Source organism: Candidatus Enterococcus avicola (genome assembly GCF_047470845.1).
In the GTDB taxonomy this organism is placed as follows: Bacteria; Bacillota; Bacilli; order Lactobacillales; family Enterococcaceae; genus Enterococcus_D; species Enterococcus_D casseliflavus.
In genome coordinates this window covers 56533-114203 of the sequence record NZ_JBLGTY010000004.1, presented here as the reverse complement: position 1 = coordinate 114203, position 57671 = coordinate 56533, and the positions used below count along the sequence as shown (strand labels likewise).

58 protein-coding genes (1 of these 58 running past the window's edge) are annotated in these 57671 nt (G+C 42.4%); 41 read left to right on the top strand and 17 right to left on the bottom strand.

Annotation, left to right across the window (positions count from 1 at the left end; genetic code table 11):
• Window positions 1-140 precede the first annotated feature (140 nt).
• Together ACI3E5_RS05630 and ACI3E5_RS05625 are read left to right on the top strand one after the other, a co-directional pair.
• Window positions 141-404: a hypothetical protein gene (locus ACI3E5_RS05630; RefSeq protein ID WP_336682201.1), complete on the top strand. Its 264-nt coding sequence runs from the start codon at window positions 141-143 to the stop codon at window positions 402-404.
• Window positions 405-417: 13 nt separating this feature from the next.
• Window positions 418-1335, top strand: coding sequence for a LacI family DNA-binding transcriptional regulator (locus tag ACI3E5_RS05625; RefSeq protein ID WP_010749901.1), 918 nt, complete (start codon window positions 418-420; stop codon window positions 1333-1335).
• Between the two features lie 61 nt (window positions 1336-1396).
• On the opposite strand, the gene ACI3E5_RS05620 is transcribed toward ACI3E5_RS05625, so the two are convergent.
• Window positions 1397-2170: a MerR family transcriptional regulator gene (locus tag ACI3E5_RS05620; RefSeq protein WP_074535470.1), complete on the bottom strand. Its 774-nt coding sequence runs from the start codon at window positions 2168-2170 to the stop codon at window positions 1397-1399.
• A 114-nt stretch (window positions 2171-2284) separates the two neighbouring features.
• Between ACI3E5_RS05620 and ACI3E5_RS05615 the strand changes: the two genes are divergently transcribed.
• The 5 genes from ACI3E5_RS05615 (at window position 2285) to ACI3E5_RS05595 (ending at window position 8121) form a co-directional block, all read left to right on the top strand.
• Window positions 2285-3166: an HAD-IIB family hydrolase gene (locus ACI3E5_RS05615; protein WP_375838580.1), complete on the top strand. Its 882-nt coding sequence runs from the start codon at window positions 2285-2287 to the stop codon at window positions 3164-3166.
• Entirely contained in the window at window positions 3153-3506 is a 354-nt protein-coding gene (locus ACI3E5_RS05610) for a DUF1827 family protein (RefSeq protein ID WP_010749898.1), read from the top strand. The genes ACI3E5_RS05615 and ACI3E5_RS05610 overlap by 14 nt, the downstream gene beginning before the upstream one ends.
• 248 nt (window positions 3507-3754) lie before the next feature.
• Entirely contained in the window at window positions 3755-5221 is a 1467-nt protein-coding gene (locus tag ACI3E5_RS05605) for a nicotinate phosphoribosyltransferase (protein ID WP_005228507.1), read from the top strand.
• Between the two features lie 62 nt (window positions 5222-5283).
• A complete protein-coding gene (nadE, locus tag ACI3E5_RS05600; protein ID WP_201688459.1) occupies window positions 5284-6108 on the top strand; it encodes an NAD(+) synthase in 825 nt (274 codons plus the stop codon).
• Window positions 6109-6300: 192 nt separating this feature from the next.
• Window positions 6301-8121 carry an LTA synthase family protein gene (locus ACI3E5_RS05595; protein WP_395997470.1) on the top strand — a complete coding sequence of 607 codons (1821 nt, stop codon included), beginning with the start codon at window positions 6301-6303 and terminating at the stop codon, window positions 8119-8121.
• Window positions 8122-8188: 67 nt separating this feature from the next.
• Here ACI3E5_RS05595 and ACI3E5_RS05590 read toward each other — a convergent pair whose 3' ends face one another.
• Both ACI3E5_RS05590 and nrdI read right to left on the bottom strand, forming a co-directional pair.
• Window positions 8189-9838, bottom strand: coding sequence for a MutS-related protein (locus ACI3E5_RS05590; RefSeq protein WP_034869126.1), 1650 nt, complete (start codon window positions 9836-9838; stop codon window positions 8189-8191).
• A gap of 41 nt (window positions 9839-9879) precedes the next feature.
• Entirely contained in the window at window positions 9880-10329 is a 450-nt protein-coding gene (nrdI, locus tag ACI3E5_RS05585) for a class Ib ribonucleoside-diphosphate reductase assembly flavoprotein NrdI (protein ID WP_005228511.1), read from the bottom strand.
• 136 nt (window positions 10330-10465) lie between these two features.
• On the opposite strand from nrdI, the gene gloA2 reads away from it, so the two are divergent.
• Entirely contained in the window at window positions 10466-10843 is a 378-nt protein-coding gene (gene gloA2, locus ACI3E5_RS05580; RefSeq protein WP_005228512.1) for an SMU1112c/YaeR family gloxylase I-like metalloprotein, read from the top strand.
• A 93-nt stretch (window positions 10844-10936) separates the two neighbouring features.
• The gene (locus ACI3E5_RS05575) at window positions 10937-11503 is read left to right on the top strand and encodes a GNAT family N-acetyltransferase (RefSeq protein WP_005228513.1); all 567 of its coding nucleotides are present in this window, start codon (window positions 10937-10939) and stop codon (window positions 11501-11503) included.
• 4 nt (window positions 11504-11507) lie between these two features.
• Here the strand turns inward: ACI3E5_RS05575 and ACI3E5_RS05570 are convergent, their stop codons facing one another.
• Together ACI3E5_RS05570 and ACI3E5_RS05565 are read right to left on the bottom strand one after the other, a co-directional pair.
• A complete protein-coding gene (locus ACI3E5_RS05570) occupies window positions 11508-12029 on the bottom strand; it encodes an LURP-one-related/scramblase family protein (RefSeq protein WP_005228514.1) in 522 nt (173 codons plus the stop codon).
• A 39-nt stretch (window positions 12030-12068) separates the two neighbouring features.
• Complete coding sequence (locus ACI3E5_RS05565) at window positions 12069-12938, bottom strand: Cof-type HAD-IIB family hydrolase (protein ID WP_010749892.1); 870 nt, start codon at window positions 12936-12938, stop codon at window positions 12069-12071.
• Window positions 12939-13070: 132 nt separating this feature from the next.
• On the opposite strand from ACI3E5_RS05565, the gene ACI3E5_RS05560 reads away from it, so the two are divergent.
• The 5 genes from ACI3E5_RS05560 to ACI3E5_RS05540 all read left to right on the top strand — a co-directional run bounded on the left by ACI3E5_RS05560 (window position 13071) and on the right by ACI3E5_RS05540 (window position 16621).
• Window positions 13071-13760, top strand: a complete 690-nt coding sequence (locus tag ACI3E5_RS05560; RefSeq protein WP_005228516.1) for a uracil-DNA glycosylase — start codon at window positions 13071-13073, stop codon at window positions 13758-13760.
• A gap of 141 nt (window positions 13761-13901) precedes the next feature.
• On the top strand, window positions 13902-14885 hold the full coding sequence (gene pta / locus ACI3E5_RS05555; RefSeq protein ID WP_005228517.1) for a phosphate acetyltransferase: 984 nt from the start codon (window positions 13902-13904) through the stop codon (window positions 14883-14885).
• Window positions 14886-15099: 214 nt separating this feature from the next.
• Window positions 15100-15573 carry a tRNA (adenosine(37)-N6)-threonylcarbamoyltransferase complex ATPase subunit type 1 TsaE gene (gene tsaE, locus ACI3E5_RS05550; protein WP_005228518.1) on the top strand — a complete coding sequence of 158 codons (474 nt, stop codon included), beginning with the start codon at window positions 15100-15102 and terminating at the stop codon, window positions 15571-15573.
• Complete coding sequence (locus ACI3E5_RS05545; RefSeq protein ID WP_005228519.1) at window positions 15566-16090, top strand: GNAT family N-acetyltransferase; 525 nt, start codon at window positions 15566-15568, stop codon at window positions 16088-16090. Before tsaE ends, ACI3E5_RS05545 begins: the two co-directional genes overlap by 8 nt.
• A gap of 15 nt (window positions 16091-16105) precedes the next feature.
• A complete protein-coding gene (locus tag ACI3E5_RS05540) occupies window positions 16106-16621 on the top strand; it encodes a GNAT family N-acetyltransferase (RefSeq protein ID WP_005228520.1) in 516 nt (171 codons plus the stop codon).
• Between the two features lie 75 nt (window positions 16622-16696).
• Here the strand turns inward: ACI3E5_RS05540 and ACI3E5_RS05535 are convergent, their stop codons facing one another.
• Window positions 16697-17230, bottom strand: coding sequence for a 3'-5' exonuclease (locus ACI3E5_RS05535; RefSeq protein WP_010749886.1), 534 nt, complete (start codon window positions 17228-17230; stop codon window positions 16697-16699).
• A 78-nt stretch (window positions 17231-17308) separates the two neighbouring features.
• Window positions 17309-18067 carry an exodeoxyribonuclease III gene (locus tag ACI3E5_RS05530; RefSeq protein WP_395997468.1) on the bottom strand — a complete coding sequence of 253 codons (759 nt, stop codon included), beginning with the start codon at window positions 18065-18067 and terminating at the stop codon, window positions 17309-17311.
• Between the two features lie 213 nt (window positions 18068-18280).
• On the opposite strand from ACI3E5_RS05530, the gene ACI3E5_RS05525 reads away from it, so the two are divergent.
• The 4 genes from ACI3E5_RS05525 to ACI3E5_RS05510 all read left to right on the top strand — a co-directional run bounded on the left by ACI3E5_RS05525 (window position 18281) and on the right by ACI3E5_RS05510 (window position 21258).
• Complete coding sequence (locus ACI3E5_RS05525; protein WP_005228523.1) at window positions 18281-18556, top strand: AbrB/MazE/SpoVT family DNA-binding domain-containing protein; 276 nt, start codon at window positions 18281-18283, stop codon at window positions 18554-18556.
• 72 nt (window positions 18557-18628) lie between these two features.
• Window positions 18629-18760 (top strand): putative type II toxin-antitoxin system PemK/MazF family toxin, encoded by a 132-nt coding sequence (locus ACI3E5_RS05520; protein ID WP_005228524.1) that lies wholly within the window; start codon window positions 18629-18631, stop codon window positions 18758-18760.
• A 276-nt stretch (window positions 18761-19036) separates the two neighbouring features.
• Window positions 19037-19921 (top strand): UDP-N-acetylmuramate dehydrogenase, encoded by an 885-nt coding sequence (gene murB / locus ACI3E5_RS05515; protein ID WP_395997569.1) that lies wholly within the window; start codon window positions 19037-19039, stop codon window positions 19919-19921.
• Between the two features lie 116 nt (window positions 19922-20037).
• Entirely contained in the window at window positions 20038-21258 is a 1221-nt protein-coding gene (locus tag ACI3E5_RS05510; RefSeq protein WP_034869132.1) for a hypothetical protein, read from the top strand.
• 66 nt (window positions 21259-21324) lie between these two features.
• Here the strand turns inward: ACI3E5_RS05510 and ACI3E5_RS05505 are convergent, their stop codons facing one another.
• Genes ACI3E5_RS05505 through ACI3E5_RS05490 form a run of 4 tightly spaced genes read right to left on the bottom strand, consistent with a single transcriptional unit; the run spans window position 21325 to window position 24297 of the window.
• Entirely contained in the window at window positions 21325-21969 is a 645-nt protein-coding gene (locus tag ACI3E5_RS05505) for an ECF transporter S component (RefSeq protein ID WP_005228527.1), read from the bottom strand.
• A gap of 2 nt (window positions 21970-21971) precedes the next feature.
• Window positions 21972-22529, bottom strand: coding sequence for a phosphopantothenoylcysteine decarboxylase (coaC, locus tag ACI3E5_RS05500; RefSeq protein ID WP_005228528.1), 558 nt, complete (start codon window positions 22527-22529; stop codon window positions 21972-21974).
• Between the two features lie 32 nt (window positions 22530-22561).
• Window positions 22562-23311, bottom strand: a complete 750-nt coding sequence (gene coaB, locus ACI3E5_RS05495) for a phosphopantothenate--cysteine ligase (RefSeq protein ID WP_005228529.1) — start codon at window positions 23309-23311, stop codon at window positions 22562-22564.
• The gene (locus tag ACI3E5_RS05490; protein ID WP_005228530.1) at window positions 23308-24297 is read right to left on the bottom strand and encodes an acrylyl-CoA reductase family protein; all 990 of its coding nucleotides are present in this window, start codon (window positions 24295-24297) and stop codon (window positions 23308-23310) included. Before ACI3E5_RS05490 ends, coaB begins: the two co-directional genes overlap by 4 nt.
• A 386-nt stretch (window positions 24298-24683) precedes the next feature.
• Between ACI3E5_RS05490 and ACI3E5_RS05485 the strand changes: the two genes are divergently transcribed.
• From ACI3E5_RS05485 to ACI3E5_RS05400, 18 genes are all read left to right on the top strand, one after another.
• Window positions 24684-25226: a helix-turn-helix domain-containing protein gene (locus ACI3E5_RS05485; RefSeq protein WP_005228532.1), complete on the top strand. Its 543-nt coding sequence runs from the start codon at window positions 24684-24686 to the stop codon at window positions 25224-25226.
• Between the two features lie 16 nt (window positions 25227-25242).
• On the top strand, window positions 25243-26331 hold the full coding sequence (locus ACI3E5_RS05480) for an ABC transporter ATP-binding protein (RefSeq protein WP_005228533.1): 1089 nt from the start codon (window positions 25243-25245) through the stop codon (window positions 26329-26331).
• A 12-nt stretch (window positions 26332-26343) separates the two neighbouring features.
• On the top strand, window positions 26344-27153 hold the full coding sequence (locus tag ACI3E5_RS05475) for an ABC transporter permease (RefSeq protein ID WP_010749878.1): 810 nt from the start codon (window positions 26344-26346) through the stop codon (window positions 27151-27153).
• Window positions 27150-27986 carry an ABC transporter permease gene (locus ACI3E5_RS05470; RefSeq protein WP_498820997.1) on the top strand — a complete coding sequence of 279 codons (837 nt, stop codon included), beginning with the start codon at window positions 27150-27152 and terminating at the stop codon, window positions 27984-27986. Before ACI3E5_RS05475 ends, ACI3E5_RS05470 begins: the two co-directional genes overlap by 4 nt.
• A complete protein-coding gene (locus ACI3E5_RS05465; protein ID WP_074933293.1) occupies window positions 27983-29056 on the top strand; it encodes an ABC transporter substrate-binding protein in 1074 nt (357 codons plus the stop codon). Before ACI3E5_RS05470 ends, ACI3E5_RS05465 begins: the two co-directional genes overlap by 4 nt.
• A 487-nt stretch (window positions 29057-29543) precedes the next feature.
• Window positions 29544-31460, top strand: a complete 1917-nt coding sequence (locus ACI3E5_RS05460) for a BglG family transcription antiterminator (RefSeq protein WP_498855854.1) — start codon at window positions 29544-29546, stop codon at window positions 31458-31460.
• Window positions 31426-31935, top strand: a complete 510-nt coding sequence (locus tag ACI3E5_RS05455; RefSeq protein ID WP_077451911.1) for a PTS sugar transporter subunit IIA — start codon at window positions 31426-31428, stop codon at window positions 31933-31935. The genes ACI3E5_RS05460 and ACI3E5_RS05455 overlap by 35 nt, the downstream gene beginning before the upstream one ends.
• A gap of 13 nt (window positions 31936-31948) precedes the next feature.
• Window positions 31949-32263 carry a PTS fructose transporter subunit IIB gene (locus tag ACI3E5_RS05450; protein ID WP_142968583.1) on the top strand — a complete coding sequence of 105 codons (315 nt, stop codon included), beginning with the start codon at window positions 31949-31951 and terminating at the stop codon, window positions 32261-32263.
• An 18-nt stretch (window positions 32264-32281) separates the two neighbouring features.
• On the top strand, window positions 32282-33373 hold the full coding sequence (locus ACI3E5_RS05445; protein WP_142968582.1) for a PTS fructose transporter subunit IIC: 1092 nt from the start codon (window positions 32282-32284) through the stop codon (window positions 33371-33373).
• Window positions 33374-33967: 594 nt separating this feature from the next.
• On the top strand, window positions 33968-35245 hold the full coding sequence (locus ACI3E5_RS05440) for a class II D-tagatose-bisphosphate aldolase non-catalytic subunit (protein ID WP_142968581.1): 1278 nt from the start codon (window positions 33968-33970) through the stop codon (window positions 35243-35245).
• Between the two features lie 21 nt (window positions 35246-35266).
• Window positions 35267-35911, top strand: coding sequence for a fructose-6-phosphate aldolase (gene fsa, locus ACI3E5_RS05435; protein ID WP_395997466.1), 645 nt, complete (start codon window positions 35267-35269; stop codon window positions 35909-35911).
• Window positions 35912-35970: 59 nt separating this feature from the next.
• Window positions 35971-37971 carry a transketolase gene (gene tkt / locus ACI3E5_RS05430; RefSeq protein WP_325815986.1) on the top strand — a complete coding sequence of 667 codons (2001 nt, stop codon included), beginning with the start codon at window positions 35971-35973 and terminating at the stop codon, window positions 37969-37971.
• A gap of 72 nt (window positions 37972-38043) precedes the next feature.
• Complete coding sequence (locus tag ACI3E5_RS05425) at window positions 38044-38763, top strand: HAD family hydrolase (protein ID WP_002334615.1); 720 nt, start codon at window positions 38044-38046, stop codon at window positions 38761-38763.
• A gap of 236 nt (window positions 38764-38999) precedes the next feature.
• Window positions 39000-39674: a zeta toxin family protein gene (locus ACI3E5_RS05420; protein ID WP_325815985.1), complete on the top strand. Its 675-nt coding sequence runs from the start codon at window positions 39000-39002 to the stop codon at window positions 39672-39674.
• Window positions 39667-39834: a hypothetical protein gene (locus tag ACI3E5_RS05415; protein ID WP_325815984.1), complete on the top strand. Its 168-nt coding sequence runs from the start codon at window positions 39667-39669 to the stop codon at window positions 39832-39834. The genes ACI3E5_RS05420 and ACI3E5_RS05415 overlap by 8 nt, the downstream gene beginning before the upstream one ends.
• A 408-nt stretch (window positions 39835-40242) precedes the next feature.
• A complete protein-coding gene (locus ACI3E5_RS05410) occupies window positions 40243-42000 on the top strand; it encodes a 1-deoxy-D-xylulose-5-phosphate synthase (RefSeq protein WP_325815983.1) in 1758 nt (585 codons plus the stop codon).
• 290 nt (window positions 42001-42290) lie between these two features.
• Entirely contained in the window at window positions 42291-43469 is a 1179-nt protein-coding gene (locus ACI3E5_RS05405; RefSeq protein WP_498820992.1) for an MFS transporter, read from the top strand.
• Window positions 43470-43597: 128 nt separating this feature from the next.
• Window positions 43598-44485: a MurR/RpiR family transcriptional regulator gene (locus ACI3E5_RS05400; protein ID WP_034858971.1), complete on the top strand. Its 888-nt coding sequence runs from the start codon at window positions 43598-43600 to the stop codon at window positions 44483-44485.
• Between the two features lie 35 nt (window positions 44486-44520).
• On the opposite strand, the gene ACI3E5_RS05395 is transcribed toward ACI3E5_RS05400, so the two are convergent.
• The gene (locus tag ACI3E5_RS05395; protein ID WP_325815982.1) at window positions 44521-45342 is read right to left on the bottom strand and encodes an MBL fold metallo-hydrolase; all 822 of its coding nucleotides are present in this window, start codon (window positions 45340-45342) and stop codon (window positions 44521-44523) included.
• Between the two features lie 470 nt (window positions 45343-45812).
• Here ACI3E5_RS05395 and ACI3E5_RS05390 point away from each other — a divergent pair, with 470 nt between their 5' ends.
• Window positions 45813-47669 carry a beta-glucoside-specific PTS transporter subunit IIABC gene (locus tag ACI3E5_RS05390; RefSeq protein WP_498820989.1) on the top strand — a complete coding sequence of 619 codons (1857 nt, stop codon included), beginning with the start codon at window positions 45813-45815 and terminating at the stop codon, window positions 47667-47669.
• 11 nt (window positions 47670-47680) lie between these two features.
• Window positions 47681-49105, top strand: coding sequence for a 6-phospho-beta-glucosidase (locus ACI3E5_RS05385; RefSeq protein ID WP_498820987.1), 1425 nt, complete (start codon window positions 47681-47683; stop codon window positions 49103-49105).
• 630 nt (window positions 49106-49735) lie between these two features.
• On the opposite strand, the gene add is transcribed toward ACI3E5_RS05385, so the two are convergent.
• The 4 genes from add to ACI3E5_RS05365 form a co-directional block, all read right to left on the bottom strand.
• Entirely contained in the window at window positions 49736-50752 is a 1017-nt protein-coding gene (gene add, locus ACI3E5_RS05380) for an adenosine deaminase (protein WP_325815979.1), read from the bottom strand.
• 151 nt (window positions 50753-50903) lie between these two features.
• On the bottom strand, window positions 50904-52010 hold the full coding sequence (gene ald / locus ACI3E5_RS05375; protein ID WP_498820985.1) for an alanine dehydrogenase: 1107 nt from the start codon (window positions 52008-52010) through the stop codon (window positions 50904-50906).
• 148 nt (window positions 52011-52158) lie between these two features.
• Window positions 52159-52881: a C39 family peptidase gene (locus ACI3E5_RS05370; RefSeq protein ID WP_016608824.1), complete on the bottom strand. Its 723-nt coding sequence runs from the start codon at window positions 52879-52881 to the stop codon at window positions 52159-52161.
• Between the two features lie 100 nt (window positions 52882-52981).
• On the bottom strand, window positions 52982-54913 hold the full coding sequence (locus tag ACI3E5_RS05365; RefSeq protein ID WP_395997460.1) for an ABC-F family ATP-binding cassette domain-containing protein: 1932 nt from the start codon (window positions 54911-54913) through the stop codon (window positions 52982-52984).
• Between the two features lie 217 nt (window positions 54914-55130).
• Here ACI3E5_RS05365 and ACI3E5_RS05360 point away from each other — a divergent pair, with 217 nt between their 5' ends.
• Window positions 55131-55805 carry a redox-sensing transcriptional repressor Rex gene (locus ACI3E5_RS05360; RefSeq protein ID WP_005228549.1) on the top strand — a complete coding sequence of 225 codons (675 nt, stop codon included), beginning with the start codon at window positions 55131-55133 and terminating at the stop codon, window positions 55803-55805.
• A gap of 93 nt (window positions 55806-55898) precedes the next feature.
• On the opposite strand, the gene ACI3E5_RS05355 is transcribed toward ACI3E5_RS05360, so the two are convergent.
• Window positions 55899-56261, bottom strand: coding sequence for a thioredoxin family protein (locus ACI3E5_RS05355; protein WP_395997459.1), 363 nt, complete (start codon window positions 56259-56261; stop codon window positions 55899-55901).
• Window positions 56262-56481: 220 nt separating this feature from the next.
• Here ACI3E5_RS05355 and ACI3E5_RS05350 point away from each other — a divergent pair, with 220 nt between their 5' ends.
• Complete coding sequence (locus tag ACI3E5_RS05350) at window positions 56482-57429, top strand: permease (RefSeq protein ID WP_016608821.1); 948 nt, start codon at window positions 56482-56484, stop codon at window positions 57427-57429.
• 3 nt (window positions 57430-57432) lie between these two features.
• Window positions 57433-57671: the 5' end (the start) of a TIGR03943 family putative permease subunit gene (locus ACI3E5_RS05345; protein ID WP_087627877.1), read on the top strand. The gene runs 592 nt beyond the window's last position; the window shows 239 of its 831 coding nt (coding positions 1-239); its start codon is at window positions 57433-57435; the stop codon falls past the right edge of the window.

Sequence of the window (57671 nt, the reverse complement as noted above, 5' to 3'; positions counted from 1 at the left end):
TGTACCAACAAAAGCAAAATATGCGAAGTGATTCACATGAAGGGCGATCGGTTTTTGTCAAAAAGTGAAACAAATGACTTGCTCTGAGACGCGTTTCATACAGTATGCTTGATTTATAAAAAGGAAGGCGGGATGGAAACATGAATACATACATGAAGAAAAATTGTGCGGAATGTTGTTATGTGACGTTGGCATTTGATGGACAACAACTGGTATTGACGAAGCCAAAAGGGTTCTTTCAAGAACGGTTAGTAGAAATTCCTGTGGATGAGATCAGTCACTTGACGTGTGATGAACACTTCGGGTCTCAGCGCATCGGATTTATCCATCACAACGATTACTATGAATTTTATACATGTGGGCTAAGTGTGATAGACTATATGAAAGAACAATTATTCGTTTAAGGAGCAGTGAGTCATGGCAAACATTCGGGATATTGCACGCTTGACCGGCTATTCGGTCTCAACGGTTTCACGAGTCATTAATAACAATCCTTATGTCAGTGAAGAAAAGCGTCGTAAGATCCTGGCTGTCATGGAAGAGGTCAACTATATTCCGAATTACACGGCGCGGGCATTAAGTGTCGGCAAAACCAAAAACATCGGCGTGATCCTACCGTTTGTCAATCATCCCTATTTTGATCGATTATTGAGCGGCATCACGACAGCAGCGTTTGCTCGTGGCTATAAGGTGACGCTTTTAGCCACGAACTATGATCCGCAAGTAGAGGAAGCATATTTGCAAGAATTTGCGGCGAAAAGCTTTGATGCTTTGATCATTACCTCGCGGGCGAATCCGATCGAAACCTTATTGCCTTATCGTTCATACGGACGCATCGTCTTTTGTGAAAATATCTCGTATTTGACTGACGGCTGCACTTATATCGATCGAGAGGAATCGATCAAGGAGGTCTTCACGTATTTTAAGGAACAAGGCATCCAGAAAATCGGCGTGACATTGGGACGTAGCCGCAAGCTCAGCAGCAATTCAAAAATCACGGTCCGTTTGGCTCATGACTATTTTTCGACCTTTTCCGAAGACTTGATTTTTTGGGATTGTTTGACGGAAGAAGATGGCAAAGAAGCGGCTGCTTATTTTGCAGATAAAGGAGTCGAAGCGATTTTCACCAATGGGGATCATGTTGCTGCTGGGATCCAGTCGCAGGCGCCGGGAGAATGGCTCGTGATTGGACGGGACAATCTATACATCAGCGAGCTGCTGCAGCTTTCAACGATCGATCATCACTTGCAAGCTTGCGGGGAGACCGCCGTCCAATTGGCGGTAATGGAAAAAAGCGGCAACTATCGCATGCCCTATGAGTTCATCAAACGATAGCTACAGACGAAACGATGCGCAAACAGTGCCCCTGAGCGGGCAGTGCTTGCGCATCGTTTTTTTAATGGGATTTGGTGTAATGGTCAATGATCTGTTTCAACAGCTGCGCGCTGCCGACGCCTGCTTTTTGATCGTAATAGGCGGTAAAACGCTCGTCTTGAACGTACATTTCTCCTAAAGATCGGTGATATTCTGCTGAGTAAAAGGGCGCTGCTTGTTTAAGCCATGCTTGATGCGCAGCAAAAGCCTTTTCGGCTTTGTCAGAAGGGATTCGTTTCCCTTCCTTTTCATTCAATAGCTCTTTTATCAGCTGCAACAAGCGGTTTTCGTTGTCGGTCAGTGCTTGATAATCGACTTGGGTCATCTGCTGCCACTTTTGGTTGCTTTGTTCGATGATTTCCTCACCGTAGGCTTCTCGTAATTCGGCACCGTAGTTCGCTTCGTTTTCACGAATTTTTTGTTCCTTAAAATAACGGAATTTCTCTTGATCGGTCATCGTCTTTTCTCCTTCATAATAATCAATTGTTTGCGCTAAGGTGGTCAAAAGACTGTCCAGGGCTGCTCGCTCTTGTAAAAGCTGTTGGTAATGCTGCAACAAGACCGTTTGGATCGATTCTTGTGGCTCATCCAAGATTCCGCGGATCGTTTCTAATGACAGCCCAAAAGACTTAAAATATAAAATCTGCTGTAGGCGATCGACTTCCTGTCTCCCGTAGATACGGTAACCAGCTGAGTTGGTGCGTTGCGGTTGTAACAACTTGATCTGATCATAATACCGCAGGGTACGGCTGCTGACTCCTGACAGTTTAGCTAAGGCACTGATCGTATATTCCATCGGCTTTTCCCTCCTTACACCTGTATCCTAAAGGTTGACGTAACGACAAAGTCAAGAAAATTTTTTTGCGTTTTTTAAAATGTGCTATAATTATAACAAAGAAAGGAAGATAAGATGCAAATAGTTTTTTCTGATATTGATGGGACGTTCCAAGAAATGGGGCACCCGATTCATGAGATCAATAAAGAAGCCATCCGTTGTTTGCAAGCCCAAGGGGATCACTTTGTGTTTGTCACAGGGCGAGGATTTGAGCTTGTTCAAGATATGATGGCGGAAGAAGGCCTTTCCTGCGATGTGATTTTTGGAAACGGCGCTGGTCTGATGGTAAAAGGAGAAGCGCCTGTTTTGACGCATACCTTGTCCTATAAGACATTGGCGCAAGTGATTGGTATCTTAGAAACAGAAGAGGTTTTTTATTTCTTACATACTGACCATGGCATCATTTCCCCGCAAGCGCATTTGTATGAAGCGCAGTTTCAAGAAAGCCGCAAGCAGTTACTCGCGGAGTTAGGGGAGCGAGGACAAATCATCGCTGACTACAAATATGAGTTCTTTTACAACGAATGTCTTCATAAAGACGACGTGCTGCAGTTTATGAAGGAACATCCAGAGATAAAGGTCATCAAAATCGAACTGATGGAAGCGTCAGACGAAAAAAGAGAACGGCTGCGGGCGATGATCCAATCAGAAACGGCTGCGATTTTTCAATCCTTTGTCCAAACACTGGAGATCGTTGATCCATTGGCGACCAAAGGTGCCGCGATCCGTTCCTTTTTAGAAGCTTTTCCCGCTGCCAAAAGCTACGGGATCGGTGATGGTGAAAATGACCTTGCGATGTTTGAAGCGGTGGATGTTTCTTTGGCTGTAGCAAATGCCAGCCCAGCGATCAAAGCAGTTTGTGATCGAACCATTGAGCGCGCGGAAGACGGTGGTGTTGGCCGCTTTATTTTAACAGAATTAGTTTCGAGAGAGGATGTTGTGCATGAAGTTGATTGAAACCCCAGTAAACCAAAATCTAAATATGGAAACTTTTTACCCGAACATCTCCAAGTATCTATTCGACAAAATAGCGATCAAATACTATAAATTGTACTCGCTTGATCGGACGCAGATTCTCTATGTGGATAGTTTTGATACGATTTCTTTAGTATTGATCAACAATAAAAAGAAAATCAGTCGGGAAGAAGTCGACACAGCGATTCATCGTTTGCTGAAGGTCGATCGCAAAGACGTGACCGTCAATGTTAATATTCGTAAAGAAATGGAAGCAAGAGGCATCACCTTTTCTAAACCGAGGAAAGATGTCATTCTTGTTCAATTGCCTGTGAAAGAATAGTAGTTGAAAGAAGTTGGGACATGCACGTTGCAAGAGCAATCAAACGTTGAACAAAGGGGCGACCTTACACGCGCGCAGGTATGATGCGCCAATAAGTAGGAGGCTGACCCATGCTTTTGAGCAATTTGTTCTCAGATGGATTGCCTTGTACTAGCAAAAACCCAATTTTTTTTTGAAAAAACAAGATTTTCTGTCTTTTGTGTTTTTTTTGCTATAATGAGAAGAAGTAAGCTAGAGGGAGTAAGAACATGCAGAAATTATTTAAAGATGACAGCTTGACGCTGCACACCGATCTCTACCAAATCAACATGATGCAAACCTATTGGGAGTTAGGCAGAGCCGATCGTAATGCGGTGTTTGAATGCTATTTCCGTGACATGCCTTTTGAAAATGGCTATGCGATCTTTGCCGGTCTGGAACGATTGATCGACTATTTGAACGATTTATCCTTTTCAGAAACGGATATTGCCTACTTGCGAGAAATCGGCGGCTATCCAGAAGCCTTTTTAGAGTATCTAAAGGAGTTCAAGTTTGCTTGTACCGTTCGTTCTGCGTTAGAAGGTGATTTAGTCTTCAACAATGAACCGATCATTCAAGTAGAAGGGCCGTTGGCACAAGCACAGTTGATCGAAACGGCGTTACTGAATATGGTCAATTTCCAAACACTGATCGCCACGAAAGCGGCCCGCATCAAATCCGTGATCGGCACGGATCCCTTGTTGGAATTTGGTTCACGGCGGGCACAAGAATTGGATGCAGCCATTTGGGGGACCCGAGCGGCTTATATTGGCGGAGCAGATGCGACGAGTAATGTGCGGGCAGGGAAGATTTTTGGCATCCCAGCCAGCGGAACCCACGCCCATTCCCTCGTGCAATCCTACGGCAATGACTATGATGCATTTATGGCGTATGCCCAAACCCACAAAGATTGCGTATTCTTAGTCGATACCTATGATACATTGCGCTTAGGTGTGCCAAATGCGATTCGTGTGGCCAAAGAGATGGGGGATAAGATCAATTTCTTAGGTGTGCGGATCGACAGCGGCGATATGGCGTATATCTCGAAAAAAGTCCGTGAACAGCTGGATGAAGCGGGATTCACGGAAGCCAAAGTCTATGCTTCCAATGATCTAGACGAAAATACGATTCTAAGCTTGAAAATGCAAAAGGCGAAAATCGATGTGTGGGGTGTCGGCACCAAGCTGATCACCGCTTACGATCAACCGGCATTAGGCGCGGTTTATAAACTGGTGGCCATCGAAAATGAGCAGGGAGAAATGATCGACACCATCAAATTATCCAGCAATGCTGAAAAGGTTTCGACTCCTGGGAAAAAACAAGTTTGGCGGATCACCCGTAAATCTGACGGCAAGTCAGAAGGCGATTATGTCACGCTATGGGAAGAAAATCCACAAGCAGAAGACGAACTGTTCATGTTCCATCCTGTTCATACCTTTATCAACAAAACAGTGACGAACTTTGATGCGCGACCATTATTGCAAGACATCTTTGTGGATGGCCAGCAAGTGTATCAAGTGCCTGACTTAGAACACATCAAAGCCTATGCGACGAATTGCTTGGATTCCCTTTGGGACGAGTACAAACGTGATTTGAATCCACAGAAATACCCAGTCGATCTTTCGCAAGAATGCTGGGATCATAAAATGCGCACGATTGAAAAAGTACGCAAACAAACCAATGGCGCGATTTTGTAATCCGCAACTGCGCTGGTCCTAGGATCAGTCAGCTGCTTCAAAAAATAAGAGGAGGCGTTTCTATGACCATGCAACAAGAAATTATCAAAGAATTAGGAGTCTTACCGACCATCGACCCGAAAGAAGAAGTTCGTAAGAGTATTGATTTTTTAAAGGCGTATCTGCAAAAGAATCCGTTCTTGCATACGTTTGTCTTGGGGATCAGTGGTGGACAAGATTCGACGTTAGCTGGACGGCTTGCGCAATTGACGATGGAGGAAATGCGCAGCGAAACTGGGAATCCTAACTATCAGTTCATAGGGGTACGCTTACCTTATGGGGAACAAGCAGACGAAGAAGATGCCAAAAAAGCCATTGAATTTATCAAACCAGATATTGAGCTGCGGGTAAACATCAAAGCCGCCGTCGATGCGCAAGTACAAGCGGTGGAAGAAGCAGGCTTAGCGGTTTCTGACTTTAATAAAGGTAATATCAAAGCCCGTCAACGGATGATTACGCAATATGCCATTGCGGGTGAAAAAGCAGGGGCTGTTCTGGGAACAGATCATGCTGCGGAAAACATCACCGGCTTCTTTACGAAGTACGGGGATGGCGGAGCCGATATTTTACCACTATTTCGTTTGAATAAACGCCAAGGCCGTCAACTCTTGCAATACTTAGGCGCGCCAGAAGCGTTGTATACAAAAGTCCCAACTGCGGACTTGGAAGATGGCAAACCTTTAGTGGCAGATGAAGCAGCTTTAGGAGTGACCTACAACGACATCGATGACTATTTAGAAGGCAAGGAAATTGCGGCTGAAGCCCAACAAACCATTGAAAACTGGTGGAACAAAACGCAACACAAACGCCACTTGCCAGTCACGATTTTTGATGATTTTTGGAAATAAACGAAACCAGTGATTGAGTTCCATTCGGATAGAAAGAAGAGTCTAGGGGGCAAGAAACCTTAGACTCTTTTTTTATGAGGCTTGCTTTCTTTAAAAATAACAAAAGCTTCTTACCTCGGCTTTACTTTCTTGCCTCGAAAGCATAAAATACGAGGGTACCTAGAACGTGTAGAAAAGGAGGAATGTTCCTTCGTGAAAATAAATAGCCATCCTTATCTGAAGATCGCATTAAAAGGCATCGCCATCGTCCTGTTGATTATTTTCAGTAATTTATATTTGCAATGGTGTCAAAACAATCTTTCCGTTGAATTAGCTCTGAAATTTGCCTTTTCGTGGCATACAGCAAAGTTTTTCTTGGCTTGTGGGGTGCTACTGCTGGTGTATGGGGTGTTTGCCAGCTTGGCAGGTTCGGTACTGATCGGGGGCATCTTTTATAGTGTTGTCATCGGAATCTTAGGGTATGCCAACCACACGAAGATGGTCTATCGCCAAGAACCAATCTATCCCGATGATTTAAAGATGGTCACTCAATTCGACCTTCTTCGAACCATGATCGGCAATGGCGCCTTTTTCTTAGCCATCCTCTTCGCTCTGGCGGCGATCGGAGCGATCGGCTGGAGTATCTATCGCAGCCGCAAATTAAACCTGCGTTTGCAAGTGATGCGAGGAGCGGTGCTGGTCGTATGCTCGCTGGGCTTAGTCTATGTTTCTCACTTCAATGACAGCAACAACCTTTTACGCAAAGCCTACAATCAGACGGCGCTCTGGATTCCGTATTCACAAAAAATGAACTACTACAATACGGGATTCATCGGTGGGTTTTTGTACAACCTGCGGGTAGATGCCATGACGAAGCCTGAGGGGTATTCAAAAGAAGCGATCCAAGCGATTGCGGACACCTACAATGCACAGGCTGCGGAGAAAAATCAAGACCGTGAAAGTGAAGCACCAAATATCGTCTATGTGATGAGCGAGAGCTTTTCCGACCCGAGCCATTTAAATGGCTTGTCGATCACCGGCGATCCGTTGAAAGACTATTACCACGTCGCCGATCAAACCATCAGTGGAAAAATGCTTTCGCAAAATTATGGAGGCGGTACGGCAAACATCGAGTTTGAAGCGCTGACTGGTTTTGCCATGGGCCTATTGAATCCGCAAATGACGACGCCTTACACGATGCTGGTGCCGAAATTGACGCAACTGCCATCCTTGGTTTCTTTCTTGGAACAATCAGGGTATACGGCAACGGCGATCCATCCATACGATACATCGATGTACAAACGCAAGGATGTCTATGGGGTGATGGGGTTTGAACAGTTTATCGATCAAGAGACGATGACCTATACCGACAAAATCGAAAATAATCCTTATATTTCTGATGAGGCGGCCTACAAAGAAGTGCTGGCATTGTTGGAAAACGATCAGCAACCGCAATTTGTCCATTTAGTGACGATGCAGACCCATATGCCGTATGCTGGTAAATACGATACCTTGAATTACCAAGCAAGTGGTCCGGGCAATATGGCTTCTTTGGAAAACTACCTGCAGGATATCTCCTACAGCAGTACAGCGTTGAAAAACTTTGTAGCTGAATTAGAGCAGCTGGATCGGCGAACGCTGGTCGTCTTTTGGGGGGATCATTTACCAGGCATTTATGCCGATGAGATCAAGGAGCAAAATGAAACGGCTGCCCTGCATGAAACGGAGTTTTTGATGGTCGATTCGCAAGGAAATTTTGCCCCAGAAGATGTACCTGTAACAAGTCCCTTTTACTTTGCGCCGAACCTATTAGAAGCCAGTGACCAACCAACGAGCGGGTTTTACCAGTTGTTATTGGCCTTGCAAGATGAGCTGCCAGCTTTTGAAATGGGTCAATACTATCAAGGCGGGCAATGGCAGACGACCCTTGCATTGGATCAAGAAGCCCAAGAAATCTATGATGCCTACAATTTGATCCAATACGATGTGTTACAAGGAGAGCAATACAGTTTAACGACTGGTTTGTTTGACTAAATGAAATGTAAAATAGCGCCTTATCCCAGTGTTAGTCACAGGATAAGGCGCTTTTGTTTGTATGAAGTTATAAATCCTGCCATTTACGGTTTTGATCAAAATCATTGGCGGCGGTATAGGCGTCTTGAACGATCGTTTCAGGGTAGCCCATGACTTTTAAGAGGGCGATTGCATTGCGGCTCAAGGCAGGACCGGATTTGACCTTGTAATCAAAGGAGATGCCGTCATCTTCCGTGACTTGTTCAGAAAAATGAATGTTGCAGCAGTCATTTTTCAATATTTCAGTCAGCTCAATATCATGAGTGGCGACAAATGCCAATGATGGGTAGGCACGCAGCCAATGGATGATGCTGGCAGAAGCAGCGATCCGTTCCACCGTATTGGTTCCTTTTAAAATCTCATCAACAAAACAATAGCAGCGCTGGTTCGTAGCAACGGTGTCTAGCAGGCGTTTGATGGATTTGATCTCTGCTACAAAATAGCTGTCGCCTTCAAATAAATCATCTTCGACAGCCATCGAGGTAATGACGTGACCGGGAACCATCGTAAAGGTTTCGGCAACTGCTGTCTGGATCGTTTGTGCCAAGATGCAATTGATGGCGATACTTTTGACATACGTCGATTTGCCCGAGGCATTGGAGCCAGTCACGAGGGTATTGTGGGTCCAAGCAACATCATTCATGACTGCTTCACTTAGAAGCGGGTGATACGTACCCGTTGCTTGTACACCTCCGCTTGTTTGGAAGGTCGGTAGGCAAGTGATGGGCATATACGTGCGAAAATTTAAAATGGCGGCTGCGACTTCCAATTTTCCCAGCAAATTCCACAGATCGATGGCTGCTTGTTGGTGCTTTGCCAGGGTAGTGGTGACCGTTTGATAGGAAATAAACGGCAGCATAAAAATGATATTGATGTATTCAAACAACATGTCTCCTTCGCTGCCGTTTTTGGCACGAAACGAAAAGGCGAAACGAGTGATCTTTTTTAATGGTGCCAAGGATTGTTTGATCTCATCTTGGAGGGGCGTGTTGATTTTAGCGATCTGACTGCCACAGGCAATCGTTTGAACCAAATAGCGCATGCTGTTCAGTTCTGTTTCCAGCTTGGCTTTTTTGATGGAGTAATAGATCGTATTGAAAACGACACTAACCAACGTCAACAGGATGCCTTGGACAAACCCCAGCAGGAGCAGCAAGATGCCGACTAACGGCAGCACACCTAAAAAGACAAAGAACGGCAGAGAGCCGATCGATTGCGCAGCTTCATTGGCCAAGTAGGCTTTTGAGAAATTATCATCTTGTTTTCCTAAACGAGCAAACGTATATTGGGATTGTTCGCGTGCGGCACTGTCAGCAGCAAAAAAGTCGATCAATTTGGTCAGCTGTTTGTCCGTCTTGAAGCGAAAATTGCGTAATTGCTGGTACAATGCTTCTGAACCAACACTGGAAAACGTCAGATTAATGGACTCAAACAACGAAAAGCCATCCAAGTCATACCAAGTGATGTCATCGACCTCGCTATCAAAATCGTGAAACTTCTTCTCAGTCAGCCAAGCCTTTTTCAAACTCGCTTCTTTATCAAAACGGGGCTGACGGGGAAGCTTTCCCCAAGCAAGCCGAACGTAACGGCGTACTTTGTATCGATTCCAGATATCTAATGCGGTCAAGATGAGAATGCTGGCGAGTATGATCAAAATGACCATCGTTTGTGGTTCCATATGCAAAAGTCCTCCTAATGGCTAATGAATGCTGGCTAAAGTTAAGTGTTGCTGTGGGCAGGATCGATTTCTTTCAAACAAGCATAGATCCGTTCAATATCTTGGGTCGTGCCTCGCAGCTCGAAATCCGCTAAGAACGGGATCGAAAATTGCTCCGCATATTGCTTTGCGGTCAAGCAATATTGATAATTGAAGTTTTTGTTGCCACTGCCGATCACGCCTAAGCAAAGAGCTGCGTTGTTTTCATAGTCAATGTATTCCCGCATGGTTTCTGTGAGAATCTCCTGATCGCCGTTATCGACGCCATTTCCACCTTCTAAATAGGTAGGGACAAAAACCACATAAGGTTCGTCTTCTTGTTCAAAGACACTATTGTCATGAATTTCTTTGGCTTCCCAAGTACTCGGAGTGTCTTGCTGATCCGCATAGGCCAACAAGCGGTTGACGAATGCACGGGTATTTCCAGAGATTGAAATATAAAGTAGTTTCATTTTTTTCATCACCTTCCGCTTTCTAGTATAACAGAAACCATTTATGAAAAGATGAGAACTTCGGCAGTCTTTTCTAGTAAAATGCAGCCAAAGGCTTTAAACTGAGAGAGGAGTCCAATACAAAGGAGTGGCAATAATGTTTTCAAAAATGCATCATGTGGCGATCATCGCCAGTGATTACCAGCAGACCAAAGAATTTTATGTAGAGAAATTAGGCTTTGAAGTGATTCGTGAACATGCGCGCCCAGAAAAGAAAGATGTAAAAATCGACCTGCGCTTTGGGGAATCAGAAATAGAACTGTTTGTGGTGGAAAACCCACCAGCAAGACCAAGTTTCCCCGAAGCAGCTGGCTTGCGGCATTTGGCATTTGCGGTGGAAAATATTGAAGCAGTCGTGGCAAAGTTAGCCGCCAAAGGAATTGCGTGTGAACCGATTCGTTTCGATACCTTTACGAATAAGAAAATGACCTTTTTCCAAGATCCAGACGGCTTGCCGTTGGAATTGCATGAATAAATAAGGAAAACTTTGTGTGGATCCTTTGTCGATTCAACTTGGTTTTTCTTGAGAGAATTGTTATTCTATGTATAGAAGTAAGGAGGAGAAAACGTGATAAGATTTGCAAAAAAAGAAGATCGCTTTGTCATGGCTGAACTCGTTTTAGTCATTTTAAAGGATATGGAATTGCCCTTTGTCAAAGAGATCGGTGAAGCAAAGACCTTAGAGATCTTGGCAGATGCCATGCTAGAACCCGACTATCGTTACGGCTTTCGCCGTGCGTTGGTCAATGAGATCGACGGGGAGGTTGCTGGGGTCGCCTTTGGATATCCAGACAAAGAAGAGGCGACGATCGATCAGCCTCTAGATAAAGTGCTGGAACAGTACGGTTTGAGTAAAGACATGAAGCTGTTTATCGATGAAGAAACCTTACCAAATGAATGGTACTTAGATACCATCTGTGTGGCTGAGAAATTTCGCGGTAAAGGTGTCGGCTCAGCCTTATTAGAAGCGTTGCCGAAAATTGCTTCTAGAGATGGCTATGAGGTGATCGGCTTGAGTGTTGACCGAGCAAATCCCCATGCGAAGCGGCTCTATGAAAAGCATGGCTTTGAAGTCGTGGCCCAAAGAGAGATCAGTGGCCACCTATACGACCATATGCAAAAAAGAACCAGCTGATTTTTCAGCTGGTTCCATTTGTTAGTCGAAGCTCAAGAGGATGGTCTTTCTTGCGGTGCCGATTGTACAGCCAGTAATCCATGACGGCAGCGATACAGATGCAGACCGGTGCATCCCGATCATCAACGACATCCAGTACATAATAATCCCCCGTCAATAAGGTCGCCTTATCCATTTCCATGATCTTTTTATTGAAATGATGGATCCCATAGCGATGATTGTAGATATCGCCGTGGACCGCCCAGTGAAGCTGCTGGATATAGTAGAAATCACCCGGCCAGTTAAAGATTTTTTGCAGTGTACCGACTTTCTCAAAGTCTTTGTAGATCTCAAAGCGCGTACCAAAAGTAAAACTGATTTGTTTGATACTAGCAACCATTTGCCCATTCAAGCGGTAAAGGGAAAGAGCATCGCCCTTAGTTCCCCAACGGCCCACCATTAAAAACAGTGATTTGCCTGTTTCATCTTTGACAATGGTGCGTGTGACTCTGCTAAGTTGTCTGTCTTGGATGAAAAATTCTGACATACTTACGCCTCCTCATGTATCCCCAAAAAGCTGCGTGATTTAAAGATTTTCATCAATTGCCCGAACGATCGCTTTGCCGACACCAGACTCAATATTGGTGTCCGTCAAATACTTCGCGGCTTCTTTTACCTCTAACTCGCCATTTCCCATTGCAAAACTAACGCCTGCCAGTTGCAGCATACTTACATCATTTAAGTTGTCACCGATCGTCATCACTTCCTCCAGTGAGATCATCCGATCCTTAGCGACATGCGCCACTGCGATTCCTTTTTGCGCGTTTCGGTGGTTGATCTCAATATTGTTTTGTCCAGAAGAAGTCACCACTAGATCGCCGTACCCATCGATGATTTTCGTGATAGGACCCAATACCCGCGCACCATCTTGATGGAAGCAAATCACTTTCAAAAATTCTAATTCTTCGATCGAAAACAACTCACTGAAATCATCGACATAATTGATCGGTAAAAATTCCAAACGGGCTGCTGTCATAGCAATCGCCATCTTATGGGTTAAATGGGGCATTGCTTCTGCCGTGTGGATCGCAAAATTTTCGATCCGACGTGTTTGGCTTTCCGAATAGATCCCGTTGCTCGTGGAGATCTCAAAATAGATGTCGTTTTCTTTGAGTAGGTCGATCAACGAACGAGTTTGTTCATGGCTGATCGGTACAGTAAATAATGAATTACCCGCTTCGTCGTAGACTTGGGCACCATTCAAGGTGATCATTGCACAGTCGATCCCGGCTTCTTGCAGCGGCGGCAAAGCCTCTTTGCGGTTACGGCCAGTTGCGACCATAAATTCGATTCCTTTGGATTGGGCATATTTGATTGCTTGGATATTTTCTTCTGAAATCTGCATACTAGCATTTAAAAGCGTACCATCCATATCAGAAGCAATTAATTTGATCATTGTCAGCGTCCTTTCTTAATCGTTTCTACAAATAGTGTACCATAAATCGCGCATTTTTTTTCTTTCGAAGAGTAATTCTTGTTTCTAAGGGGAGGGATTTGTTATCCTAGAAGAAAACAAAGGAGATTCGCCATGAAACGAATATTGGACAATGATTGGCAAGAACAATTGCAGGAATCATTTGAGCAGCCGTACTACCAACAACTGCGGACTTTCTTGAAACAAGAATATGCCCAGCAAACGATCCATCCAGCGATGGATCATATTTATGAAGCCTTAAAACTGACACCATACCATGACGTAAAAGTTGTCATCTTAGGTCAAGATCCTTATCATGGCCCTCACCAAGCCCACGGACTGTCGTTTTCCGTACAGCCGGGGGTCAAAATACCGCCTTCGTTGCGGAATATTTACAAAGAATTAGCTGATGACTTAGGGATTCCACCTGTGTCCCACGGTTATCTCGTACCTTGGGCGCAACAAGGGGTCTTATTGTTGAATACCGTGTTGACAGTACGTGAAGGGCAAGCCTATTCACATCACGGGCATGGCTGGGAGCAGCTGACTGATACGATCATCGAAAAATTGAATCAACGAGAAGAACCGGTCATTTTTGTGCTTTGGGGCAAACCCGCCCAAAAGAAAGCCGCTTTGCTAGATACTAGCAAACATATTATTATAACAGCGCCTCATCCAAGTCCGTTATCAGCGCATCGAGGATTCTTTGGTTCGAAGCCTTTTTCTAAGATCAATCAAGCATTGCTGGCGTTAGGGGAAGAACCGATTTCCTGGGCGTTGCCGGAAAAAATAACACAGTTGTAAAACTGTGTTATTTAGAATGAGTAAACTTGTGAAAAAGGTAACGATATTTAAAATAATCGACTAATACAGGATTTTTATCTGTTCTTTTTTTCGCAATTATTGTACAATGGAAGGGTATAAAAAAACTGGAGGTCTTTACCCGTGGAATTATTCGAAAGTTTAAAATTTAAAATCGTGCGTCGTCATATCAAAATCGTTTTTCCTGAAGCAACAGATCCTCGTATCCTAGGTGCTGCTAGCCGTTTACGTTCAGAAGAATTGATTGAACCTGTTTTGATCGGTAACCCGGTTGAAATCGAAAAAGCAGCGGAAGCTCGCGGAATCAACGTATCAAACTTTGAAATTTTAGATCCTGAAAATTATGATCGTTGGGATGAAATGGTTGAAGCTTTTGTGGAACGCCGCAACGGCAAAGCAACCAAAGAACAAGCAGAAGAAATCTTAAAAGATGTCAACTATTTCGGTACAATGTTGACTTACATGGGCATTACTGAAGGAATGGTTTCAGGAGCGATCCATTCTACGGGTGATACAGTAAGACCCGCTTTACAAATCATCAAAACAAAACCAGGTGTGAGCCGTACAAGTGGTGCTTTCTTAATGGTTCGTGGTCGTGACCAAGAAAAATACTTGTTCTCAGACTGTGCCATCAATGTAAACCCAACTGCACAAGAATTGGCAGAAATCGCTGTTGACTCAGCGAAAACCGCTGAATTATTTGAAATCGATCCAAAAGTTGCTATGTTAAGCTTCTCAACGAAAGGGTCTGCGAAAGCACCAGAAGTAGATAAAGTCGTTGAAGCAACAAAAATCGCCAAAGAATTGGCACCAGAATACCAAATCGATGGAGAATTGCAATTCGATGCTGCGTATATCTCAGCAGTTGCGCAATTGAAAGCTCCTGAATCTGAAGTAGCAGGTAAAGCAACCGTCTTTGTTTTCCCAGATTTACAATCAGGAAACATTGGTTACAAGATCGCCCAACGTTTCGGCAACTTTGAAGCGATTGGACCAATCTTACAAGGATTGAACAAACCAATCTCTGATTTGTCTCGTGGTTCAAATGAAGAAGATGTCTACAAATTATCAATCATTACTGCGGCACAAACACTAATGGAAAAATAAGCAGCTAATCGCTGCACTGATGAAAAACTGATCCCTTGAGGGTCAGTTTTTTGTTTTGCTCTTGGAAAGTTGAGGGCAGCAAAGGAGGAAGTGTGCGCAAAAGCAACGATCCAGTGATCGTCGGGAAATTTTCCCTAAGCTCCTTCTTTACAATTCCTTGAAAAACAAGCTATACTAGCAACTAGTAAATTAGATTGATCAAAGGATGGGGACTATGTTTACCATTAACGACTTAGAAGCAACCGCAGCATTTGCAAAAATCATTGGAGAGGCAGCCGAGCCAGGGGATAATCTGGTATTGACGGGCGATTTAGGTGCTGGCAAAACAACCTTGACGAAAGGCATCGCCTTGGGGCTAGGGATCGAGCAACTGATCAAAAGTCCGACCTATACGATCATTCGTGAATATACCAATGGACGGCTACCGCTGTACCATATGGATGTCTATCGGGTGGAATACGGTGCAGATGATTTAGGACTGGATGATTATTTCGAAGGGGATGGCTTGTGTGTGATCGAGTGGGGCAATCTCTTAGAAGCCTCCCTGCCAGAGGATTATTTAGAACTGATTTTGGAAAAAGATGATACAGATGAACAAAAACGTCTTGTGAAATGTCATGCATATGGCATCAAAGCAACCGCCTTTTTGCAACGGATCACAACAAAATGGCAGGCAGCCCATGAGTGAGATCCAATTACAGATCAAAGAAGCCACGGGTGCTGATGCCAAAGCTGTGTTAGCAGTCAGTCAACAGCTAGGAGAAGAAACGGATTTTCTTTTGATGGACGAAAGCGGCTTGGCGTTGCCAGAAGCCTTATTGGCAGAACAGCTGGACGCTATCTATGAACGGGACGACTATTTGCTGTTGTTGGCATTTGATCAAGAACAATTGATCGCCATGGCATCAGTCAAAGGCCATGAAGAGTGGCAATTAGCCCATGTCGGGGAGATCGGTATCTCGATTTTAAAAGACTATTGGGGCTTGGGCTTAGGTTCGCTCTTGATTGAAGAATTACTGGACTGGGTAGTAGAAGTTGGCGAATTGACCCGCATCGAGTTGACCGTTCAAGCGAGAAATTTACGGGCGATCCATCTGTATCAAAAATTTGGTTTTTTAACAGAAGGCTGTATGAAAGAAGCGGTGCAAACCCGCAAGGGGCAAAAAGTTGACGTCTTGATGATGGCACGTCTTTTTGAATCATAAAAAGGAGTGAAGAAAATGGAGTTTCGGGAACCGACGATCGCAGACTGCGATCAAATCGAAGCGTATCGGCAAGCCTTCGAGAAGAATCAAGAAGTCATCCACGGTGGGGCAGGACTTGTAGAAAGTCCCACAGCCAAAGACTGGCTAGAGGGATTGGCGGATTTTAAAACAGCAGAAACGGTACCAGAAGGATTCGTTCCCGCCCGTACCTATCTGGCTATCCAAGATCAAAAAGTGGTCGGTCTCTTGAATCTGCGTCTGACACTTAATGCGTATTTGCGCCAAATTGGCGGACACATCGGGTATTCAGTGCACCCAGACCATCGAAAGCAAGGCATCGGCTCGGCAATGTTGGCACAGTCATTGGTAAAGGCCAAACAATTTGGCTTGAACAACGTGTTAGTAACCTGTGAAGAAGCCAATCGCGCCTCCGCCAAAGTCATTGAAAACAACGGTGGTAAATTGACAGAAAAAGTCATTGATCCTGAAGATGGCGCTATAATCTGTCATTATTGGATCGATTTGACTTAAAATGAATCCTTCCTTAAATGAAAACGTGCGTCCTAAAGGCTAGCGCAATGCTGACTTTAGGACGCACGTTCTTATTTATTTGACTAAAACCAATTTTTTTAATGGATCGATGCCAAATTCTTCTTCTTGACGCAATAAGATTTGGGCACATGCCCGACTATCTTCTAGTGCATCATGGTGGTTTAGTAAAGGAATCTGTAATTGCTCACAAACCGTGTTTAATTTGTGGTTCGTAAATTCTGGATACAGCTTGCGGCTCGTTCGCACCGTGCATAAGGAAAGATAATTTGGTTGTGACAACCCATAATAATCAAGACATCCCGCCAAAACCCCCGTATCAAAACCAGCGTTATGGGCAACGATCAAACTGTTCAGTTGATAATATTGTTGGATTTGTTTCCATACGTCAGGAAACTTAGGCGCTTCTTGTACATCTTCTGGACGGATGCCATGAATTTGAATGTTTTTCCAAAAAAATTCCGTTTCCGGTTGGATCAATGTGTAATATTCGCCCACGATTTTGCTATCTTGTACCATGACTAGTGCAAGGGAACAGGCACTATGCTTTTGATAATTTGCTGTTTCAAAGTCCATTGCGATAAAATTCATCAGACTCACCTCATTGCCATTCTAGCACAAAATCAAAGAATGAAAAGCGAACAAACGTTAAGAAAAACTGAAGTTTTCTTACGGATAGTTGAGATCCAGTTCCACCGGACAATGGTCACTGCCAATGATATCTGTATGGATCTTGGCGTCTAGCAAGCGCTCATTTAAGTCATCCGAAACGACAAAGTAATCGATGCGCCAGCCAGCATTGTTTTTGCGAGCGTTGAAACGGTAGCTCCACCAAGAATAAATACCTTCTGCATCTGGATAGAAATAGCGGAACGTATCGGTAAAGCCAGCAGCCAAAAGAGTCGAAAACTTTTCCCGTTCTTCAGGTGTAAACCCAGCACTTTTTTGATTGGTTTTCCAGTTTTTGATGTCGATATTTTTATGGGCAACATTCAAATCACCACAGAGAATCACTGGCTTTTGTTGTTTCAATTCAGTCAAGTAAGCCAAAAAGGCATCTTCCCAAGTCATGCGATAATCCAAGCGGCGCAATTCATTTTGGGAATTCGGTGTGTAGCAAGTAATCAAGAAAAATTCAGGATACTCCAGCGTGATGACGCGACCTTCCGTATCATGTTCTTCGATTCCTAATCCATAACGGACCGATAGTGCAGGTTCTTTTGCGAAAATCGCTGTGCCAGAATAACCTTTCTTCTCCGCATAATTCCAGTATTGATGATAGCCTGGTAGATCCAATTCGATCTGACCTTCTTGCAGCTTTGTTTCTTGCAAACAAAAGAAATCAGCATCGAGGGCTTCAAACACTTCAGAAAAATTTTTTTTAACGATGGCCCGTAAACCATTGACATTCCAAGAAATAAATTTCATTGAGACTCCTCCTTCTTTTCCACTACGCCTCCCATTTTACCTAAAAAAGCCAGAAGCGCAAAGCAAGTGAGCGGAATGAGGAAAACAAGGAGGAAGAATGAGGATTAAATTTGGATGCTAGAGAAAATTCGTTTGTAGTACGGAAAAGGAACGATAGCTCTTTACGCTTACTTCCATTTTATGATACAGTCATTTTGAAAAGGGGGCAGTTTCATGACGATCAAAGCGCAAGTTTCAGCGAAAATGACTTCGAAAAATCAAATAACTATTCCAAAAAGTGTGCGGCAAATACTAGGCTTAAAAGAGAATCACTGGGTAATTTTTGAATTTACCCCAGAAGGTGAGATCAAGGTAAGAGGCGAAAAAGCAGCACCTTCTTTTGAAGCTTTTTGGAAACAAGAATTAGCGATCATAGAAGAAATGGGAAAATTTGACACAGGTGAGATGTTTTTTGAAAAAGATTTAGGTGAGGAGAACATTGAATGGTAAGGCAAGGAGATATTCTTTTATTGACTTAAATCCCACCAAAGGAAATGAAATGGCAAAAAAAGACCGTGTGTAGTGGTTAGTAATGATTATTATAACAAGAGTTTCAATACCATCTTAGTGATGCCACTCAGTAGCTCAAAAAAATATGTAGAAGAAAAATTTGCTCGATCGAATGCGTTTCAAACAGTTACCGAAACACAATAAAGTAAAGTTCAAGGGACGATTCTTTGTCAGCATATTTGCAGTGTGGACTTCTTGCATCGCAGCAACTTAGAAGTAGTCGATAAAGTCACTACGGAGATGAAAGAACGATTATCTGAAATAACAAAACACTTTTTTTGAAGCTTACTCTTTATTAATCAGGTCATTCGACCATTAAGCTTTTCTTTGATTCACCAGAGGTAGCAACTTTTCCTTGAACATGCTAAAATAAGTGAGATGTTTATTGTGAAAGGAAACCTTCTCGTGAATAAAGACTTGATGATTGCGCAATTCCCTGAAATTGCCTTATTAAAAGATGAACCCTTATTGAACTATACGTATACAAAAACTGGTGGACCGGCAGACATTTTGGCTTTTCCCAAAACAGCAGATGAAGCCAAACAGCTGCTTGATTATTGCCGAGAACAAGCGATTCCTTGGATCGTCTTAGGAAATGCCAGCAACTTGATCGTCCGTGATGGTGGTATTCGCGGCGTGGTGATCATGCTATCAGAAATGAACCAAATCGTGGTGAACGGCACTTCATTGATCGTCGATGCTGGAGCAAAGTTGATCGATACCACCTATGTCGCTTTGCATGAATCGTTGACTGGTTTTGAATTTGCCTGCGGGATTCCTGGCAGTGTCGGCGGTGCTGTCTTTATGAATGCTGGCGCCTATGATGGCGAGATCCAAGATGTCTTTGCGTCCTGCGACGTTTTGCTGGCTAATGGTCAAATCGTGACTTATACCAAGGAAGAAATGGAATTTGCTTATCGTCATAGCAAATTGCAAGAGCAAAAGATGATCATTTTGAGCAGTCGCTTTGATTTAGCAAAAGGCGATCAAGAGCAAATCAAAAAGCGGATGGATGAACTGACAGAATTGCGGCAATTGAAACAACCGCTAGAATACCCCTCTTGTGGGAGTGTCTTTAAACGTCCAGTCGGTCATTTTACCGGAAAGCTGATCCAAGATGCAGGCTTACAAGGATTGAAATGGGGCGGAGCCCAAATTTCGGAAAAACATGCGGGCTTTATCGTGAATGTCGATCAAGCCACTGCAACGGATTACGTTGAACTGATCGCTCATATCCAACAAGTCATCAAAGAAACCTTTGATGTCACCTTAGAAACAGAAGTCCGAATCATCGGCGAAGAATAGATTAGCGAAAAGATTGTCCCGAGGGGCAGTCTTTTTTTATGAGAGCTGATAAAAAAGAGCTTAGGTTTGTAAGCTTTCTCAGTCTTCGGTACAATAAACGAAAAGGAGTGAGCAGGATGAAAAAGTGGGGACGCGTCATTTTGTTTGTTGGGTTCGCCTTTCTTTTCGGTGGTTGTACGAAATTACCGCAAGAACAGTTTGCCGAACAGTTGACGAATCAGCAAGCAGCGAATGCTGGTGAATTCCAAGCGACGATCGATACCTTTGAGATGGGCAGCAGCAGCGAATACGGTCAAGAAGCCGATAGGTATGCCTCTATGTTGATGTCACAGTTAGTCGGCTCGTCATTTAAAGGGGACTTCGTCCAGGACAAAGAAACCAAAGCGATTTTACTCAATCTGGCAGTCGCTTTTGGGGGGCAGGAGCTGCCGATCAAGCTGATCGTCGATCCAGAAAAACAAGAAGCGTATGTGTCAGCTGAAATCTATGAAACACTGCAAGGGTATATCAGCGCATTTGGTAGTGACAGTTATGGGACAAAACCAGACGCTGCGGAATATGAAGGCAAATACCTGCGCATCGATCAAGAAACCTTAGATTCTTACTTTGGCGAAGGAACTTTTGCAGAGGACGGCGAGGGGACAACCGAAGCAGAAAAAGAGCCTGAAAACCTCTTTACCATGAACAGTCTTTTTCATAATGAGACATTTGCAGACTATTTGAAAACCTTTGAACCGGATGCTTTCAAAAGAGATGGAGATACGATCAGCCACACGTTTACCAAAGAAGAATTGGCAGATTATGCAGATTATGCCCAAGAACACGGCGCCGATCAAAAGCAAGTCGCCGAATTAGAAACGATGTTGGAAGAAGTCGAGCAGTTTGACTTAACCATGACCGTCAATACGAAAACAAATCAGCAGAAAATGGCTTTTCACTTCGTGCAAGCGGATGAGCTGCAAACCACTATCGGAGCCACGGTGACTTTTACAGGGAAGAAAAGTGATACTGCTGTTGCAATCCCTACAGCGGAAGAATTGATTGACCCAGAAGAATTGTTTTCTCCCTATGATTATGGTTGGGATGACAGCTATGACGATGGGTATGAAAATGATTATGATGATGAGTACTGGGATAGCTATGATGAAACCGATGATTGGTCTTCTTATATGCTGACGGATGAGGAGTTTGAAGAACTGCTGCTGCAAATCAAGCAAGAGCTACCTTATTTGACCCAAGCAGATATCGACGATTATCTGACATTTTATGAAGAGTATTTGACCCAAGAGCAGTATCAAGAGCTTGTCGAAGCACTCCAAGTGACACAAAGTTTATGAGACACTCAAAAGGGAAGCGACCGCCTAAGTTAGCCAAAAAGCTAACTTTGGGCGGTCGCTATTTTTTTAGATACGATTTTTTTTGCGATTCATGACTAAGCGTAAAAGGACGGTTCCAACTGCCATCGTGGCGATTCCCGCTACAATGGCTTCAGGTACACCTTGGGCGAAGATTACACCTAAAATCGCTGCATAGACAGCATTGCCGGCTTTTCCTACAACCTCCGCATATTCTTGCTGGAACAAGAAGTAGATCAAGTTCATAACCAGGATCGTATTCGTCAAGCCTCCCGCAACACCAGCAATCAGTAGCGAAAGACTTTGCTGTTTGTTTTTCCAGATTTTTTGACAGCCTTTGTACACAAAGTAAGGAACGACACCAATCAAAATACGAGGAATCAACGCTACGAGGATCGCTTTCCAGCTTCCTTGATCACTCCCATAAATCGGTACGAAAGGGGAGAAGACAAAAGAAAGCGGGGTGATGATCCAGGTCGAACGCACCATACTGATGATCCCAAAGGCGCCGCCTAAAAAGCCGCCGATCCGAGGGCCCAATACAATAGAAGCGATGATCACAGGAATATGCATCGTTGTCGCATTGATTGGTCCTAAGGGAATAAACCCAAGAAAGGGAACCGATGCTAAAAGAATCAAGATTCCTAAAAAGAAAGCTGTTAAGACAAGTTCAAAAGTTGATATTTTTTTCATTGTTAGACACTCCGTACTTCCAAAGCAGTCAATGCTTTTTCAAGAATCGTTTCTGTTGCTGCTAATGCGCCTCTGCCGAAATCACCGCAAGCCAGTAACGCTTCACGGGGTTCAATCTCTTGGAAGCCGACTTCTTTCAAAATCCCTAAATTTCTTTGAACAATCGGGTTTTCGTACATGACGGTATTCATGGCTGGCGCAATCAAGCGGGGCACGGATAACGGCAACGCTAAGGCAACTGTTGAGATCAAATCATCGGCTATCCCATGCGCCAGCTTGCCAATACTGTTGGCACTGGCTGGGGCGAGCAAGAAAAGATCGGCTTGTTTGGCTAGTTCAATATGATTGATGCGATCTGGTTGACGTTCTTGCATAACATCCACATGGATCGGGCGTTTGGATAATGACTGTAGAGTCAAAGGCGTAATAAATTGTGTGCTATTTTGAGTCATTAAGACATCCACTGCATAGCCCTTTTTGGTTAATTCATTGGTTAGGTCGGCTGCTTTGTATGCAGAGATACTGCCGCTGACGCCAAGCAGAACGTGTTTTTGTTTCATGTTTCTTTCTCCTTTTCTAAAAAAACATCTAGCTAAGCACGCAGGTCATTGCGTAATGTGTCAACGATCAAGGTTGCGATCTCAGCTTTTGTGCGGCCAGTCCCGATTTGTCCTTCTTGTGTCAAAAGGTGTCCGACATGCTGGTTTCCAGAAATTTGCGTCAAGTCGTTGGCCAACACATAATCCGCTTGGCTAGCCAGCAGACTTTTTCGTGCGACCGCAAACAACTCGGCTTCCGCTACGTCTACTAATAATTTGAATCCGACTAATAAGGTTGTCGGCTGTAATGCTTTGATGGTTTGGATCACTTTCGGGGTTTTCTTCAACACTAAAAACAAATGATCAGTATTGGAAGAAACTTTGCCTGCCGTTGTTTCAGATTGTGTGAGCACGTGTGCCATCAATGCCGGAGTGACCTGATTGTCATAAGCTGGTAGGGCATCGTTGATTGCTTCATAAAACGCTGCTTCTGAAAAATGAGCAGCAGGGGTGAAATCACTGACTGCCATACTGTGGATCACAGCAGCATACGAATGGGTCGTCAATAAATCGGTCAACTGCGCCAACAAGTCCGTGGTCCCTTCAATGAAATAACAGGTAACTCGTGGATCGGTCGGCGGTTGTTTGGCAGTTTTCGTCGTAACGTAATCGATGGTCACCTCAGGGTATTGCAGCCATTCCTTGGCAATGGCCTGACCAAGTGAGCCCGTGGAATGATTCGTAATTGCACGAACATCATCGATTTTTTCGGAAGTACCGCCAGCCGTAATCAAAATTCTCATTGTGCTTGTGACACCTCAACGATCGTCCGTCCTTGGTGCGTGCCTGCTAATAAAGCTGCCAATGTTTCTGGCAAGTATTCCAAAGTGATGGCTTTCGTGTAAAGCTGATCGATCACATTCCACTCACCCGCTAATTTCTCCCATAATGCCGTGCGGATCTCATGGGAAACATTGACCGAATCGATCCCAATTACGCGAATCCCACGCAAAATAAAGGGTAAGACAGTCGTTTCGATTTTGATCCCACCAGCATTGCCGCATAAGAAGGCACCGCCCCCATAAGCGATTTGCGGAAGCACTGCCGCAAGCAATGGACCGCCAACTGTATCGATGACCGCTGCAAACGTTTGTTTTGCTAATGGTTTGACCTTTTCTGGTACCACGTCATCAGGACTGACGATTTTCGCTGCGCCTAGGTCCAACAACCATTGCGCATCGGTTTTCCGAGATAGCGCCACTATATTTGTATAGCCCAGTTTTTTCAATAAAGCAATGCTGACACTGCCGACGCCACCGCTAGCACCTGTCACCAAGATAGTAGCGTCTTTTGCTAAGTGCAGCTGTTCTAATTCTTGCACCGCTAAAGCTGCTGTGAACCCAGCAGTGCCATAGGTCATACTGTCTTTTGCTGAAAAACCAGCAGAACGTTTCACGAGCCACTCGGCTGGGACCCGTTGAAATTGACTGTAACCGCCTGGGTGAGAAACCCCTAAGCCATAACCTGTCACTAAAACTTGGTCGCCTGGGGCAAAATCAGCAGACTGACTGTCCACGACTTCCCCTGCTAAATCGATTCCCGGCGTCATCGGATACGTGCGGATCACGCCGCCATTTTCTTTTGCTGCCAAGGCATCTTTGTAATTGACATCTGAGTAATCAACACGGACAAGCACATCGCCTGCTGGCAGCTCGTCAAGGGTTGCAGTTGTGAGTGAAGCAGTAAAATTTGGTTCATTCATGACACGAAAGGTAGAGAAATTCGTCATTTCAGACACTCCTTTGATGGTTTGTACTCATAATACCATAAGTTTTATTTTTTTAACCAGCGAAGCAAGAAAAGGTAGGTCTTCTTATCAAAAAATCAGCAAAAACAGATCATTATTAAATCTACCTTTTCTTCGTTAAAATAGAAGTTGTTCTTTTAAACCTTTGAAAAGCGAAAATGACGGGACCGCCACTCCTTTCCTTTATAATACAAGCGTTTAGCGTCACTCCTTTTTTTGATCAGAGAGAAAAGATTTCAAAAAAATGAAGAAAAAAGGCTTGTGTTTTTTGCAATTATTTGTATACTAGAAAAAGTGAAATTAAACATGAAGTTTACTTATAGCAAACTTTTTTATTTGAAGTTGTGTCAATCAAAGGGGGAATGAATATGGAGATTGGCGAGAAGCTGCGCAATTTGCGCGTTCAAAAGAATTTGACCCAAGAAGAATTAGGCGAGCGGACCGATTTGACGAAAGGCTATATCTCACAGTTGGAGCGTGATTTGAGTTCGCCTTCTATGGAAACTTTTTTTACGATCTTAGAAGTTTTAGGCGTGACACCAGAGGAATTTTTCCGAGAAGAAAATGCGCAGCATCAAGTGGTTTATCGCGAAGAAGATAGCACGCTTTATTATGATGAAGAAAATGGCTATGAATTGAAGTGGCTGATTCCCGATTCCAATGAAAATGAAATGGAGCCAGTCTTGCTGACTTTTGATAAAGCGGGCGAATACAAGACCTTTGAACCATCGTTAGCAGAAACATTTATCTATGTCTTAGAGGGCAGTGTGGCCTTGACACTAGGAGAAACGCAGTACAAGGCTCGTAAAGGCCAATCGATTTATTATCAGGCGACTGAGCCGCATCAATTAAAAAATATTGCGGGCAAAAAAAGCCGTGTGCTTGTAGTCGTGACAGATTCTTATTTATAGTACAGGAGGAAAGAGTGTGGGAAAAACAATAATTTCATTCAACAATGTGGTGAAGCGATTTGATGATGATGAAACAGTTTTGAAAAAAGTGAGTTTTGATATTGAAGAAGGTCGCTTTTATACATTGTTAGGTCCTTCAGGTTGTGGAAAAACAACCATCTTACGCATCATTGCGGGTTTTTCGGACGCAACAGAAGGCGACGTTTATTTTGATGGACAAAGAATCAATGACGTTCCTGCCAATCAACGGCAAGTGAATACAGTCTTTCAAGATTACGCCTTATTCCCGCATATGAACGTTTTTGAAAATGTGGCATTTGGTCTGCGAATCAAAAAATTACCAAAAGATGAAGTGAATAAAAAAGTCTTAGAAGCGTTGCGGCTAGTGCAGCTTCCTGGTTATGAGAATCGTGAAATCAGCGAAATGTCAGGAGGTCAACGCCAACGGGTCGCAATCGCACGAGCGATCGTCAATGAGCCCAAAGTATTGCTTCTTGATGAACCCTTGTCCGCATTGGATTTGAAATTGCGAACCGACATGCAATACGAGCTGCGGGAATTGCAGCAGCGACTAGGCATCACCTTTATTTTTGTCACCCATGACCAAGAAGAAGCGTTGGCGATGAGTGATGAGATTTTCGTTATGAACAAAGGGAAGATCGTCCAAAGTGGCACACCAGTGGATATTTACGATGAACCAATCAATCATTTCGTGGCGGATTTTGTCGGTGAAAGCAACATCGTCACAGGTACGATGATCGAAGACAACTTAGTGGAGTTTGTCGGCAAGCAATTTGAATGTGTCGATGGCGGGATGCGGCCGAATGAAGCTGTTGAGATCGTGATCCGTCCAGAAGATTTGAATTTGACGACGGCGGAAAAAGGCAAGCTGGTCGTTGAAGTAGACACGCAATTGTTCCGAGGCGTGCATTACGAAATCATTTGTTACGATGAACAAGGCAACGAATGGATGGTTCACTCTACAAGAAAAGCCACTGAAGGAAGCAAGATCGGGCTTTCCTTTGAACCAGAAGACATCCACGTCATGCGTTTCAATGAGTCCGAAGAAGATTTTGATGCTCGTTTAGAGAGCTACGAAGATTAGGAGGGAAAGCTAATGACGAAAATGCGTCGTTTTTATGCGATACCCTATGTCTTTTGGTTATTGCTATTTGTTATTGCACCAGTCTTATTGATCATCTACCAATCCTTTTTTGATATGAACGGCAACTTTTCGCTGGTCAATTATCAAAGCTACTTAGGTTCTGGCAAATATTTGATCATGACCTTAAACTCGGTTTGGTATGCCTTTTTGATCACCGTGATTACCTTAGTGATCAGCTACCCGACAGCCTATTTCTTAACTAAGCTGCGTCACAAAGATTTGTGGCTGCTGTTGATCATCTTACCAACGTGGGTCAACTTATTGTTAAAAGCTTATGCGTTTATTGGGATTTTCGGCATTCATGGCAGTGTCAACAACTTCCTAGAAATCATGGGTGTTGGACCAAAGCAGATTTTGTTTACCGACTTCAGCTTTTTGACGGTTGCAGTCTATATCGAACTGCCCTTTATGATCATGCCGATTTTTAATGCCTTAGAAGAAATGAATCCCTCTTTGATCAGTGCCAGTCGCGATTTAGGGGCAAACAGCTACGATACGTTTCGACGAGTGATTTTCCCTCTGTCGTTAAACGGTGTGAAAAGCGGCGTCCAAGCCGTCTTCATTCCGTCGCTCTCCCTCTTCATGTTGACCCGTTTGATTGGGGGCAATCGAGTGATCACGCTTGGTACAGCGATCGAGCAGCACTTTCTCGTTACCCAAAACTGGGGCATGGGTTCGACCATCGGCGTCATTTTGATCATCGCCATGTTCCTCGTGATGTTGTTTACGGGAGAAAAGAAAAAAGGAGGGCAACGTAAATGAAAAAATTTCGCTGGTCGAATCTTTATCTGATCGTCGTCTTTATTCTTTTGTACGTGCCGATCTTTTATTTGATTTTCTATTCCTTCAATGAAGGAGGCACCATGAATGCTTTTACGGGTTTCACTTTTGAACATTACCAATCCGTCTTTCAAGATACCCGTTTGATGATCATCGTGTTGAACACCTTTATGCTGGCATTTTTATCAGCATTACTGGCAACGATCATCGGCACATTTGGTGCGATAGGCATCTACTATACCCGCAAACGCCGAACGAGAACGGCATTGTTGAGTTTGAATAATATTTTGTTGGTTTCACCAGATGTCATCATTGGTGCTAGCTTCTTGATTTTCTTTACGATGATCGGCAACTTGTTCCGTGGGTTTAGCTTAGGCTTTTTCAGCGTATTGCTTTCGCATATCGCCTTTAGTATCCCGATCGTGGTGTTGATGGTCTTGCCGAAACTGCAAGAGATGAACGATTCAATGATCGATGCTGCCCGTGATTTAGGCGCGAATAATTTTCAAGTCATTAAAAATATCATTTTGCCTTTCTTGACACCGGGCATCATCGCCGGCTATTTCATGGCCTTTACTTATTCACTCGATGATTTTGCCGTGACATTCTTTGTGACAGGCAATGGCTTTAGTACCTTATCGGTAGAGATCTATTCTAGAGCACGTCAAGGAATCAGTTTAGAAATCAATGCATTAAGTACACTTGTCTTCTTATTCTCCATGATCCTGGTGGTAGGCTATTACTTTATCAGTAAAGAAAACGGCGCGAAGAAATTGCGTAAAAACCGCCGTGTGGAGGTGGCAAATCTGCGATGAAACGACTACAATCTCTGATTATCGGTATTGTTGCGATCGTCCTGATCTTGCTCTTTGGTGTCCGTGAATTGGAACGCTCCTCTGGTATGGCGGGCGCTGAGGTCGTCAACATCTACAACTGGGGCGACTACATCGACCCAGATTTGATCAGTAAGTTTGAAGAAGAGACTGGCTACAAGGTCAATTATGAAACCTTTGACTCAAATGAAGCGATGTTCACGAAGATCCAACAAGGCGGTACGTCCTATGACATCGCCATACCGAGTGAATACATGATTGAGAAAATGATGGAACAAAATCTTTTAAAACCATTGGATCACAGTAAAATCAAAGGGTTAGACAATATCGACCCTCGCTTTTTGGACCTGAGTTTTGATCCTGGCAATCAATATTCCATCCCTTATTTCTGGGGAACACTGGGGATCGTCTATAACGATAAATTCTTTGATGAAGGTGAGATCACCCAATGGGACGATCTTTGGAAACCCGAATTAGCAAATAGCATCATGCTGATCGATGGCGCGCGTGAAGTGATGGGATTAGGTTTGGACAGCTTAGGCTATTCTCTTAACAGCAAAGACGATGATCAGCTGCAAGAGGCATTCAATAAGCTACGGACCATGACCCCAAACATCAAAGCCATCGTCGCAGATGAAATCAAGATGTACATGGCAAATGAAGAAGCATCGGTTGCGGTCACATTTTCTGGGGAAGCAGCCGACATGATGTACGAAAACGAGCACATTCATTACGTGATCCCTTCGGAAGGCTCCAACCTGTGGTTTGATAATATGGTCATTCCTAAGACCTCACAAAACGAAGCCGGTGCTTACGCCTTCTTGAACTTTATGCTAGAACCCGAGAACGCTGCACAAAACGCAGAATACATCGGCTATTCCACACCTAACCAAGCAGCCATGGCATTACTGCCTGACGAGATCACCGAAGACGAACAATTCTATCCATCCGATGAATTAATGGAACACCTCGAAGTCTATGAAAACTTAGGTGCTGAGTATCTGGGCATCTATAATGATTTGTTCTTGGAATTGAAGATGTATCGGAAATAAACAAACTGCCATTAAGCAGGGAATGTATCCTGTTTAATGGCAGTTTTTTTATTATTTATTACCTGATGTACGAAGGGAGTCTATGGATAATAGTTCTTTATCAAGTAGGAATGATGAGTTTTGATAAGCAAATAAGGCAAGGTAATTTATATATGAATGTTTTCCTTTTTTTAAGTAATAATAGATGAGACATCAAAATAAATTGATCTTTTTGAGGTTATGATATGATTATAAGTTCTATAGGAAATCAAGTTGTTTTATAAACGTGATTTCAATGTGATTGATATTATTTTCGAGAATTTAAAGGAATACTTACATTTATTTAAGTGCCTTTTCTGCAACAAGTAAGTGAGATGTTGTATCGACTTGTTGCAATGAATTGTAATATGCTTTTTTCTAAAGCACATCTATAATAAGGTTACGATCCTGATAACGCTATCAAAAGATTAAGGCCTTTATTTTGGATAGTAAGGAAGTGGTTATCATCATGCTTACAAAAAGACAAAAAAAATTATTAGAGTTATTAGTGCGACAAAGTGACTTTAAAACAGTCGATTATTTTGCAAGCAAATTGGGTGTTTCAAAAAGAACGACGCACAGCGAATTAGGGATCATTGAAGAATATCTCCAGAGCTCGGGAGAATATCTTGAGAAAAAGCGCGGAGTTGGTATTGCGCTAAAACGTTTCAAGGAAGTTGAGGGAATCGAGAATAAGAAAGAGGAAAGTGATCTTTACAATACATTCAACCGAAGAATTGAGATCATGAGTACCTTGTTATTCGATGAAAAGGTGGTTAGCTTCAACCATTTATCGGAAAGATTTATGGTGAGTAAAACTTCAATTATTAAAGATTTTGAATTCATTATGAAAATATTGAATGTTGGATCAAGTATCAAGCTGTGCAGCGATGTTCATGGCACGTCATTATTGGGGACAGAGGAAGACGTTCAAAAAGCATTGCTGCAGTTTAATCGCTATTTACTTAATAATTCAGAACTATACGATGAGGATTTTGCCGAAAAAATTAAATTATTAAGTCCATACTATGGCGAAAATTTGATCAGTGCTTGCTCGAATATTTTGTATACCTATATTCGAGAAAATGTAAACGCTATTTCTGACTATTATGTGCAAAACATCTTGAACATTTTTATTATTCTAGTTTTTCGGGTTTTCAAAGGTCATCACATCGAGGAAATAAAAAAATCTGAGGCCAATGTGGCAACAGTTTTCTTTGAGGAAAGTGCTGTTCGTTTGTTGCATAAATCAGCTTTACGTTTGGGGTTTTCTTATACGAACGAAGATGTTCAATACTTATCATTGCAACTGATCTCTAATCGTTTTGAACCTTTGCCAGAGGAAGAAATAGATAGTGTGATTGTTGAACAATTACTTTCGAGAGTTTCAACTGCACTGAATATCAACTTTGCCAGTGATCAAAAGTTGGAGGAACAGTTAAAAAATCATATTCCCCCAATGATTTATCGTTTAAGGACGAACAACAAAACGGAGAACCCATTTACCCTACAAATAAAAAACGAATTCTCTTTAACCTTCAATGTTATTTGGGTGGTACTAAGTGAATATGAACGGGAATTAGGGCTTAGTTTTAATGAGGATGAAATTGCCTTTTTGACAATGTATTTCCAAGCTGCAATCGAACGCGCACGATTAAATCGAAAAATCTTGATTGTTTGTCAAATGGGGATTGCAACTTCGGAACTGCTGATAAATCGAATCAAAAATGTTTTACCATCATTGGACTCATTTGAAGTAGCCTCTGTGCCGGAATTGGAACAGATGACTCTTGAAGACTATGACATGATTATCTCAACCATTAAGATAGATATTCCTAAAAAGGAAGTTATTTTGGTTTCACCATTTTTAACGAAAGAAGATATAGAACGAATTAAGTATTCAAACTCGCTTCCAGAGTCTGAGAATAAGGTTCTAGAATTTGTGCGAGCGCATCATCTGATGAAATTTGTTACGAAAGATCTTATTTATGTGAATACCAACTTTTCTTCTAAAGAAGAGCTGATCGATCAAGTCGGTGAAAGACTGATACAGAGGAATTACGTAAGCTCATCATTTAGACAAACAGTCCTAGAGCGTGAAGAGTTGGGCGGTACTGATTTACCTTCTGGCACCGCTGTCCCTCACGGGAATTCGACATACGTCAATAAAACGATCATTGTTGTAGTCAAAAACAAAAAGAAATTTAAATGGAATAAATATTATGTCGATTTGATTTTTTTAATTTGTATTGCGAAACAGGATACCTTTCAGACACGGAATATTTTGTCAGATATCTATAACATCATTGATAACAATGAGTACTTAAAGCAATTGCGAGATTCAACGACAAATGAAATGTTATATAGAAGAATTGGGAGTGATTAAAGTGGAGAATGTTCAGAAAAGTGATAAAGGAGTTATTACTCCGGATTTGATTTTATTAAATAGTGATTTAGCTGATCAAGATGAAGTGATCCGACATATCGTCGAGGCAGCTGAATTTGTTGGCTATGTCGAAGATGCAGATGAACTGTATCAAGCAGTAAGAAAACGTGAGTCTGAAGTTCCGACTGCGATCGGGTATGACATCGCGATTCCCCATGGGAAAACCGAAGCGGTATTGCATCCATTCATCGCCTTTTTACGAGTAAATAAAGCTTTTCAATGGACAAAAGAAAATGAAGAAATGGTTCGCCTCGTCTTTTTGATTGGTGTTCCACAAAACAGCGAAGGCAAGATGCATCTAAAATTTATCTCGCAATTAAGCAAGAAATTACTAGATGATGATTTTAGAGATAAGTTATTGAGTGAAACAGATAAAAATAAAATATATGAACAGTTGAGTTCAATTGAAATTTAAGGAGGAATTTAGAATGAAAATAGTAGCAGTTACAGCATGTCCAACAGGGATCGCTCATACGTATATGGCACAAGAAGCGATCGAAAAAGAATGCCGAAAACGCGGACATGAAGTCCAAGTCGAAACTCAAGGTAGCATGGGAATTGAAAATCAGCTAGAACAAGAAGACATTGATCAAGCAGACGTCTTAATTTTAGCAGTTGCTATCGATGTAGAGGATAGCGAACGTTTTGAAGAAAAAATAGAGATGGGGAAAACCTTAAACGTAGAGCCTGGTGATATGATCAAATACCCTGCCAAATATATTGATGAAGCAGAAAAATTATAAAGAAGGAGACTCAAAAAAATGAAAAAAGAGAATAAAATTTTTAAAGACTTACAAAAAGCCTTTAATACAGGGGTTTCTTTTATGTTGCCATCAGTTGTTGTCGGGGGGATTTTTCTGGCAGTCGCTTTAGCTACCGGGAAAGCAACTGATACCGGAATGGAGATCACTAATCCTTTTATGCAAAACTTAAATGATTTAGGTGCTGCAGGTTTTGCGATGATGATTCCTTTACTTTCTGGGTATATTGCAAATTCATTAGCAGGGAAACCTGGTCTAGTTCCGGGAATGATTTTAGGGTTTGTAGCAAATAATCCAATCGGTGAAGGTCAAGTCAAGACCGGTTTTCTTGGAGCCATGATTATGGGTGTTGCTGCAGGTTATTTTGTTCGCTGGTGCAAAACTTGGAAAGTTCCGTCTACCATCAAAACGATCATGCCTATCTTGATCGTACCAGTAGTTACGACTTTTGTACTTGGAATGTTCTATATTTATGTAATTTCTGTACCAATTGGTTTAGCAATGGATTGGTTGGTTAAAGTTCTTGGTCAAATGCAGGGTGGTAGTGCTCTTATTTTAGGATTGATTCTAGGTGCAATGACAGCAGTTGATATGGGGGGACCAATTAACAAGACAGCGACTGCCTTTACATTAGCATTGATGGCTGAAGGTGTGTATGGACCAAATGGCGCCCACCGAATTGCCTGTGCAATCCCACCATTGGCTATGGCAATTTCGACATTTATTGACCGGAAAAAATATACTGCTGAAGATAAAGATTTAGGAATTTCAGCATTCTTTATGTCATTAATTGGTATTACAGAAGGCGCAATTCCGTTTGCGGCAAAAGATATCAAACGAGTTCTGCCAGCAATTATTATCGGAAGTGCTGTAGGTGGTGCAATGGGGATGGCAACAGGAGTAGAAGCATTAGTGCCTCACGGAGGATTTATTATCTTACCGGTTGTGAATGGTAAATTGTGGTACGCTCTTTCCATCATTGTCGGAGCAGCTATTTCAGCGGGTATCCTTCATTTTACAAAACCAAGCTTAGTTGATGAAAAAAGAAAGAAAAAAGAAGAGAACACAGAACAAGTAGAAGTAGCAAAATAGAAATAACAAAATAAAAATAACTAGCGAGAGCGTGGGACAAAAGCAAAAAACACTTTTGTCCCACGCTCTAAACACGTCTAAACGGCGGGAAAAGCAACCCCGAGAAATAAGTCGAAATACCCAAAATTTGAAAAGTAATTTCCTTGTATTCCTCCTTATTTCTCGAAGGTTAACACTTCTGTCCCCGTCTCTTTTTTTGAGAAATGGGTCTAAACATTTAAACACTGACTTTTTAATACAGCTCAATAGCTCCTTTTCATAAAAATGCAGAAGACCTCACAAAGGCAGACAAGCGCCACTATATAGTGTGAATGAACTCTCCGCTGATTTTTCGTTCCCTTATTTAAAGATTCGATGCTCAAGCGTTCTTTTTGTCACTCATAATTTAAAGATCTTTCAGTATCCATAATAATCATAAATAATGCGTGCTGGGAATTCAACAACACCTCTTTTGGATAAACTGCAACAAGTCGGAGGATTCATGCATTCACTTGTTGCAGAAAAATGTAATATTCAGAAAGAATAATAGATTCTATACTTTACTTGTAAAAGGTAGACAAACAAATTAACAGTAGAAATGGAGATGTAACTGAAATGGAAAAGTTACCGATCAAAACAGTCGTAGAAGGGTTATTAGATTTGCAAGCAACTGGTGAGAGCGCTACATTGCTTGGGATTGGACCAATGTCAAAAAATTGTGTCCAAGCCACCCTTGAGTTATCTAAAGAAGACGATTATCCTGTCATGTTTATTGCTAGTCGTAATCAAGTAGATGCTGATGAGCTAGGGGGCGGATATGTAAATGGCTGGAATCAATTTACTTTTGCGAAAGCTGTTGAGGAAGTAGCCGAAGACATCGGATATGACAATCTTTATTACTTATGTCGAGATCATGGCGGACCTTGGCAACGTGACAAAGAGCGTAATGATCATCTACCAACTGAAAAAGCGATGGAACTAGGTAAGAAATCTTATGTAGCAGATATAGAAGCTGGTTTTGATCTGCTAATGATTGATCCTACAAAAGATCCCTTTGAAGTCGGTAAAGTAATCCCATTAGACACGGTACTCGAACGTACAGTTGATTTGATTGACTTCTGTGAAAAGGAACGTAAAGCCCGTAAGTTACCAGAAATTGGTTATGAAGTAGGGACAGAGGAAACAAATGGTGGGTTAACATCCACTGAAACCTATGAAACATTTATTTTAAAATTGAAAGAAGAGTTAGAAAAACGGGACTTACCAATGCCAACTTTTATTGTTGGACAAACGGGAACATTGACGCGTAAGACAGAACAAGTAGGTACTTTCCATTTCAAAAATGCTTATGATTTAGCTCAAATGGCTAAAAAATACGGGGTAGGTTTGAAAGAACATAATGGAGATTATTTAGATGATGTCACTTTATTAGAACACATTCCTTCATCCATCACTGCGACTAATGTGGCGCCACAGTACGGCACCGAAGAAACACGTGCTTATTTAAATCTTGCTGCTGTCGAAGCAAAGTTAGTGGAATATGGGTTGGTTAAAGATGCTTCTAATACGCGTGATGTATTGCTTGAACATGCCATTAAGAGTGAGCGTTGGAGAAAATGGATGGTTGGCGAACAAAAAGAATTGACGGTTAGTCAAATCATGGATCAAAATGATGCACAACTCCAAGCAGAAATTTTAGATATTGCTGGTCACTATACTTTTAACGATGACGAAGTAAAAGCTGAAATCGAAAAAATGTATGCAAACCTTAAAATGCACAATATTGATGGTCAGCGTTATGTAGTCGATCATATCAAACGCCCAATTCGGGATTATGCAGAATGTTACAATTTGAAGGGTGTTACAACACGTATCAAAAATAATGCCAAATAGGTAGGCAACTAGGAGAGCAAGATGAAATTTTTTCTAGATACTGCAAATGTAGATGAGATTAAAAAAATTAATTCATTACGTTTAGTTGATGGTGTTACCACGAACCCGACAATTATTTCTAAAGAAGGTCGAGACTTTGAAGAGGTAATTAAAGAGATATGTTCGATTGTCACTGGTCCTGTCAGCGCTGAAGTAATCGGTTTAACAGCTGAAGAAATGATCACTGAAGCAAGAGAACTTGCAAAGTGGGCGGATAATGTCGTTGTGAAGATTCCTATGACAGAAGAAGGCTTAAAAGCAGTCAATGTCTTGTCAAAAGAAGGTATTAAGACAAATGTGACACTGATTTTTACTTTTTCTCAAGGACTATTAGCGATGAAGTCTGGTGCAACCTTCATCAGTCCATTTATTGGCAGACTTGAAGATATTGGCACAGATGCATACGAGCTGATTGCAAAGCTAAGACAAGCAATCGATTTTTATGGCTTCGATACTGAGATTATTTCGGCCAGTATTAGAAATTTGCATCATGTGGAATCGGTAGCTCATTTAGGATCCCACATTGCAACTATCCCGAGTAGTCTTTTTCTTAGTCTTTGGTCACATCCTCTTACGGATAAAGGCATTGCCACCTTCTTAAAAGATTGGGAAGCATTTAAAAAATAATGAATGAACAAGAATGGCTAATCATATGATTAGCTATTCTTGTCTAAGGAAGAGGAAAAATGTTTAATAATCATGATGTAGAAGCAATCAACACGATAAGAACTTTAAGCATTGATGCTATTGAAGCAGCAAATTCAGGACATCCAGGATTACCTATGGGTGCCGCCCCAATGGCCTATGTTTTATGGAGCAGATTTTTGAAAATCAATCCAGCAACAGCAAAAAAATGGACAAATCGAGATCGATTCGTGCTTTCTGCTGGCCATGGATCAGCAATGCTATATAGCTTATTGCATTTAGCAGGATACAATGTTTCTATGGATGACTTGAAACAGTTTCGTCAGTGGGACTCCAAAACTCCTGGACACCCTGAAGTGAACCATACAGATGGGGTGGAAGCTACCACAGGACCTCTGGGGCAAGGAATTGCGATGGCTGTCGGAATGGCAATGGCTGAAAAACATTTAGCCGCTACCTACAATAAAGAAGGTTTCCCCATTGTCGATCATTATACGTATGCTTTGTGTGGCGATGGCGATTTGATGGAAGGCGTATCACAAGAAGCATGTTCTATGGCTGGTCACATGAAATTAGGGAAATTAATTGTATTGTACGATTCAAATGATATCTCACTAGATGGTCCAACAGATCACTCATTTACAGAAAATGTAGGAAAAAGATTTCAAGCCTATGGTTGGCAGCATATTTTGGTTGAAGACGGGAATGACCTTGAGATGATTTATCATGCCATTGAAAAAGGCAAATCTGAAGTAGAGCGACCAACATTAATTGAAGTTAAAACGATAATCGGGTATGGTTCAGCGAATCAAGGGACATCAAAAGTTCATGGATCTCCTCTTGGAGAAGAAGATGCTAAAAATGTTAAAAAATTCTATGGCGTCGATGAAAGAAACAGTTTTGTTGTATCAAAAGAAACGAGAGCACAATTTGATCACCATATCTTATCCAGGGGGAAAAAGGCAGAAAAAGAGTGGGATACTCTCTTTTCAGAGTACAGAAAAAGTTATCCTGATTTAGCGAAACACTATCAGTTTGCTCATGAAAGTAGATTACCTGAAAGCTGGGACGATACGCTTCCTAAATATGAGTTAGGAACAAGTGCGGCGAGTCGGGTTACAAGTAAGGAAACGATTCAGGAATTAGCAAAAGGGATCCCGTATTTTTGGGGAGGCTCAGCAGATCTATCAGCATCCAACAATACTATGATTGCCAGTGCTGATGAGTTTACACCTGAAAATCCTAGTGGAAGAAATATTTGGTTTGGTGTGAGGGAATTCGCTATGGCAGCAGCAATGAATGGGATTCAATTACATGGCGGGACAAGAGTATATGGTGGCACATTTTTCGTGTTTGTTGATTATTTGAGAGCAGCGATAAGACTGAGTGCATTACAAAATGTTCCAGTAATCTATGTGTTAACCCATGATTCTATAGCAGTTGGAGCAGATGGACCAACCCATGAACCTGTTGAACAATTAGCTAGCCTCAGATGTATGCCTAACGTTCATGTTATTAGACCAGCTGATGGCAATGAAACTGTAGCTGCTTGGAAAGTTACTATGAGGTCACAGGAAACACCAACGGTATTAGTTTTAAGTAGACAAAATTTACCGGTTCTTGAAGGAACATTAAAAATGGCCGAAGAAGGGGTAGCCAGAGGCGGTTATGTTCTTTCAAAGCATGCTTCTAAAGGAGCGCCAGATGGTGTATTGATTGCTACAGGATCTGAAGTAAGCCTAGCAATTAAAGCTCAAAAAGAATTACTGAAACAAGGAAGAGATGTTTCAGTTGTTTCCCTTCCAAGTTTTGATTTATTTGAAAAGCAATCTAAAGAGTATCGGGAATCAGTATTACCAAGCTCTTTGACAAAACGAGTTTCAATAGAAATGGGTTCGAGCTTTGGTTGGGAACGCTATGTTGGTCTACATGGGAAATCAATTTCAGTTGATCGGTTTGGTGCGAGTGCACCGGGAGACACAGTAATAACCAATTACGGGTTTACTGTTGAGAATATCATTGATACCTACAATTCACTATAATTTGTTAACTAACCGGGAAAACACAATCTATGAGTGTTTTCTTCCGGTTTTTTAGTTAAGGAGGAATTTAAAATGGCGACAGTCATTTTTGATGTTGATGACACACTGTATGATCAGTTAGTTCCATTTAAACAAGCGTATGAGAAAAATTTTTCGTTTAGGAATATTCTAATTGAAGAGCTCTTTTCTTTGAGTCGGAGGTACAGTGATCAAGTTTTTGATAAGACAACCAAAGGCTTGCTATCCCTTAGCGACATGCAAATTTATCGCATTCGCAATGCCTTCAAACATTTTGGGGTAGCGATTACGGATGAGCAGGGAAGAAATTTTCAAATCGATTATCAAATGAATCAAGAAAGAATTCGATTATTACCTGAAATGAAAGATGCACTTAATAGCTGTTCAAAGAATGGTATTCAGTTAGGGATTATTACTAATGGACCTGCCGATCATCAAATGAAAAAGATAAAAGCGTTAGGTCTAAACAAATGGATACCAGACACAAACATCTTTGTATCTGGAAAGCTCGGCTTTTCAAAACCGGATTTGAAAATATTTCAATATGCTGAAAAGGCCATGAGGCTAAATAGAGAGACTACTTATTATGTAGGAGACTCCTTTGTGAATGACATTATTGGTGCCAAAAAAGCTGGTTGGAAAGCTGTATGGGTCAATCGTAGAAATTCTACTAAAACTGATTGTGATATAATCCCAGATTATATCGTTAATAATCATGAAACTATGAACCGTTTTATTGATTCTCTTATATGCATAGAAAAACAATCTTTCTGAAAACACTGGGAAAAACACTAAAAAAAGAAAAAGCTGGAAAAGCAGACTGCATGACAAATGTAGTCTGTTTTTTTTGCGTATAGTTCATTAACAGAAATTTTTGCCATCTTACTTCTCGCAATAAATGATTCTTGTTTCACTACAATAAAAGAAGCCACTTTATTAAGCATTGGTAGAGAAGTTGATTTTTTGGTAAGACGTTAGTTAATAAATGTTAGTGAGGGAGTGTACTTAGAGTGGTGAATGATATTTCTTTAATCTATGCAAAACAAAATAAAAAAAGATTGATTACATCAGTTATTGATGGAAAACAGGTAGAAACTGATAAAACAGCTATTTTTATGGCTGGTAGTCCAGGATCAGGGAAAACGGAGACTGCACAAACGCTGACTATGTTAAATAGCAATCTATGTGTGATCGATGCGGATCAATTTAGAAAGGAATTTCCAGGATATCTAGGAAATAATTCGTACCGATTTCAAAGAGGGTCCGCACTGCTTGTTGATGCTGCTTTGGATTTAGTCTTAAAAAAAGGGTATAGTTTTATTCTTGATGGGACATTTGCCACTAAAAAAGCTGATCAAAATATTGCGCGATGCTTAAAAAAGAATTATGATGTGCTTATCTATTATATCTATCAAGATCCTTTTATTGCTTGGAATTATACGAAGCAACGTGAAAAAATAGAAGGACGCTTTGTTCCTAAAGAACATTTTATAACTGCTTTTTTTCAATCAAGATATAACTTGATTAAAATGAAGGAATTGTTTAAAGAAAATGTGACCGTTAATATTTTTATAAAAGATTTTCAAAATCGCCATTCTCATACGTTGATGTCAGTTGACAATGTATCGTTCGCTTTGCCATTAACATACACAAAGGAAGAATTGGAGGAGAAGCTCAATGACTGAGAAAGAAAAAGTAGAAACAATCATGATAAAATATCATCGAAACTTCTCGATCTTACAGAAAAAGGCAACGCCTAGCGAATTGAAAACAGTTTTAAACTTTGTTGCAGAAGAATCGAACCGTAAACAGCGAGTGCTTGTTGGCTTAGAGAAAGAAGATTAAGCGGTCAATGAAAAAATTTAGGTTTCTTAAGAATGACCATTGAACAAGTAAAACCCGAGATAAGAAGCAAGCGCTTCTTATCTTTTTTTGTATCATTATGGCGGGCATGCAGTAAAGATAAGATCAAAATAGAATAAATTCACAAAAATCACTTGACCTAAAGTCAACTCTAGGTGGTATCTTTTTAGATAGAAGAAATGAGCAGCAATTGTTGAAACTAAGAAAAATCACAATTTCCCTTCAGGATAACTTGCTATTCCTTGGTTTGACAGGAATTTAAAAAAGAGCGTCTAGCTCCGATTGCCGCTTTTTTTATTCTAGAGAACGATCTACTCATTTCGACTTCGTGTCTTTTTTCTTGTGAGCAAACGCACGAATCATTCGAATATTTTTACAGGAGGTACGTACATGTTATTAGAAAAAATCAAAAGCCCCAAAGCGTTAAAAGAATTGACCAGTGGGCAACTTCAAGAACTGGTAGTAGAAGCACGAACTGCTTTATTGGAAAAAATCAGTCACCATGGAGGGCACAATGGCCCTAATCTGGGGATGGTTGAGATGACGATCGCGTTGCATAAGGTCTTTGATTCCCCCACCGATAAGCTGATTTTTGATGTGTCTCATCAGACCTATATCCATAAAATGCTGACGGGACGCGCCCATGCTTTTCTTGATGCTACGCAGTATGATGCGGTTTCTGGTTACACGAATCCGAAAGAAAGCGAGCACGATCTCTTTACGGTCGGTCATACCTCCACCTCAGTTTCGTTGGCAAATGGTGTGGCGAAAGCCCGTGACCTAAAAAATGAAACGTATAACGTCGTTGCCGTGATTGGCGATGGTTCTCTATCAGGTGGCTTAGCGTTTGAAGGCTTGAACAATATTGTGGAATTAGGCACCAATACTATCGTGATCCTCAACGACAATGACCAATCGATTGCAGAAAACCATGGGGGGATGTACCAGAATTTGCGGGCATTACGGGAAACCAAGGGGCAAGCAGCAGACAATCTGTTCAAAGCGATTGGTTTTGAGTACCACTATTTAGATGAAGGAAATGACCTCGCTGCCTTGATCGCTTTATTTGAAAAAGTGAAAGACATTGATCATCCTGTTTTATTACACATTCATACGATCAAAGGCAAAGGCTTCAAGTTTGCGGAAGAAAATCGTGAAAAGTTTCATGCAGGTGGTCCCTTTCATCTAGAAACAGGCGAATATATTTCTGCTGGCGGCAATCAAGTAACCTACAACAGCTTAACGACGGATTATTTATTAGAAAAAATGGCGACAGATCCTAAAGTTGTGGCAGTAAATGCTGGTACACCGATGCTGCTTTTTTCTCCAGAACAACGAGAAAAAGCAGGTAAACAATTTGTAGATGTGGGTATTGCAGAAGAACATGCGGTATCGATGGTTGCTGGGTTAGCAAAAAATGGAGCGAAACCTGTCTGGGCCGTTTTTTCTACCTTTATGCAACGTAGTTTTGATCAAATTTCCCATGATTTGGCCTTAAATCATCTGCCTGGAACGATTCTGGTATACGGTGCATCGATCCACGGCATGAATGACGAGAGCCATTTGGGAATTTTTGATATCCCCTTTTTGGCACATATTCCCAACCTTATTTATCTTGCGCCAACCTCTAAAGAAGAATATCTGGCAATGTTGGATTGGTCGCTGGAACAAACCAACGCACCAGTTGCGATCCGGGTACCGGTTGGACCTGTCAACGAAACGGCAGTAGCAGTCTCTACTGACTATAGCGATCAAAAAAATGAAGTGACTCAAGCTGGCACGCAGGTAGCCATCGTCGGTGTTGGGAACTTTTATGCGCTAGCGGAAGAGATCGCAGAACAATTGAAAATGCAACATGGAATTACCCCAACGGTGATCAATCCTAAGTTTATTTCAGGGGTCGACAAAGAGTTGCTGGATGCTGTGGCACGAGCGCATAAACTCGTTGTCACGTTGGAAGACGGCATACGAGAGGGCGGCTATGGACAAATGATTGCCAGCTATCTTGGTGATCGTGAGATTGCCGTCAAAAACTATGGCTTAGAAAAGAAATTTTATGATAACTACCGAGCAGCGGACGTTTTATCCGAACTTGGTATCACTGCTGAGGCAATTACGAAAGATGTCATAGAACAGCTGCAGAAATAAGTTCTCTTAGGGTGTCTTGTGTGGCTGATAGGATTGTTAAAAAATGAATGATCGAAGAAAACCTTGCAGAAAAACAGACTGCAAGGTTTTTTCGCAGACTATCGGTGACGATCTGCAGCAAATGCAGAAGACCAATGCTTTTCAAGCATAAAGCCTCAGCGTAGGAAGCATTGGTCAAATGCTGGCGATCCAGCAAATAATAAAGAGGTAGGAAAAGATTGCTTTGGTGTCTTATCCGGTTGAGCTCAGAGAAAATAAAAAAGTATTTTGAAAAAAGAAAAGGGGTAACTATGAAATTTTTTTCAATGAAGTTGTTGGCACTGTTGTCGGTGGCAATGGTCGTCTATTCGGCACCGGCGATTTCTGCCAATGTTCCCGCAATTGCGGCAAGCTTTCCAGAAGTAGATGCGGTCTACGTCGGGTTACTGACCACGATTCCGTCATTGTTTCTTTTGCTGGGGATTTTTACTACCAGCATGATCGAAAAAAGGATCGGTAAAAAATACACGATGGTCACCGGCTTGGTCATTGTGGCGATTTTTGGCACGCTGCCGGCATGGTATCAGGGGAGCTTTCCCGTCTTGTTTCTTTCGCGCGCGATTCTTGGCTTTGGGATCGGCTTATTCAATCGTTTGGCGATTCAAATGATTAGTTTGTTGTTTCAAAATGAGCCGCAAAAGAAAGCCAAGGCTCTTGGGTTAGAAAGTGCCGTCGGTGGTTTAGGCGGTATCTTTATGACTTTGCTGGTAGGGCAGCTAGTGAAGATCAGTTGGGAGATCTCTTTCTTCGTTTATGGCTTTGCCTTGATCAGTCTCTTTTTTGTTCAGGTGTTTATTCCCAACGAAACAAAAGCGAACACTGATGCGGCTCTGATAGCGAACGTGACGGTTTCAAAAGAACGGAAACAAAAGTCATTTGTTTTGGGGGTGCTCTTGTTTCTAATCGTTATCTTGTTTATCAACTACAATCTGCAGATCACCCCGTTGTTGTTGGAAAAAGGAATCGGTGATGCGACCGATGGCAGTAACATGATCGCCGCCATTGCGACGGGGGCATTTATCGCAGGCAATGCCTTTGGCTTGATATATAGCCGCCTACATCGCTGGTTGCTACCCATTGCGGCATTGCTTGCAGGAAGCAGCATCTATTTGACGTATCCCTTGCAGACGGTGGGGCTGCTCTTGGGTTGTTCTCTACTACTAGGCTTTGCCTTTCGCAACATCATGCCTTTTTTCACCCACTTGCTGACGACTGGTGGTGAAGCGGAAGCTAAGTTTGGCACGATCGTCTCGATCGTTGCTTACAATTTAAGGGTCACGTTAGCACCTTATGCATCGCGCTTGCTGATACTAGTCAGCGGCAATGAAACAGCAGGGATGCAGATGATTCTATCAGGGGGCTTGTTGTGCTTGATTGGTGTTCTAGCTTTTTTGGGAAATAAATACTTTCTGTATTTTGAACGAGGATAGGCGAAAGCTAGCTTGATCCTCGTTTTTCCATCTTCATTTCATCCTTCTCATCGCTTATAATAAAAAGAAACAATGATGAGTTGAGCGTACTAGACAAACTGCCGGCGTCAATCAGAGGGGAGAACCAAATGTATCTTTTTCAAAAAATTGAAGAAGCAGCGTTTAAACAAAATGATGCGAGACGAACGATTGGTGACTTTTTATTAAGCAATCGAGAAAAAGTTAGTGAGTATAGTATGGAAGAAATCGCAAAACTGACCCATACTTCCAAGCCGACGCTGGTCCGTTTTGCAAAATATTTTGGCTTTTCTGGTTGGAAAGAATTTGTATATGCCTTCATGCACGAATTGGCTCATTTTGATGATGGGTCAGCAGCAATCGATGTGAACATTCCTTTTGATGAAGCTGCAGACACATTAGAAATCATTGAAAACTTGGCGAACTTGCGTATGCAAACGATTAAAGAAACAGCGGCACTTATGACCGTAAAAGACCTGAATCAAGCTGCGAGGCTCATCAATGGCGCTCAAACCATCGTCATCTATGGGCGTAGTCCAAATTCTTATTTCGGACAGCTGTTTAAACGCAACTTAAACACGATCCATAAAAAAGCCTTTCTTGCAGATGCGGATGAATCTGGCTTGATTTCTAATACGCTGACCCCAAAGGATTGTGCCATTCTGATCTCTTATTCTGGTAATAATTCAGAAACGTATCCTATGAAAAATGTGAAAACATTGTTGAAAAATGGTGTGCCGATTATCAGTATTACGAGTGGTGGAGAGAACTATTTGCGGGACTATTCGACGATCGTCTTGACGATTGCTAGCCGAGAAAAACTGTATTCCAAAATCGGAAATTTTTCCACAGAAGAATCGATTCAGTTCCTTTTGACAGTTTTGTTTGCTAAGATATTTTCCCTCGATTATCAGGAAAATATCCAAATGAAAATCACCAATGCTCGTTTTTTAGAGACGAGCCGAAAAACGACGTTTAAAGAGATGGCAGAAGAATAAAAGGACCGCACCGAATATGGTGTGGTCCTTTTTCCCTATTGTACATTGTTAGGAGTGGTTGATTTCAATTCGATTGGCTCACCGGCAGCGACAAGACGAATCCGCTCTGGATTGACGATCCGATCGTACAAAGCTTCAGGATCCCCATTAAAGGCATCGATATGCGGAGCATCCACTGTTCCCCAATGGGAGAGGATCAATTCAGCATGCGGATAGGTGTTTGCCAGCTTGACGGCATTCTCAAAGCCGATGTGCCACGCGTTGTCGTTAAAGTCAAACAAGATCGCATCTGGCTGAGGCATCTCTAATTGCTCTGGTAAAAGACGAGAATCTCCAGGAATCCACAAGGAGCCATCAGGTGTATCGATCCAAAAGCCACAATAGTCCTCAATTTGGAAGACACGATCAAATTTTGTCGTTTCATTTTGCCAAAGGTGATACGCCTTTGTTAAAGAAATCGTCAAATTCTTCACGGTGAATGAATCATAGATATCGTGGCCTTGGGCAGTAACATGAAAGTGCTCTTTTATAAGTTCGGCGACATACTTGGGTCCATGAAAGCTGTCGGTAACAGAAACGAATTTGTCAATTGTCGGAATGCTGTAATGATCGTTATCCGAATGGGTGATCAATACCGCATCTAAGTGAGGAACTGCCGACGGTTTGATTGGCAGATCGATCAGTAACGGCAGGTCAAATCCTTCTAAGACCGGATCGACCATGATACAAGTACCCCGGCTGTTTAAAAGAATGCCGGAATTTCCTAACCATCGAATGATTGTTTGATCCGTTTTTTGAAAAGCTTTTTCGTTAAAGACAATCGTTTTTGGAGGGATTGCTTGTTTTGCGTTTGTCATTTTTTTCGTTCCCTTCGCCTGTTTTTTTTTAATCCAACGCAGCATCGCCGTTCGTAACAGGCTATGCTGAATCGTTGTTCCATTATGAGGTGCTTCAACGGTTTGGGGGAAAGAAGCTGCAGTTCCAGTAATTTTAAGAGAGTATTGTGCCGCCTTTTTTTACATGATTATTCTATGGCGTGCGCTCATCGATTGTTTTTGATTGCCACAATTCAAAAGTGTCGCATTCATAGAGTAAATTATACCATTGTTTCTCCTGGCTTCGTCAAGGCAATGCGGGGGCTTTTCGTGGAATAAATTTCGAAAAAAGAGCGGTATTTAATGAAAAGATGAAATCCATTTCGTCTTTAAGAAAAAAGATTGGAACCGCTCTCTAAAAATGGTACATTGCTGGCAGAAAGAACAGTATGTTATACCGGTAAGCACATACAACATAGATTTTCTTTGAAATTTATCTAGGGGTGGAATGTATGAGTGAAAATTATCAATCATTAGCAAAAAAAATCGTCCAGTATCTGGGGGGACAAGAAAATATCACGGATGCCTATCATTGTCAAACACGATTACGCTTTAAAGTCAAAGATGAAAAGCGTATAGATGAAGGAGAATTAGAGGCACTCGATGGGGTTGCCAAATACATCAATAACGCAGGGGTACATCAAGTCGTGATTGGAACACATGTCAAAGATGTCTATGAAGAAGTCACAAAATTGGTTTCGCTTCAATCATCAGGGACGTCAGTGCCTGGGGAGAAAAAAGGACCGGCAGCTGCAGTGATCGATTTTGTGGCAGGAACGTTTCAACCAATTATTCCGGCATTGTCCGGTGCTGGAATGGTTAAGGCAGTTTTGGCTTTGTTGATCGTCTTTGATGTGATCACCGCTGATTCGCAAACCTATTACATGCTGAATCTTTTTGCAGATGGTGTTTTCTTCTTCTTACCAATGATCCTGGCCTTCACTGTGGCACAAAAATTGCGATGCAATCCGATTTTAGCGGCTTCAGTGGCTGCTATGATGATGCATCCTAATTGGGGTGCCTTGGTCACAGCAGGCGAACCCGTTCACTTTTTTGGGGTTATTCCTTTTACATTAGCAAACTATACGGGATCAGTTATTCCGATCCTGATCGTGATTTTTTTCCAATCGTATGTCGAAAAGTTTTTGAACAAAGTGATTCCAAAATCAGTAGAACTGGTTTTTGTTCCAATGCTAACATTCTTGATAATGGGTACATTAGCCTTCTCGCTATTTGGACCGATCGGTAGTATCTTGGGTGGCTATTTGGCAACTTTCTTTACCTTCTTAAGTGTCCATGCTAGCTGGGTTCCAGCGGTTTTGATTGGGGGCTTTTTACCAATCATGGTGATGTTTGGTTTGCACAATGGGATTGCTCCTTTAGGGGTGATGCAAATGGCAGAACTTGGGTATGACAGTATTTTTGGTCCAGGGGCATTGGTCTCAAACATTGCTCAAGCAACCGCAGTAGCAGTTGTCGCATTGCGTACGAAAGAGAAAAAGACTAAGCAGTTGGCGGTATCAGGGGCGATCACTGCCTACATGGGGATTACTGAACCCGCTTTATATGGAATCAATTTGCCAAAAAAATATCCGTTAGTTGCAGCAATGATCGGTGGGGCTTCTGGTGGTTTGTATGCTGGCTTGACCAATACGCATCGCTTTGCGACCGGTTCGTCTGGTCTCCCAGCAGTCTTACTATATATCGGTGATGATACGATGCGCTATTTTTGGAATATCATTATCGCATTGGTGATTGCAGCTGTGGTGAGTGCGGTCGTTACCTATGTCTTAAGTTTCAAATATGAAACAAAAGTGACAATTGATGTTCCAGATATGAAAGCAGTAGTCTTAGAAGATACCCTATTGATCAATCCTGTACCAGGAACCGTGATGCCACTGAATCAAGTCAAAGATGACGCATTTGCTTCTGAAGCACTCGGAAAAGGATTTGCGGTCGATGAACCCATCGGTGAAGTCATTGCGCCTTTTGATGGAAAAGTCGCTGCTGTTTTTCCTACCAAACACGCGATTGGCTTGGTTTCAGACACGGGAATTGAATTGTTGATCCATGTCGGTTTAGACACAGTGGAACTAAATGGTCAGTATTTTGATGCGTTAGTAGAAGCAGAGCAAAAAGTTAAAAAAGGGCAGCGACTGCTGATGTTCGATGTACAGCAGATAAAAGCTGCAGGATATGTCACACAAGTACCGATCATCGTTACCAATACACCACAATATACCGCAGTCGAACTTGTGAAGGAAGGATTGGTAGCTAAAGAAGAGGAAGTACTTGTAGTCAAAGTTTAGGAGGAAATAACATGGGATTATCAGATGATTTTTTATGGGGTGGTGCAACGGCTGCCAATCAAGCAGAAGGAGGCGTATTAGCAGGAGGACGTGGCTTATCAAATGTCGATCTCTTACCAACTGGTCCTGATCGCGCAAAGGTCGCTGCTGGTGAACTGGAAATGTTGGAATGGCAGGAAGATTCTTTTTATCCAGCCCAAACGGCCATTGATATGTACCACCATTATATGGAAGATATTGCCCTTTTTGCCGAAATGGGTTTTAACGTGTATCGGATGTCACTTTCTTGGTCACGGATTTTTCCAAATGGCAATGACGAAGCGCCCAACGAAGAAGGACTGCTTTTTTATGAGAAAATCTTCAAAGAATTGAGAAAACATCAAATCGAGCCATTAGTCACGATTGCCCACTTCGATGTTCCGCTGCATTTGATCAAGGAATTTGGTGGCTGGAAAAATCGCCGACTCATTGATTTCTATGTGACTTATGCGGAAACCGTCTTCCAACGCTATCGCGGGTTGGTCAAATATTGGCTGACAATCAATGAAACCAATATTTTGCTGCATCAGCCCTTTGTAGGTGGCGGGATCGTCTTTAAAGAAGGGGACAATCGTCAAGAAATCAAATACCAAGCAGCGCATCACCAGTTAGTCGCCAGTGCCTTAGCAACCCAAAAGGCTCATGAAATCGATCCGACCAATCAAGTTGGTTGTATGCTGGCTGGCGGCAGTCATTATCCTTATACTTGCCGACCTGAAGATTACCAAGAAGTAATCAATCGTGATCGCGAAGGGTATTTCTTTATCGATGTGCAAGCCCGAGGCAAATACCCCAATTATGCCTTGAAAAAATTTGAGCGAGAAGGCTTAACAATCAAAATAACACCTGAGGACGAGGCGATTTTAGCGGCTTCCCCTGTTGATTTTGTCAGTTTTTCTTATTACTGTTCGCGAACGGTCAGTGCCCACCCAGAAGACTATGCGCAAGCGACAGGGAATCTCTTTCCATCAATTAAAAATGAACATCTATCATCGACTGAGTGGGGGTGGCAAATTGATCCGTTAGGACTGAGAAATTCATTGAATCAATTGTATGATCGCTATCAAAAACCGTTGTTTATCGTAGAAAATGGGTTAGGGGCGATCGATACCCCTGATGAGAATGGGTTTGTCGCAGACGATTATCGGATCGACTATTTAAAAAAACATATTCAAGCCTTCAAAGATGCAGTGATGATCGATGGCGTGGAACTACTTGGTTATACTACTTGGGGGTGTATTGATCTTGTAGCAGCCAGCACGGGTCAAATGAGTAAACGCTACGGCTTTATCTACGTGGATCGAGACGATCAAGGCAATGGCACCTTGAAACGAACCAAGAAAAAATCCTTTGAGTGGTATAAAAAAGTGATCGCTTCAAATGGGGATCGGCTATAAGATCGATTGGCATTCATACTTTCAATAACGGAAATTAGAAGAACATATAACTTTGCAGTGGTACCTCTTAGAATGGGTACTACTGTGAAGTTTTTTTATAGACGTTAAGGCGAACGTCCAAAAATGAAATTGGATCTGCATTATCTGCCCATGAAGAATTTGGTAAAGTAAAGACAATGTAGAAAGCGTTATCATTAGTGTGGTATGATACAACTATTGATAACTATTATGGAGAAAAGTCTATGAAACATTCCTTTCAAGAAGAATTAAATCATGAGATAAAAAAACGCTTTTCACTATTAGCGATCCTAGTGTCAGCGTTCTTGTTTTTATTGTTGATTTTGTTTGTATTTGCTATCCAATATAGATGATTGACTAAGAGAAAATGGGAGTAATTGCCCACTTTTCTTCAAAGACGCTGACATTGAATACAAATTTTTATCTAGCATAGAAAAGTTGTTTAGGATGAGCTTTCATCTAAACAGCTTTTTTATTTTTATAATAATAGAAAATGTGAGGTAAGGTGGGGTTAACACGGATCGATCGGCTCTTCTTTGCGTGAAGGAAAGAGAGTTGATCGTTTTGGAAATAAACATGGACGCCAGTAGGGATCACTAGCGTCCATGTTTATTAGAATTGCCATTCTTGAATTTTTTTCAAGAGTACCGCTTTGTCGGAAGCTTCCGCAAAGGAATGCTGAGCGGCAGTTTCGTTTAAGAAGCGCATCTCTGATTCGGACATGTCGCAATGATGAGCCATTTGCAGGTATTCATTGGTCAATGTCGTGTTTGAGACCGTTCGGTTATCGGTGTTCAAACAAAAAGGGACCTTAGCTTTTAGCCATTCTCTTAATGGGTATGCCGAGTATGCGGGGATCGCACGCGTATGAACATTGCTGGTAGGGCAGCCTTCGATACAGCGATTTTGTTCTCGAACAAACGCTTGAGCAGTAGGATCTCCTTTTAAGGCGATGCCGTGGCCAATCCGCTGCGCACCGCTTTCGATGGCTTGATAAATGTTTTGCACACAGCCACATTCGCCTGCATGTAAGGTCAGCTGGACACTTTGGTTCTTGAGGAACACTTGATAGCTGGCAGCTAAATCAGGGACGTACCCGTCTTCTTCTGGACCTGCCAGATCAATACCGACGACTTTTTCATCGGTAAGAGCGATCGCTTCATCAAAAATCGCCGTAATAGCTGGTAGGTCTTCTTGACGCATCCCAATGATCAAAACATTGCCTTTGATTGGGTAGCGTTCTTCTGCTCGTGCGATGCCTTCGATCACGGCTTGGATGGTCTGGCTGCAAGTGAGTCCTTTGTCCATCGATAAGCTGGGAGCAAAGCGGATCTCAATATAAGCGACCCCATCTTGAGCGGCTTGTTCCATCACATCATAGGCGGCAGCTGCTAACGCTTCTTGTGTTTGCAAATACGGCCGAACGAAATCAAAGCAGCGAAGATAATCCCTCAGGTCATGACAATCTTTGGGGGCTTGCATCTGTGCTTTCACAGCTTCTATGTCTTGCTCGATCGGTAGTTCTTGCTGATTGGCGATGGCGATCAATGTTTCTGGAAGAATGGAACCGTCGAGGTGGCAGTGAAGTTCTACTTTGGGAAATGCTTGGATTTGTTGTTGAGTAAGCACAGTGTTCCTCCTGTCTAGGTCGAATTTTTTTAAGTATGAATATAGCATACTTCCAAAGCCCATGCTACCCAAAAAAGGAAATTCTCATAGAAAGCAAAACAGCAGCCGCGAATTACTTGTGCGGCTGCTGGTTTTATTGTGGGAGAGTGACTCAAATCAATTCCGATAGATCGGTAAAAGGCAATGACAGATCGTGAGCGGCTTCTTTTGAAGTAAATGCGCCCTCATAGGCGATGACCCCTTTGGCAAGTGCCTGATTTTCTCGCAACGCTGCTAAAGGATCGTTCGCTAGCTGCTGGGCATACGGTAAGGTGGCAATGCTCAATGCGATGGTTGCCGTTTGCGGCACAGCACCTGGCATATTCGCGACTGCATAGTGAATAACTTCTTCCCGGATATAGGTTGGCTCGTCGTGGGTAGTGACTTTGTCTTCGGTCTCAAAAATTCCGCCTTGGTCAATGGCAATATCGACGATCACGGATTTTTCAGGCATCTGTTTCACCATGTCGCGGGTCACTAAGCACGGGGCTTTTTGTCCTGGCAATAAGACGGCTCCTACCACCAAGTCTGCGGATTGGATCGTTCGTTCGATATTCAAGCGATTGGAATACAAGGTTTGAACTTGACCAGAAAACTGTCGATCCAGCTCTTGTAAGCGTGGGATCGAAACGTCTAAAATCGTCACTTGTGCGCCTAAACCTACAGCGACTCTCGCGGCATTCTCACCGGCAACGCCACCACCAATGATCGTTACCCGACCTTGACGGACACCGGGAACACCTGAAAGCAGGATCCCTTTTCCGCCATATATTTTTTCGAGAAATTGTGCGCCGATTTGAACAGACATTCTTCCAGCGATCTCACTCATGGGGGACAGCAGAGGCAGGGTGCCGTTCGCCAGCTGGACGTTTTCATAAGCAACAGCGATCACTTTGCTGTCGATCAACGCTTGAGCAAGCTGTTGATTGGTGGCTACGTGGAAATAGGTGAATAAAACCAGTCCCTCATGCAAAAAGGGGTATTCTTCTGGTAAAGGTTCTTTGACTTTCATAACCAATTCAGAGGCCCAAACCTCTTCAGAGGTAGTAATCGTAGCGCCGACTTCCTGATACGCTTGATCAGAAAAGGTTGATCCTGCACCAGCGCCTTGTTCAACGAAGACTTCGTGTCCGTCTTGGACTAACTCATAGACTCCCGAGGGCGGCAATGCCACACGATTTTCATTGTTCTTGATTTCTTTTGGGATACCGATTTTCATAGACTTCACACCTTTCTTTCTTCCATTATAATAGAAAGCGGATTCCTAAGGGGAGAAAGAATGGTTTTTTTATTAAAAAAGTAAGATCCAGTTGCTGCCTACGCCACGACAAAGAAAAAAGCCCCGAAAGGGGACTTTTTTCGATCAATCAGCTGAAGGTCCAAAAGCGTAAGCTTTGATTAGCGATTTCATCTAGTGTGTAATAGATAGCGTAATGGGATTTTTCTGGATCATCATTGGGATCTAAGACAAACACTTGATCGTCCATCATTCCACCTAAGACCATAATATGGCCGCCATCTGTAAATTCCCCTGGAGTCACAGAAACGATGACGGGATGATTTTGTTGCAAGTAAGCTTCAACGCTGGCTAGATCTGTGCCAAGATCATAATAGTTGTAGCCGTTTGCATCGGCAAAATCAGAAAAAATCCGCCAGTCCGTTCCTTGGCCGTCAACGTAATAATGATCTCCTGCCCAATCGAGGACTTCCAATGGCGAAATGGGATAGCCTTCAAGATAGGATTGAACCATCGCAAGAGAAGCAATCGCACAGCCGTTTTCTGCTAAGGTTTGGCTGCCGTCATTGCCATAGGATCTATCTGCCCAATCTTCGTTCGTCTGCAAGAAAATCGGTGTTGTGATGTCCATTTCCCATAAATAAGCATTGATGTCATCACTAAAGATAGCCTGAGAATAAACATATTCGTCGTCATAACTCTCATCATAGGCAACGACGGTGTGCACGTGTTCGGACAACTCTCCGTACAACACGTGATGAGAGATTCGATTGAACCCTATCCAAATCAACACCAATCCTGCCAAAACAACCATTGGCCGACGCTTTCGATAAACATCTGTCTGTTTTTGCATTTTTCCCTCCTTGTTTTACGAATCGTAAGTATTCATCCTGTTCTTTTAAGTAAAACAAAGGAGGGGGCGCTTGTCATCGGCCTACAGACCGATTCCACGATCAACTTTCAAATGCCTCTAGTTCTAAGCTAGTGCTTTCCCATGCTTCTAATAGGGCTTCTTGTTCAGTGCGGGCTTGTTCTAATGCTTGATTCAACGAGGTCAATTTGACATGATCATTCAACGCATCTGGTGCGGTCATGTCTTGTTCCAGTTGTTGGATCGTTTCTTCTATTGCGGCAAGTTCTTCTTCGATTTGGGCGACTTTACGCTGTAAGGTTCTAACGGCTTTTTGCTGTTCTTTGCTTTGGACAAAGTTTTGCTTGCCCGCTGAGAGGGTGGTTTCGGTTGTTTTTGCTTCCAACATTGCTGCGATCTCAGCTTCTTCTTGTTTCTTTTCTAAATAATAATCGTAATCGCCTAGATAGAGCTTGCTGCCTTTTTCAGACAGTTCCACGACCTTGGTGGCGATTCGATTGATAAAGTAGCGGTCATGAGATACGAAGAACAACGTGCCTTCATAATCAATCAGCGCATTTTCTAAGACTTCTTTGCTGTCGATATCTAAATGGTTGGTTGGCTCATCCAAAATCAAGAAATTGTCATGGTCCATGGCTAATTTTGCCAAAGCGACACGGGCTTTTTCGCCACCGCTTAACAGCGTGATCGGCTTTTCAACATCTTCTCCAGAAAATAAGAAGCTGCCTAATATATTGCGAATCTCGACTTCAGGTGTGGTGCTGTGGTCATCCCAAAGCTCATGGAGGATCGTTTTGGTTGAATGCAGATCGGATTGAGTTTGGTCATAGTACCCGATTGAGACATTGGCGCCAAAATGGACCTTTCCTTGAATAAAGGGGATTTTATGAATCAGCGATTTCAGTAAGGTTGATTTGCCGATCCCATTCGGTCCTACTAAAGCGATCGCATCTTTGCGCCGAACATCTAAGTCGATGGGCGCCGATAAGACTTCTTCTTCAGAATAACCGATAGCGGCATTTTCTACTTGCATCACAACATTTCCTGAAGGCTTTTCAATGGAAAAAAGGAAGTGGGCGGATTTTTCATCTCCTTGCGGGCGATCCAGCCGATCCATTTTCTCTAATTGCTTACGGCGGCTTTGCGCGCGTTTGGTGGTAGAGGCACGGACAAGGTTGCGGGCAACAAAGTCTTCCAGTTTATTGATTTCTTCTTGCTGCTTTTCAAAGGCTTTCCATTCACTTTGCAACTGCTCCGCTTTCAGGGTCAAATAGCGGCTGTAATTGCCTTTGTAGTGGCGCATTTTTTGGCGACTCAGTTCGTAGACTTCGTTGACGACTTTGTCTAGGAAGTAACGGTCATGGGAAACGATCAGCAATGCACCGGCATATCCTTGTAGATAGTTTTCCAACCAAGATAACGTTTCGATGTCTAAATGGTTGGTCGGTTCATCGAGGATCAAGATATCAGGTTTTTGCAGCAGCATTTTTGCTAATGCCAAGCGGGTTTTTTGACCACCAGAAAGGGTATTGATGGCTTGCGTGTAAAAAGAAGGATCAAACTGAAAACCGTGCAAGACGGAGCGAATCTCATTTTCATAGCCATAGCCATTTTTTTCTGCAAATTCATGCTGCAATTGGTCGTATTCTTTCAGGAGATTGCCAGAGTCAGCAGCAGGATCTGCTTCGGAGATGGCGATCTCTAAGGTACGCATGCGCTGCTCCATCTGCCGAACCGTTGCAAAAGCTCCTAGCATTTCTTCCCAAACGGTGGCCTGACTAGCAAGTCCGGTATCTTGAGCTAAGTAGCCCATCGTAGCGGTCTTGTTTTTAGCGATCGTTCCTTTATCAGGACTTTCGAGTCCAGCAATAATTTTCAGTAGCGTTGATTTACCAGCACCGTTGCGCCCAACAAGCGCGATTCGGGAATTGCTGGCAATCTCTAATTGGATATTTTCAAATAAAACCTCGGCTCCGAAAAGACGGGCGATTTGGTTGGCTTGTAATAAAATCATGTGTATGTCATTCCTATCTTTAAGAAACTTGTCTGTATCAAGGTTACAATACTACAAGTCTATCATATTTTAAGGGAAACGGCGATTGGGAAAAAGTTTGATTTTACCATTATAAAATTTATATTTCAAATTATGAGCATTCAAATTGATTTTTGAACAATATATTTGTTATGATAGCTTCATCACAAGTGAATTTTTCACAATGGGGGAGTATTCTTTGAAAGATCATCAAATTCCAAAGGCAACAGCGAAGCGATTGCCTTTATATTATCGTTACTTGCGTATTTTGCACCAAGCTGGCAAATTAAAAGTTTCTTCGACCGAACTAAGTGAAGCTGTTCAAGTTGATAGTGCGACGATCCGCCGCGACTTTTCCTACTTTGGTGAATTAGGAAAACGCGGCTATGGCTATGATGTTGAAAGCTTGATGCAGTTCTTTGCGAAGACATTGAACGAAGACCACATGACGAATGTAGCTTTAGTCGGTGTCGGAAACTTGGGGAGCGCCTTGTTGAAATACAAATTTCACCAAAGCAACAGCATTCGGATCAGTGCCGCATTTGATGTCAACGAAGATCTAGTTGGTCGAATCGTAGATGGTGTGCCGGTCTATCCAATGGATGACATGAAGGAACAAGTGAAGATCCAGCAGATCGATGTGGCTATTTTGACGGTTCCCGCACAACATTCACAAGATTTAGTGAACGAGCTTGTGAAAGCTGGCATTAAAGGAATCTTGAACTTTACACCTGCACGGATCACTGCACCAAAAGGCGTGCTGATTCAAAACGTTGACTTAACCAATGAATTGCAAACATTGATTTATTTCTTGCATTCAGGCAACGTCTTGTCCCATGAAGAGCCAGTAGAAGAACCATCACTAAGCGAATAATCGCATCATATAAATAGGAACCAACAAAACAGCTGCCAGATCGTAGTATACACAACGATCTGACAGCTGTTTTTTGCATTTTCACCACTGAACTTACTCGTCTAACTGGTCAAAAAGTGATTCGTAGGAATCTTGCTCTTCAACGCTTGTGAGCGCTTCTTGATACCGCAAGATTTGTTGAGTCAAACGTGTGAAATCGATGATGCGGGCTTCACGATGCACTTCTTTCCCATTCGCGTACAAGAGGACGACGGGAACCGTCAAGACCGAAAATAAACTGGCTGCTTCTGGCTCTGCCAGCGTGTTGATGGTAAATAGGGGGAGTTGTTGGGTTTGTGCCAGTTTTTGGATGCGTGGTTTGTCCGCAACACAAATACTGCAATTCGGTTGAGAGAGATAGAGTAGTGCCAACGGTTGTTGGGCGAGCTGCTCTTGGATCGGTTGATTTTTTTGCATAAGTCATTCCTCCATGGAAAATGTACGCTGTTCTTGAGGAAAAGTCAAAATATCTGCTAGCAGCTGATCGCTTAGGTGAGTAAGAAGGATTCAAAGATAAGGGAAATCTAAAGCAACGATTAAAAAAATAGGCTGCTTTAAAAAAAACGTTGTATAAAAAAAGGAAAAAACGTATAGTAATTCCAGCGTTTCGAATTTATTGATAAAGAAGGTTAAAGTTATGTTTCAGGCATTACCGAATTCTGTCCTGCAAATGAGTGTTATTTTTTTATCTATCGTCATTGAAGCCTTGCCGTTTGTCCTATTGGGCTGCTTGATCTCAGGTGCCTTACAAGTCTTCTTGACGCCAGAAAGAGTCACGAGACTCTTACCAAAAAACAAATTGGCATCGATCACAGTTGGTTGTGGTCTGGGGGTCTTTTTTCCTTCCTGCGAATGTGGGATCGTACCGATCGTTAATCAGTTCGTAAAAAAAGAGGTTCCAGTGTATACGGCGTTTGCCTTTATGCTGACTGCACCGATCATCAATCCTATCGTGATTTTTTCTACATTCATTGCCTTTGGAAATTCCGCGAAGTTCGCCTTTTTGCGTGTACTGGGCAGCTTATTGGTCGCAATGGTCGTGGGGATCTGGCTGGCGTATTTTAACAAACAAGAGATCTTAAAAACACGGCTTGCCAATCAATTAAGTGGCGGGAATGAGCAGGCAGCTCACCCACACCATCAGGGGCATGATCACGCCCACCATCAAACGGAAAAGAGCAGTCATCCGCTCCTTCGGCAGATTCGTCATTTGCTGCAGCATAGTTTGGATGAGTTTTTCGATACTGGGCGTTATTTGATCATTGGTGCGTTGATTGCCTCAGCGATGCAGACCTATCTGCCAACTGGTTTGATGCTGACATTAGGCTCCACGAAGCTGTTAGCGGTCTTCGTCATGCTGTTGTTGGCACTAACGTTATCCCTATGTTCCGAAGCAGATGCCTTTATCGGCTCTTCGTTGTTGAGTTTATTCGGCACTGGACCAGTCGTCGGTTTCCTGGTTTTTGGTCCAATGGTAGATATTAAAAACCTGTTGATGATGAAGCGGTACTTTTCGGGGCGTTTTATCGCTTCTTTAGTTGGTTTAGTCGCAATCGTCGTTTCAATTTATGCATGGGTGGTGTAAAGAATGATTCGTTTTTTGATCTTATCAGGCTATTTTGAATTGATGATGTATTTGCAAGTGACGGGCAAACTTAATCAGTTTATCAACATTCATTATCGCTATCTCGCTATTTTATCCATGATCATTTCTTTATTATTGGCTTTGGTCCAGCTGTATTTTTGGGTCAAACAAGAGCCCGAGCATCATCATGACGATGAGCACCAGCATGGATTAGAGAAAAAACACCAACGAGTGATTGCGTA

What these genes read in the sequence shown, in the direction of transcription:
- ACI3E5_RS05605 (WP_005228507.1), top strand. Translation starts at nt 3,755, where the DNA reads ATGCAGAAATTATTTAAAGATGACAGCTTGACGCTGCACACCGATCTC.
- nrdI (WP_005228511.1), bottom strand. Translation starts at nt 10,329, where the DNA reads ATGAAACTACTTTATATTTCAATCTCTGGAAATACCCGTGCATTCGTC.
- ACI3E5_RS05505 (WP_005228527.1), bottom strand. Translation starts at nt 21,969, where the DNA reads ATGAAAAAAATATCAACTTTTGAACTTGTCTTAACAGCTTTCTTTTTA.
- ACI3E5_RS05445 (WP_142968582.1), top strand. Translation starts at nt 32,282, where the DNA reads ATGAAAAAAGAGAATAAAATTTTTAAAGACTTACAAAAAGCCTTTAAT.
- ACI3E5_RS05490 (WP_005228530.1), bottom strand. Translation starts at nt 24,297, where the DNA reads ATGACGAATTTCTCTACCTTTCGTGTCATGAATGAACCAAATTTTACT.
- ACI3E5_RS05400 (WP_034858971.1), top strand. Translation starts at nt 43,598, where the DNA reads ATGTATCTTTTTCAAAAAATTGAAGAAGCAGCGTTTAAACAAAATGAT.
- ACI3E5_RS05390 (WP_498820989.1), top strand. Translation starts at nt 45,813, where the DNA reads ATGAGTGAAAATTATCAATCATTAGCAAAAAAAATCGTCCAGTATCTG.
- murB (WP_395997569.1), top strand. Translation starts at nt 19,037, where the DNA reads ATGATTGCGCAATTCCCTGAAATTGCCTTATTAAAAGATGAACCCTTA.
- ACI3E5_RS05365 (WP_395997460.1), bottom strand. Translation starts at nt 54,913, where the DNA reads ATGATTTTATTACAAGCCAACCAAATCGCCCGTCTTTTCGGAGCCGAG.
- ACI3E5_RS05540 (WP_005228520.1), top strand. Translation starts at nt 16,106, where the DNA reads ATGGAGTTTCGGGAACCGACGATCGCAGACTGCGATCAAATCGAAGCG.
- gloA2 (WP_005228512.1), top strand. Translation starts at nt 10,466, where the DNA reads ATGTTTTCAAAAATGCATCATGTGGCGATCATCGCCAGTGATTACCAG.
- ACI3E5_RS05590 (WP_034869126.1), bottom strand. Translation starts at nt 9,838, where the DNA reads ATGGAACCACAAACGATGGTCATTTTGATCATACTCGCCAGCATTCTC.
- ACI3E5_RS05395 (WP_325815982.1), bottom strand. Translation starts at nt 45,342, where the DNA reads ATGACAAACGCAAAACAAGCAATCCCTCCAAAAACGATTGTCTTTAAC.
- ACI3E5_RS05485 (WP_005228532.1), top strand. Translation starts at nt 24,684, where the DNA reads ATGGAGATTGGCGAGAAGCTGCGCAATTTGCGCGTTCAAAAGAATTTG.
- ACI3E5_RS05625 (WP_010749901.1), top strand. Translation starts at nt 418, where the DNA reads ATGGCAAACATTCGGGATATTGCACGCTTGACCGGCTATTCGGTCTCA.
- tkt (WP_325815986.1), top strand. Translation starts at nt 35,971, where the DNA reads ATGTTTAATAATCATGATGTAGAAGCAATCAACACGATAAGAACTTTA.
- ACI3E5_RS05410 (WP_325815983.1), top strand. Translation starts at nt 40,243, where the DNA reads ATGTTATTAGAAAAAATCAAAAGCCCCAAAGCGTTAAAAGAATTGACC.
- ACI3E5_RS05630 (WP_336682201.1), top strand. Translation starts at nt 141, where the DNA reads ATGAATACATACATGAAGAAAAATTGTGCGGAATGTTGTTATGTGACG.
- ACI3E5_RS05450 (WP_142968583.1), top strand. Translation starts at nt 31,949, where the DNA reads ATGAAAATAGTAGCAGTTACAGCATGTCCAACAGGGATCGCTCATACG.
- ACI3E5_RS05350 (WP_016608821.1), top strand. Translation starts at nt 56,482, where the DNA reads ATGTTTCAGGCATTACCGAATTCTGTCCTGCAAATGAGTGTTATTTTT.
- ACI3E5_RS05385 (WP_498820987.1), top strand. Translation starts at nt 47,681, where the DNA reads ATGGGATTATCAGATGATTTTTTATGGGGTGGTGCAACGGCTGCCAAT.
- ACI3E5_RS05465 (WP_074933293.1), top strand. Translation starts at nt 27,983, where the DNA reads ATGAAACGACTACAATCTCTGATTATCGGTATTGTTGCGATCGTCCTG.
- ACI3E5_RS05530 (WP_395997468.1), bottom strand. Translation starts at nt 18,067, where the DNA reads ATGAAATTTATTTCTTGGAATGTCAATGGTTTACGGGCCATCGTTAAA.
- ACI3E5_RS05405 (WP_498820992.1), top strand. Translation starts at nt 42,291, where the DNA reads ATGAAATTTTTTTCAATGAAGTTGTTGGCACTGTTGTCGGTGGCAATG.
- ACI3E5_RS05415 (WP_325815984.1), top strand. Translation starts at nt 39,667, where the DNA reads ATGACTGAGAAAGAAAAAGTAGAAACAATCATGATAAAATATCATCGA.
- ACI3E5_RS05535 (WP_010749886.1), bottom strand. Translation starts at nt 17,230, where the DNA reads ATGAATTTTATCGCAATGGACTTTGAAACAGCAAATTATCAAAAGCAT.
- ACI3E5_RS05425 (WP_002334615.1), top strand. Translation starts at nt 38,044, where the DNA reads ATGGCGACAGTCATTTTTGATGTTGATGACACACTGTATGATCAGTTA.
- ACI3E5_RS05565 (WP_010749892.1), bottom strand. Translation starts at nt 12,938, where the DNA reads ATGATCAAATTAATTGCTTCTGATATGGATGGTACGCTTTTAAATGCT.
- ACI3E5_RS05615 (WP_375838580.1), top strand. Translation starts at nt 2,285, where the DNA reads ATGCAAATAGTTTTTTCTGATATTGATGGGACGTTCCAAGAAATGGGG.
- ACI3E5_RS05455 (WP_077451911.1), top strand. Translation starts at nt 31,426, where the DNA reads ATGAAATGTTATATAGAAGAATTGGGAGTGATTAAAGTGGAGAATGTT.
- ACI3E5_RS05620 (WP_074535470.1), bottom strand. Translation starts at nt 2,170, where the DNA reads ATGGAATATACGATCAGTGCCTTAGCTAAACTGTCAGGAGTCAGCAGC.
- ACI3E5_RS05560 (WP_005228516.1), top strand. Translation starts at nt 13,071, where the DNA reads ATGAAACGAATATTGGACAATGATTGGCAAGAACAATTGCAGGAATCA.
- ACI3E5_RS05475 (WP_010749878.1), top strand. Translation starts at nt 26,344, where the DNA reads ATGACGAAAATGCGTCGTTTTTATGCGATACCCTATGTCTTTTGGTTA.
- ACI3E5_RS05470 (WP_498820997.1), top strand. Translation starts at nt 27,150, where the DNA reads ATGAAAAAATTTCGCTGGTCGAATCTTTATCTGATCGTCGTCTTTATT.
- ald (WP_498820985.1), bottom strand. Translation starts at nt 52,010, where the DNA reads ATGAAAATCGGTATCCCAAAAGAAATCAAGAACAATGAAAATCGTGTG.
- ACI3E5_RS05460 (WP_498855854.1), top strand. Translation starts at nt 29,544, where the DNA reads ATGCTTACAAAAAGACAAAAAAAATTATTAGAGTTATTAGTGCGACAA.
- ACI3E5_RS05610 (WP_010749898.1), top strand. Translation starts at nt 3,153, where the DNA reads ATGAAGTTGATTGAAACCCCAGTAAACCAAAATCTAAATATGGAAACT.
- ACI3E5_RS05570 (WP_005228514.1), bottom strand. Translation starts at nt 12,029, where the DNA reads ATGTCAGAATTTTTCATCCAAGACAGACAACTTAGCAGAGTCACACGC.
- ACI3E5_RS05355 (WP_395997459.1), bottom strand. Translation starts at nt 56,261, where the DNA reads ATGCAAAAAAATCAACCGATCCAAGAGCAGCTCGCCCAACAACCGTTG.
- tsaE (WP_005228518.1), top strand. Translation starts at nt 15,100, where the DNA reads ATGTTTACCATTAACGACTTAGAAGCAACCGCAGCATTTGCAAAAATC.
- coaB (WP_005228529.1), bottom strand. Translation starts at nt 23,311, where the DNA reads ATGAGAATTTTGATTACGGCTGGCGGTACTTCCGAAAAAATCGATGAT.
- ACI3E5_RS05545 (WP_005228519.1), top strand. Translation starts at nt 15,566, where the DNA reads ATGAGTGAGATCCAATTACAGATCAAAGAAGCCACGGGTGCTGATGCC.
- ACI3E5_RS05370 (WP_016608824.1), bottom strand. Translation starts at nt 52,881, where the DNA reads ATGCAAAAACAGACAGATGTTTATCGAAAGCGTCGGCCAATGGTTGTT.
- nadE (WP_201688459.1), top strand. Translation starts at nt 5,284, where the DNA reads ATGACCATGCAACAAGAAATTATCAAAGAATTAGGAGTCTTACCGACC.
- coaC (WP_005228528.1), bottom strand. Translation starts at nt 22,529, where the DNA reads ATGAAACAAAAACACGTTCTGCTTGGCGTCAGCGGCAGTATCTCTGCA.
- ACI3E5_RS05525 (WP_005228523.1), top strand. Translation starts at nt 18,281, where the DNA reads ATGACGATCAAAGCGCAAGTTTCAGCGAAAATGACTTCGAAAAATCAA.
- ACI3E5_RS05510 (WP_034869132.1), top strand. Translation starts at nt 20,038, where the DNA reads ATGAAAAAGTGGGGACGCGTCATTTTGTTTGTTGGGTTCGCCTTTCTT.
- fsa (WP_395997466.1), top strand. Translation starts at nt 35,267, where the DNA reads ATGAAATTTTTTCTAGATACTGCAAATGTAGATGAGATTAAAAAAATT.
- ACI3E5_RS05440 (WP_142968581.1), top strand. Translation starts at nt 33,968, where the DNA reads ATGGAAAAGTTACCGATCAAAACAGTCGTAGAAGGGTTATTAGATTTG.